The sequence below is a fragment of the Mycobacterium asiaticum DSM 44297 genome, from assembly GCF_000613245.1.
Classification (GTDB): Bacteria; Actinomycetota; Actinomycetes; order Mycobacteriales; family Mycobacteriaceae; genus Mycobacterium; species Mycobacterium asiaticum.
In genome coordinates this window covers 259,846-312,358 of sequence record NZ_HG964939.1, presented here as the reverse complement: position 1 = coordinate 312,358, position 52,513 = coordinate 259,846, and the positions used below count along the sequence as shown (strand labels likewise).

The following is a 52,513-nucleotide window of genomic DNA, read 5'->3' as shown; positions in this document are numbered from 1 at the left end:
CACCCCGGTGCCCCAGAGTCCGGCATTGCCGCCGATCCCGCCGGCACCGCCCGCAATCCCCATGCCGCCGGTCCCGCCGTTGCCGTAGAGCCAGCCGCCCTGGCCACCCGCGCCGCCGCTGCCACCAATTCCACCGGCGATCGCCGACCCACCGGCGCCACCTGCTCCACCGTTGCCGATCAGTCCGGCTGCTCCGCCCGCGCCACCGCTTTGGCCCGCCGCACCGGAACCACCGGCGCCGCCGTTGCCGATCAGCAGACCGCCGGCACCGCCGGCCTGCCCAGTGCCTGCCGCGCCGTTGGCGCCGTCACCGATGAGCGGGCGACCGAGCAGGGCCTGCGTGGGGGCGTTCACCACGCCGAGAACGCCCTGCTCCATCGCTTGCAGCACGTTGACGGATTCCGCGCTGGCGTAAGCCTTGCCGCCGGCGCTGATGCTCTCCACGAACTGGGTGTGAAAGGTCGCCACCTGAGCACTGATCGCCTGATATTGCTGCGCGTGGTTGCCGAACAGCGCTGCGATCGCCGCCGAGATCTCGTCTTCGGCGGCCGGCAGGAGCGCCGAAGTGGGAAATGCGGCGGCCAGGTTGGCTTCGCTGATCGCCGACCCGATACGGGCCAGGTCCGAAGCTGCCGCCGACACCATCTCCGGGGACGTGATGACAAATGACATGCCAGTGCCTTTCTTAAGCCGGGGAGCTGGGAAAACCGCCGCCGATCGCCGGCGCTGCGTGAGTGTTACGCGACGAACGATACGAGCCAGTATCGGATACGTCAATAAATAAAATACTATTTAGAATGCGATGTAGAACACACATCGGATAGATAGACATATCGAATACATCAATGTATCTTAAGGATGGCAGACCGCGGTAGCGCGGTGATCGGCAGCGAGTTCCCAGCGCAGAATCGGAAGGCGGGATTGGACGTGTTGAGCTTCGAAATGCTTCCGCCAGAACTCAATTCGGCTCGCATGTACAGCGGTGCGGGATCCGCCCCACTGTTCTCTGCGGCATCGTTCTGGGATGGCCTGGGCGCGGACCTGCGTGCCTCGGCGTCGTCGTTCGACTCAGTGATCTCCGGATTGGCCGACGGGTCGTGGGCGGGTCCGGCGGCCACCGCAATGGCCGGCATCGCGGGTGGCTACGTGGCCTGGCTGACCGCGTCGGCGGGACTTGCCGAGAGCTCTGCGGTGCACGCTCGCGCGGCGGCGACGGCCTTCGAGGCGGCGCGCACCGCGACGGTGCACCCCGCGGAGGTCGCCGCCAACCGGATGCAGCTGATCACGTTGGTGGCTACCAATTTTCTCGGTTTGAACGCGCCAGCGATCGCCGCCTCGGAATTCGAATACATCGAGATGTGGGCCCAGGATGTGGCCGCGATGCTGACCTATCACGCGGGCGCGATCGCGGTGGCATCCATGCTCATCCCGTTCAGCACGTTGCCCCTGGACTTCGCTGGTATCGCGACGCAGGCCGTGGGCTGGGCCGAGTCGGCAGGAAGCGCCGTGGCGGCGGCGGCTCCGCAGGTGGTGTCGGCTGTGCAGGCCTTTCCTCTAGATGCGGTGGCGCAGGGTGTGCAGATGCTGTCGACACCGGTCAGCATGGCGCTGTCCCCATTGAGCAGCGCGATGGGCGGCGGGGCGCAGGGCAGCGCGGAGTTGACGGGCGTCGCCGCGCCGACGGAGCTGCCGGCTGTATCGGCGGCGTTAAAGCCCTTGGGCGGAGCCGGTTTTGGTGCTTCGGCCGGACTTGGACAGGCACGCACGATCGGAGGGCTTTCGGTGCCGCAGAGTTGGGCCGGCGCGGTGCCGGCCACCCTGGGCAATTCGGCGCTGACAGGGCTGGGAAGCGTCAGCCTCCCCGCCGCGGCGGCGCTGAACAGCGGCGAGTTGGCGGCCGGAGCCGGGGCGGGAATGCCCATGATGCCGATGCCGGCGGGTGCCGGAGCAGGCCAGCCCCCTGGGCGCATGATGGGCGGCGGTGCGGGCTCACACGTCGTGCAATCGCGGCCCAGCGTGATTCCCCGGATTGGTGTGTGACCGTTGACCGCTACACCGCACCGGGTTTACCGGTAGACCAGGCCGCTCAGTCGCCACGCGAGTTGCCGCCGCGCCGCAGGCAGGTGGGCGGCGAATCGCATGGCCGAGTTGCGGATCGGCCGCAACGGACGCGGCAGCGTCGACACCTTGGTCAGGCGACCGGTGAGTTTCAACACCTCCGACGCCCGGGCCCGCTGCTTCGCGCTGTAGGCGTCGAGCGCGGCGTCGGAGCCGCCGCTCAACACCTCGCTGAGCGCACCCGACAACGCAATCGCGTCGGTGATGCCCAGGTTCATGCCCTGGCCGCCCGCGGGACTGTGCACGTGCGCGGCGTCGCCGGCTAGCAGGAACCGCCCGGCCCGGTAACTGTCGGCAACGCGGTGCTGGATCCGGAAACGCGATCCCCAGACCACCTCGGTGACCATCGTGCGGCCGGGACCGAAACCGCGGGTATCCAGCAGCATTTGGGCAAAGTCCTTCGTTGGAACCTTGGGAACGTCGGCCGCCGGGGCCACGATCCGGTAGACCCCGTCGGGCAACGGCGCCAGGACGTTGAGGCCTTCGTTGCCGTAGAACAGAATCACCTCGTCGACCGGAGCCTCGCCGGCCAACCGCACATCGGCCAGCGCGAAAGATTCGGCGAATTCCCCACCGGCAAAACCTATTCCGGCCTGTTGCCGCACGGTGCTGTGCATACCGTCGGCCCCCACGACATAGGCCGCCCGAATGGTCTGGCCGTCTTCGAACACCGCGGTGACGCCGTCATGGTCCTGGTTGAGGCCGGTCAATGTTTTGGGCCGAATGATGTGAGTGCCCAATTCGTTCAGTCGTTCCTCCAGCACCCGCTCGGTGTCGGCCTGGGAGATCATCAGCGTGTAGGGATAGGTCGTCGGGAGGTCGCTGAAGTCCACTGGAATGAGCAGGCGAGAACCCTGGCGCATGGTGAATCGCGGGGCGATCAACCCGGCCTTTACCAGCCGCCAGGACACGTCGAGTTCTTCGAGCACCTCGAGGCTGCGGGCGTTCACGGCGGCCGCGCGGGAGGTGTTGGCGCCCGCGGGCAATCTGTCGACCACCAGCGCGTTGATGCCGCGCTTATGCAGGGAAGCGGCGAGGGTGAGACCGGTGGGGCCAGCCCCTATGACCAGGACATCGGTGTCGTTGTTCATGGCTTCTTCCTCTCTGATAGCCACTTAGTCAACGCTTGTTGGCATAGCAATAGCATGCGCTCCGGGGGGCTGGAATGTCAACACTTGTTGGCCTACGGTTGTTGACATGAGGCGATCGTCAGCGGAGACCAAGGCCGTCATCCTTGCGGCGGCCCGGGAACGGTTCCGCACAGCTGGATTCCAGGCCGCGACCATCCGGGGGATCGCCGCCGACGCCGGGGTAGACCCGGCGATGGTGATGCGGTACTTCGGCAATAAGGATCAACTCTTCGCCGCGGCCGCGGAGTTCGATCTGCAGTTCCCCGATTTCGCCGACGCCGACCCGGACCGGCTGGGCTGGTTGCTCGTTGAGCACTTCCTGCGGCGCTGGGAGGGCGATGACGACGCGCTTATCATCCTGCTGCGCTCTGGCGCGACGAATGCCGAAGCGGCGCAACGGATGCGAGAGATCTTTGGCAGCCAGTTGCGACCGCTGGTCGCTACGTGGGTGCCTGCCGGTGAGGCCGCGAAACGAGCCGGGTTGATCGCCACGCAGATACTGGGGTTGGCGTTGTGCCGCTACGTGTTACGGCTGCCGCCGGTCGTCGGGATGAGCCGTGCCGAGGTAGTGGAGTGGGTCGGCCCGACGATCCAGCGGTACCTGGATGACGGCGTCGGTTAGCCGGACGGCAGGCCGATGCGGCGGTAGCGCTGCAGTCGCGCAGCCAGGCGCTGCGGATCGGGCATCGCGCGCAAGGTATGGACTTCGGTAGCGATGGCCGCCGAGAGTCGACGGCAGAATTCCGCCGGTTCGTCGGCGGCGTCGGGGTGCTCGGGCACGATGGCGTCGACGATCCCCGACGCGAGCAGGTCAGCCGACCGGATCCCTTGTGCCACAGCAAGTTCGGGCGCATGCTCGATGTCGCGGAAAACGATCGCGCTGGCGCCCTCGGGGGGCAGCGGTGCAAGCCAGCCGTGCAGCGCGGCCAATACCCGGTCCGCGGGCACCATTGCCAGCGCAGGTCCTCCGCTGCCCTGGCCCAGCAACACCGACACCGTCGGGGTGTCCAGCGTGACGAGCTCGGCCAGGCACTGAGCTATCTGCCCGGCTAGTCCGCCCTGCTCGGCGTCGGTCGTGAGAGCGGGGCCGGCGGTGTCGATCACCAGCACCAGCGGCAGCCGCAGTTCGGCGGCCAAGGCCATGCCCCGACGCGCCTCGCGCAACGCACCGGGTCCTACGGCGTTGCCGCCGCCCGGCTGGATTCGTTGCTGTCCGAGGACGACCGCAGGCTGCCCGTCGAAGCGGGCCAGCGCCAGCAGGGTGGTCGCCGCCTCGCCCTGACCGGTGCCCGAAAGCAGTACCCGATGGGTGGCGCCATGGCGCAACAGCTGGCGCACATCGGGCCGGTCGGGGCGACGCGAGGCGATCACCGAGTCCCAGGCGGGCACGTCCGGAACGGGCTCGGCGTGCGGGGCGTCCGGTGGCGGCGCGGGGGAGTCGGCGATGACCGTCAGTGCCCGGTCCAGCGTCGCGCGCAACTCCTCGAGCGGGACCACACCGTCAATCACCCCGTAGCGCTGCAGGTTCTCAGCGGTCTGCACGCCCGATGGGAACGGCTCGCCGTAGAGCAACTCGTAAACCCTCGGCCCGAGGAATCCGATCAGGGCCCCCGGTTCGGCGACCGTGACGTGGCCCAGCGAGCCCCACGACGCGAACACCCCACCGGTGGTGGGATTGCGCAGGTAGACCAGGTAGGGCAGATGGGCCTGCCGGTGCAGCTTGACGGCGGCGGCGATCTTGACCATCTGCAGGAAGGCGACCGTGCCCTCCTGCATGCGGGTGCCGCCGGAACTGGGCGAGGCCAGCAACGGCAGCCGCTCGGCGGTCGCGCGCTCGACGGCGGCGGTGATCCGCTCGGCGGCCGCCACCCCGATCGACCCGGCCAGGAATTTGAAGTCGCAGACCACTACGGCAACCCGGCGGCCGTGGATGCGTCCCTCGCCGGTAGACACCGATTCGTCCCGTCCGGTGGCGTCCCGGGCGGCGGCCAGTTCGCGAGCGTAAGACGGCGAGATAGGCAGCCTCAGCGGGTCGCTGTCCCAGCTGATGAAGGATCCTTCGTCCAGCACCGCTTCGCGCAGTTGGTCGGTCGTGATACGGCTCACAGGTGTGAGGCTATATATCCTGGCCCCCATGATCGGTATCACTCAGACCGAAGCCGTGATGACCATTGAGTTGCAGCGGCCCGAGCGACGCAACGCGTTGAACTCTCAGCTGGTCGAAGAGCTGCGGGAAGCGCTCGAAAAGGCCAGCGAGGGGTCGACGCGGGCGGTGGTCCTGACCGGGCAGGGCACGGCGTTCTGCGCCGGCGCCGACCTGTCCGGAGACGCGTTCGCCGCCGACTACCCCGACCGGCTCGTCGAGCTGCACCGAGTCATGGACGCGGTGCCGGTGCCGGTCATCGGGGCCATCAACGGACCCGCCATTGGCGCGGGTCTGCAGCTGGCCATGCAATGTGACCTCCGGGTAGTGGCGCCAAACGCATTCTTCCAGTTCCCGACGTCAAAGTACGGGCTGGCGCTGGACAACTGGAGCATCCGGCGGCTGTCCTCGCTGGTCGGCCATGGGCGGGCGCGCGCGATGCTGCTGACCGCCGAGAAGCTGACCGCGGATGCGGCGTTGCACACGGGAATGGCCAACCGGATCGGGACGCTCGCAGACGCCCAGGAGTGGGCCGCTGAGATCTCCGGCCTGGCGCCGCTGGCTATCCAGCACGCCAAACGGGTACTCAACGACGACGGCTCCATCGAGCAACCGGCACCCGAACACAAGGAGCTCTTCGACAGGGCCTGGGCAAGCCAGGACGTGATCGAGGCGCAGATTGCCCGCGTGGAGAAGCGACCGCCGAACTTCCAGGGGGCATAGCGGCATGATCCGGGGGGCGCTGCGCATGGCAGCCGGTACCGCATCACTGGCAGCGGGCGGCTGGGTGGTTCGGGCGCTCCACGGCGCTCCGGCCGCGCTGGGCGCCGACCCCGCGGCAATCCAGGCCGTCGCGCAGGGATCGCCGAACTACCGCGACGGCGTGTTCGTCAACATCGATCCCGGATCCCTGTATGTGATGGACCGCGAGCAACTGCGCCAGATCGCCTGGGAACTGGCGGGCGCCCGCTCGAGCAGCCGCCCCGCCCGCCCGGTACCCCTGGCCGCCCCGTCGATCTACCAGGGCGAGCCCGCCGAGCTTGCGGTCAGCTGGTTCGGGCACTCGACCGCCCTGGTGGAGATCGACGGCTATCGAGTGCTCACCGATCCGGTGTGGAGCGACCGGTGTTCGCCATCCGACCTCGTCGGCCCGCGCCGACTGCACCCGCCACCGGTTCAACTGGAAGGCCTGCCAGCAGTCGACGCGGTCGTGATCAGCCACGACCACTATGACCACCTCGACATCGACACCGTGCTGGCGCTGGCGCGCATGCAGCGGGCTCCGTTCGTGGTGCCGCTCGGGGTGGGCGCGCACCTTCGGTCGTGGGGGATACCCGAGCAGCGCGTCATCGAACTCGACTGGCATCAGAGCGCCGAGATCGATGAGCTGACACTGATCTGCATGCCGGCGCGGCACTTCTCCGGACGATTCCTGAGCCGCAACAACACCCTGTGGGCATCCTGGGCGTTCATCGGTCCGCGGCATCGCGCGTACTTCGGCGGCGACACCGGCTACACCAAGAGCTTTGTTGACATCGGGTCCGACCATGGGCCCTTTGACCTGACGTTGATGCCGATCGGCGCCTACAACACCGCCTGGCCGGATATCCACATGAACCCCGAGGAGGCGGTGCGGGCACACCTGGACGTCACGGACTCGGGATCGGGCCTGCTGGTCCCGGTGCACTGGGGCACCTTCCGGCTGGCCCCACACCCGTGGGCCGAGCCGGTCGAGCGGCTGCTCAAAGCGGCCGAGCCCGACGGTGTCCAGGTGGCGGTGCCGACGCCCGGGCAACGGATCGATTCGGGCGCGCAGTTGCGGTTCAACCCGTGGTGGCGGTTGTAGGAGGCCGTCGGTGCGCCTCGTGCCTGATGGGGAGCGGACGGTTCCCGGTTTAGAGTTCGGCCATGACAATGCGTGCGGCAACAGCCGCGGTCGCCGTGCTGCTGCTGGCCCTGGTCGGATGCGGACCCGCGAAGCCGGTTTCCAATCCTTCGCCGGCTCCCGCCCAGGTGCCGCCCAACGAGCTTTCGGGCATCGACATCCCGGCCGGCCGGGTCGACGACGCCGTCAGCCGGCTCGACGGCCTGGTTGCCGACCTGATGCGCGACAGTGGGATCCCGGGGATGGCCGTAGCCGTCGTGCACGGCGGCAAAACGTTGTACGCCAAGGGGTTCGGCATCAAGGACGCGGGCAAGGGCGACAATCCGGACAATAAGGTGAACGCCGACACCGTCTTCCAGCTCGCCTCGATCTCCAAGTCCGTTGGTGCGACCGTGGTCGCGCACGAAGTGACCGAGGGTGCCATCACCTGGGACACGCCGGTCGTCACCAAGCTGCCGGGCTTCGCGCTGATGGACCCGTACGTCACCGCCAACGTGAGCGTGGCCGACCTCTACTCGCATCGGTCCGGGCTGCCCGACCACGCGGGCGACGCGCTGGAAGATCTGGGCTATGACCGTCAGCAGGTGCTCGAACACCTGAAGTACCTGCCGCTGGCCCCCTTCCGAATCAGCTACGCCTACACCAACTTCGGCGTGACGACCGCGGCAAGCGCGGTCGCCGCCGCCGCTGACAAGTCGTGGGAGGACCTTTCCGACGAGGCGCTCTACCGCCCACTCGGGATGACCTCGACCAGTTCGCGGTTCGCCGATTTCCTGGCCCGCCCCAACCATGCGGTCAACCACATCAAGGTCGGCGACAAATGGGAAGCCCGCTTCCAACGCGATCCCGATCCCCAGACGCCGGCCGGCGGAGTGAGTTCGTCGGTCAACGACATGGCACGCTGGCTGACCATGCTGCTCGGCAACGGTGTCTACAACGGGCAGCGGATCACCTCGCCCGAAGCCCTGCTACCGGCCTACACGCCCCAGGTGATCTCGGTTTCCGCCAAGAACCCGAAAGCGCGGGCCAGTACCTACGGCTACGGCTTCAACGTGTCGGTCACCTCGTCGGGGCGCACCCAGTACAGCCATTCCGGCGCGTTCGGACTCGGCGCCGCAACGACTTTCGTGGCGCTACCGTCCGCGGACGTGGCCATCGTCGCCCTGACGAACGCGGCTCCCTACGGCATCCCCGAGGCGCTCGCAGCCCAGTTCATGGACCTGGTGCAATACGGGCAGGTGCGCGAAGACTGGCCGCAGCTCTATCGCCAACAACTCGCCCCCATGAACAATCCCGACGGCTCGCTTGTCGGGAAGCAACCTCCGGTGAGCCCGGCGCCGGCAAAACCGCTCGTCGAGTACGTCGGTGTCTACGTCAACGACTATTGGGGGCCGGCCACCGTCACCGAACGGGATGGCAAATTGCAGCTCGCGCTGGGACCGAAGAACCAGACGTTTGACCTCACCCACTGGGACGGGGACACCTTCACCTTCCCGCTGTCCACCGAAAACGCCTTGCCCGGCTCGATCTCCAAAGCGACATTCACCGGGACAGGCCTCAATCTCGAGTACTACGACTCCGACAAGCTGGGAACCTTCACTCGATGAACGTCGCCGGGCTAACCGATGCCGAAGTGGCACAACGGATTACCGACGGCAAAACCAACGACGTCCCCGACCGCGTCACCCGCAGCATCGCCCAGATCGTCCGGGCGAACGTCTTCACCCGGATCAATGCGATCCTCGGTGTGTTGTTCGCCATCGTGCTGGTGACCGGCTCACTGATCAACGGGCTGTTCGGTTTGCTCATCGTCGCCAACAGCGTGATCGGCATGGTCCAGGAGATCCGCGCCAAGCGGACACTGGACAAGCTGGCCATAGTTGGACAGGCAAAGCCCATGGTGCGCAGGCAATCCGGCACCCAGACACTGGCACCGGACCAGGTCGTGCTCGACGACATCATCGAACTCGGTCCCGGCGATCAGATCGTGGTGGACGGTGACGTCATCGAGCAGCAGAACCTGGAGGTGGACGAGTCTTTGCTGACTGGCGAAGCCGATCCGATCGCCAAAGACGTCGGCGACCCGGTGATGTCGGGCAGCTTCGTCGTCGCGGGCACCGGCGCCTACCGTGCCACCAAGGTGGGCGGTGACGCCTATGCGGCCAGGCTCGCCGCGGAGGCAAGCAAGTTCACTCTGGTGAAATCCGAACTGCGTACCGGCATCAACCGGATCCTGCAGTTCATCACTTACTTGTTGATCCCGGCCGGCCTGCTGACCATCTACACCCAGCTGTTTACCACCAATGTCGGCTGGCGCGAATCGGTGCTGGCGATGGTGGGCGCGCTGGTGCCGATGGTGCCCGAAGGCCTGGTGCTGATGACCTCCATCGCGTTCGCCGTCGGGGTCGTACGCCTCGGTCGGCGGCAGTGCCTGGTGCAGGAGTTGCCCGCTATCGAGGGACTGGCCAGGGTCGACGTGGTGTGTGCGGACAAGACCGGGACCCTGACCGAGACCGGGATGCGCGTATCCGACGTTGCAGCACTTGACGCGACCAGCGAAAACCTCGCCGATGTGTTGTCGAATCTGGCCGCGGCGGACGCACGTCCCAACGCCAGCATGCGGGCAATCGCCGAGGCCTATCCCGATGCGCCCCCGTGGCTTCCCATTGCTATCGCGCCGTTCAAATCGGCGACCAAGTGGAGCGGCGTGTCCTTTCGCGATCACGGCAACTGGGTGATCGGTGCGCCCGACGTGCTGCTGGATCCGGAATCGGCGGCGGCCGGACAAGCGGAGCGAATCGGCGCGCAGGGATTGCGGGTGCTGCTACTGGGGGCCTCTGACGTGCCGGTGGATGATGCCGAAGCCCCAGGCGTCGTCACCCCCGTCGCGTTGATCGTGCTGGAGCAGAAGGTCCGGCCCGACGCCCGTGACACTATGAAATACTTTGCCAGTCAACAGGTTTCGGTGAAGGTGATCTCCGGTGACAACGCGGTCTCGGTGGGGGCGGTCGCCGAGAAACTCGGGTTGCACGGAGAGGCGATGGATGCGCGCCGCCTGCCCACGGACCAGGCGCAATTGGCGGACGCGTTGGATACCTACACAACCTTTGGCCGGGTGCGTCCGGAGCAGAAGCGCACGATTGTGCATGCCCTGCAGGCCCACGGCCACACCGTCGCGATGACCGGCGACGGTGTCAACGACGTGCTGGCGCTCAAGGATGCCGACATCGGGGTGGCGATGGGTGCCGGCAGCCCGGCGTCTCGTGCGGTCGCACAGATCGTGTTGTTGGACAACAGGTTTGCTACCCTGCCGTACGTGGTGGGGGAGGGGCGACGGGTGATCGGCAATATCGAGCGAGTCGCCACTCTGTTTCTGACCAAAACGGTGTATTCGGCCCTGCTGGCACTACTGGTCGGCATCGAATGCCTGCTGGCCAAGCCGCTGGGGGCTGATCCGCTGCTGTTTCCCTTCCAGCCGATCCACGTCACCATCGCCGCCTGGTTCACCATCGGGATCCCGTCGTTCATATTGTCGTTGGCGCCCAACAACGAACGCGCTTACCCGGGATTCGTCCGGCGCGTGCTGACGTCGGCCCTGCCGGCGGGGCTGGTCGTGGGGATCGCCACGTTCGCCACCTACCTGACTGCGTATCACGGCCGTCACGCGTCATCGGTGGAACAGGAACAGGCATCAACCGCGGCTTTGATCACCCTGCTGATGACCGGCGTCTGGGTCCTGGCGGTGGCCGCACGCCCCTACCAGTGGTGGCGACTGGCGCTGGTGATCGGCGCCGGCTTGGCTTACGTGGTGATCTTCACCCTGCCGTGGGCGCAACATAAATTCATGCTCGACCCGTCGAATCTCTGGGCAACCACCATCGCGCTGAGCATAGGTACGGTCGGGGCTGCCGTGATCGAAGCGATGTGGTGGATCCGGGCCCGGATTCTTGGGGTCACGCCTCAGCTGTGGCGGTAACGGAAGGGGGGTCGTGCACTGCTGCGCCGACCACGACACCTGGAGCGCGGTCGCCGATCCCGAACCCGTCCGCAAAATCTGGCGCGCGCTTGGCCTGCCGGGCATCGTCGACGTGCACACCCACTTCATGCCGCGGCAAGTGATGGACAAGGTGTGGCGGTACTTCGACTCGGCCGGCCCGTTGATCGGACGCCCCTGGCCGATCACCTACCGCGCCGACGAACAACGTCGCCTCCAGGCGCTGCGCGACTTCGGTGTGCTGTGCTTCGACTCGCTGGTGTACCCGCACAAACCGGACATGGCCGCCTGGCTGAACCAGTGGGCGCGGTCGTTCGCGGACGCGACACCCGACTGCCTGGCCACGGCCACCTTCTTTCCCGAGCCCGACGCCGGGCGATACGTCGCCGACGCCATCCAGACGGGAACCCGCATCTTCAAAGCACACATCCAAGTGGGCCAGTACGACCCCACCGACGCGCTACTCGACCCGGTGTGGGGCGCCATCGCCGAGGCGGGTGTCCCGGTCGTGCTCCACGCGGGTTCCGGTCCGACGCCCGGCCGCTTCACCGGCCCGGATCCGGTACGGGCGCTGCTACGCAAGTTCCCCCGGTTGGCGCTGATCATCGCGCATATGGGCATGCCCGAATACAGCGAATTCCTCGATATCTGCGCCGCCCACGACAACGTGCGACTCGACACCACCATGGCCTTCACCGCGTTCATCGACGAGACCATGCCGTATCCGACATCCGAACTGCCGCGGGTGCGTGATTTGGGCCACCGGATCCTGTTCGGCAGCGACTTCCCCAACATCCCGTACCCCTACGGCGAGGCCCTCACCGCGCTCACCCGGATCGACGGGATCGATGACGAGTGGCTGCGGAAAGTGCTCCATGACAACGCCGTTGCCCTGTTCGGAGCGACAGACCCGACCGCAGCCGCTGATCAAGGCGTTAAGTAGGGTTTTCGAAGGAAGCCCTGGGGGAAGGAACAATCAGCATGGGATTGCTCGATAAGGCAAAGGACCTGCTGTCTGCGAACGCCGACAAGGTGGAGACGGCCATCACCAAAGCCGGTGAGATCGTCGACCAGAAGACGCAGGGCAAATACACCGACACCATCCACAAGGTGCAGGAGCAGGCCAAGAAGGCCGTCGATCCGGGCGAGCAGCGGAGCTGAGGACATGGCGAAGCTGTCCGGAAGCATCGACGTCCCCTTGCCGCCGGAGGAGGCCTGGCGGCACGCCTCGGATTTGGCCCGGTACAAGGACTGGCTGACCATCCACAAGGTATGGCGCAGCAAGCTGCCCGAGGTCCTCGAGAAGGGCACCGTGATCGAGTCTTATGTCGAGGTCAAGGGCATGCCCAACCGCATCAAATGGACCATCGTGCGCTACAAGCCACCCGAGGGCATGACGCTCAACGGTGACGGGGTCGGCGGCGTCAAGGTCAAGCTGATCGCCAAGGTCGCCCCGAAAGCGGACGGGTCCGTGGTCAGCTTCGACGTTCACCTGGGCGGCCCGGCGCTGTTCGGGCCGATCGGCATGGTCGTGGCGGCCGCGTTGCGCAGCGACATCCGCGACTCGCTGGACAACTTCGTCCGGGTGTTCACCCGTCCCGATCCCGGCATGAACGGCGATCGGGTCGCGCACCGCTGACCACCGCCCGATGAGTTTCCTCCTCCGGCCGGGTCGGTACCTGTGAATCCGATCGAGCGAGGAGGAACCCCGTGCCCATCCGTGACCGCGCGCCTTTTGGCGCCCCCTGCTTCGTCAACCTGACCTCATCCGACGTACACCGCGCCCAGGACTTCTACGGCACCGTCTTCGGCTGGACCTTCGAGTCCGCCGGGCCCGAGTACGGCGGGTACATCAAGGTCGCAAAGGACGGCCACTCGGTGGCCGGGCTGATGGCCAACAACCCCGAGTGGCGGGCGCCCGACCATTGGGCCACCTACTTCCACACCGCCGACATCAACGCCACGGTCGCCGCCGCGCGTGCCGCCGGCGCGACGGGGTGCCTGGAACCCTCGGAGGTGCCGCGCCAGGGCTTCATGGCGGTGGCGACGGACCCGACGGGAGCCGGCTTCGGCATGTGGCAGCCGCTGGAACACCAGGGCTACGAGGTGATCGGCGCAGCCGGGGCACCCGTGTGGCATCAGTTGACGACGCGCAATTACCACGCGGCGGTCGACTTCTACCGCGACGTGTTCGGGTGGCGCACCGAGCAGGTCGGCGACACCGACGAATTCCGCTACACTACAGCATGGTTCGGTGACGAGCAGCTGCTCGGCGTGATGGACGGCGCCAACTTCTTGCCCGACGACGTCCCGTCGCAATGGAGCATCTTCTTCGGCGCCGACGACGTCGACAAGACGCTGCGGGTCATCACCGACAACGGGGGAGCGGTGCTCCGCGACGCCGAGGACACCCCGTACGGGCGTCTCGCCGCCGCGAGCGATCCGACGGGCGTCGTCTTCAACCTGTCTTCGCTTGCGGGCTGAGCGTCGCGCGGGCCCGACGTCGATGGTCGGCTAACCTCGCAACCATGCATCGGCGTCTGCATCCCGGCTGGCTGGTGGCGCTTTTCGCGCTAGCCATGTTGGTCAGCACGTGGATGCCGTGGCTGACCACGAAGGTCAACGGCGGCGGGTGGGCCAACGCGATCGGCGGCACCCACGGCAGCCTCGAGCTGCCCCGCGGATTCGGGGCGGGCCAGCTCATCGTGCTGCTGTCATCGACGCTGTTGGTGGCCGGTGCGATGGTAGGCCGCGGGCTGTCGGTACGGGTGGCTTCGGTTGCCGCGCTGACCATTTCACTGCTCATCGGAGGACTCGTGGTGCTCTACTATCAGCGCAACGTGAATGCGCCGGTGGCGGCCGAATACGGACTGTACGTCGGCGCGGCGGCGACGGCGTGCGCGGTCATCTGCGCGTTGTGGGCGGTGGTGGTCGCCTCGCTGGCCGGGCGCAACCAGCGCTGAGCCTCAGTTTGACGGGAACTCGTGTCGCCCCGAGGCGGAGCTGTCGGGAGGCTCGTTGGCGCCGTACACGAACGGGGCGAACACCACCTCGCGGCCGTCGGGGTCGCGATAGGTGACCGCGCCCGTCGCTTCCCAGTACGGGTGTTGCGCTGCCGGTTGCAGCCCGGCGTCCCGCAGGCGGGCAATCGCTGCTTGCTGCGCCTGGCTGTCCGGAAAGTAGAGGCACAACTGGTCGTGGTGGTCCAGCGGGACGGGGTCCACCGACTCGACGATCTCCATCGTCAGTTGCGAGCTGGGCAAACCAAAGATGGCGCCGTTGCTGCCGTAGCTTTCCCCGAACGTCTCGTACAGGGGCAGGCCCACCAACTCGCGATAGAACCGCACGGTCTCGGCATAGTTTGCCGAGCGGCGAGCGAAGCGGATCGCGCCGATCGAGGCCAACCGTTCGGGCCACTCGGTGATGCGGCGTGGCGTGTTCATAACCCGACCGCAGTGGCCGCCGATTCCGTCTGATCCCAGCGTCGCAGCTCGGCGCCGGGCACCCACGTCGAATGCGTTCCGCTGGAAATCCGTTCGGGCAGTTGAAGTTTGCACACGGGACCGTCGCCGACCCGGGCCGCGTCGAACACCAGGCAATACGAGGCGTCGGCGTTCATGTCCGTGGTCAGGGTGACCAGATAGCCGTCGTCCTCGGTGGCGCTGCCGACCCGGGGCGCCATCGCGGTTTCACTGCCGTAGACCCCGTCACCCAGCGAATAGCGCTCCTCGGCACCGGTTTGCAGGTCGTGCTTGACCAGCCCGTCGAACAGGAACCAACCCGGTTTGCCGGAGGCGGCATAGGTGTAGCGGTACTTGCCCGTCGCGTAGTCGGCGTTGATGGTGCCGAACTCGGTGATCGACTCCGACAGCCGTTCCTCGCGTACCGCTCCGGTCACCAGATTCAGCCGCCACCGATGCAGGTGAGCCTCCATCCGGTCCAGTGCGAGGAATCGGAACAACTTCTCCCACTTGCCGCTTGGGCCGGTACCGCTCTCCAGCGGCTGCGGTGCGCCCTCGAAGAAGCCATCCAGCACGATCTCGTCGCCGTCCTCGTAGGCGTTGGTGAAGTGCAGGACGTAGGTCGGGTCGGCCTCGAACCAGCGGATTGTCCGCGGTCTCGCCCCGCCGCGGAATCACCGCGAAACGCGACGGCAGGTCTGGGAAGTAGCGCGGCAGATGCACCTGGTGCTCGAGCAGCCTGGGGTCCCAGAACAGCGGGAAATCGTTGAGAATGGCGTAGTTTTCGGTGAACGCCATGTCATGCGGCAGGCGTGGGCCGGGCAGCGGGATGTCGACGTAGTGCACCAGGTCGTTGTTCTCGTCGACGACGCCGTAGTGCATGTACGGGTCCTGCTTGCTGTAGTTGAAGAACAACAGCTCGCCGGTCCTGTTGTCCACCTTGGGATGCGCCGATACGCCCCAGTCGACGGGAAAGCCGCCGTTCCAGGTTTCGGTGCCCAGCGTGTCCCCGGAATACGGGTCCACGCGGTACAGGTCGCCGCATTGGTAGAAGCTGGTCAGCGCGATCCCGCGGTGCACGATGACGTCAGTGCTGGACGCGTCCTTCATCAATTCACGCGCACCCCAGCCCTTTTCGCGCTTGGCGAATTGCACCGGCTCGGCCAGTCCCGGCCACAGCGGCCCGCCGGTCTCGTTCTCGGCGAGAAAACCCTCGGTCTTGACGAACCGATTGCGGTAGAAGGCCTTCCCGTCCCGGAAGCCCACCACGTGCAGCATGCCGTCGCCGTCGAAGGGGTGATAGGTCTTGAACGCTGGGTGCAGCGGGTTCTCGGTGTTACGCAGGTAGACGCCGTCCAGGTCGCGCGGGAGTTCGCCTGCCACCACGGCCAGGTCGTCGGCGTCCCACTCCGTGGTCTGCGGACGCCACGGGCCGGTCCGGTAGGGATGGTCGTCGTCTTCCGGCAGCGTGGATAGGTACTTGCCGACGATCTCTACATTCATGATCAAACCGCCTTGCTGACGACGAAACTGACGGTGGTGGCAGTGCTACCGCCGAAGTTGAGCGTGCCGAACGTCTCGGCGCCATCGACCTGATAGTCGCCGGCCGTCCCGCTGACCTGCTTGGCCGCGTCGAGCAGCATCCGTACCCCGGACGCGCCCACCGGGTGCCCGCCACCGATCAGCCCGCCGCTGGGGTTGATGGGCAGCCGCCCGCCGATCTCGATCTCCCCGTTCTCGATGGCCTTCCACGATTCGCCGGGCCCGGTCAGGCCGATGTGGTCGATGGCCAGGTACTCGCTGGGGGTGAAGCAGTCGTGCACCTCGAACCCGTCGACGTCGTCGAGCGTCAGCCGCGCGCGGCGCAATGCGTCGCGCACCGCCGCGCGCACGTGGGGCGCCACATAAGGATCGTTGGCGGCGCGGGCCAGCTTCTGCCGCAGTCCCAACCCCACGGTGCGATGCCCCCAGCCCTCGATCCGGCCCATAGGCCGCAGGTCGGGATGGTCGCGCAGGTATGAATCGCTGCACAGCACGACGCCCGCGCCGCCGTCGGTCATCTGGCTGCAGTCCAGCCGCCGCAGCCGGCCCTCGGTGACGGGATTGGCGGCGTCGTCGTCGGTGATCGGATCCGGGACGGTCCACTCGCGGGTCTGCGCGTTCGGGTTGCGGCGCGCGTTGGCGTAATTGACCTGGGCGATGGCCCGTAGGTGGGCGTCGTCGAGGCCATACCGGCGGTCGTACTCGTCGGCGACCTGAGCGAACATCGACGGCCACAGGTATTTCGCCTCCGCGCCCTCGTGTCCGGTCCAGGCGGCGGCGCCCAGGTACTGCGCGGCGGTGTCGCCGGGCACCGTCTTCTCCAGCTCGAGGCCCACAACCAACGCGGCGTCATAGGCGCCGGACCGCAGATCGGCCATCGCCGCCAGTGTGGCGACGCTGCCCGACGCGCACGCCGCCTCATGCCGCGCGGCCGGGGTGTCCCAGAGGCCGTCGCACACGGTGGCCGGCATGGCGCCGAGGTGCCCTTGTGTGGCGAACATCTCACCGAAGGCGTTTCCGACATGGACGACTCCGATGTCCGCGGCGTCAGTCCGGGCCGCTGCCAAGGTGTTATCCACCACTTCCGCGGTCAGCGATGCGAAGTCCCGGCGCTCCCGGCTCAGGTTGCGCGCAAAGTCGCTCTGATAGCCGCCGAGAATCCAGACGCCGGTCGATGAGCCAGTCATACGCGGCACGGTACTCCCAGGTGGGCCGGTTTATTGCCGCGTGGGTTACGTACCCGTGGGGCGGTCCGCAGATAAAGCGGTCCCGTCGGCTCTCGGGCTGAACCGACGGGACCTGGGCGGACGTACAGGCCGGCCGATACGCCCACCTCCGCTTCATCATTGCCCCCTCGGGCCGTCGACAAACATCTCAGACTGACAGCGTTGCGTCACAAGCGCTAATTTCGGTGCGGAGACGCCACCGACACAACGGTTTTCGCGTGAACGCGATGTTGACAAGTTGTGGTGTCGCGGTCTTGAAGCTCAACGCGGATGTTGGCTAGGCGGTCCCGGTGCGGAAGGCGGCTGCTGGATCACCACCACGGTGGGTTTGCGTTGCGCTTGATCCTCGTCGTCTGTTCCCGAGTCCGCGGTTGCGCGACCGCTCGTCGTGCTACCGCCCCGGCCGGCCATTCCCGCGAGCGCCATTCCGCTGAGCAACGCCGCCGGTGCGGCACCGAAGTTTGTCGGCGTGGGGCCGGCGGCTGCGCTGGGCAGCGCTTGCACGGCCAACCGGATTTCCGGGGCGGCCGTGGTCCAACTGTGTGGCACTTTGAGTCCGCCTACCAGCGCCCCCTGGCCGACACCCGCCGAAGCAGTGATGCCCCGGGGGGTGCCGGCCTCGTCGGGCCCCGACCGAACCGGTGCACTCTGTGCCGGTTGCGGTGTTCCGCTGTCCAGCCCCTCGTCGACGCTGGTGCCGGCGTAGCTGAATATCCATGGTCGGGCGGTGTTGACGACCGCCAGCGACAGGCTGGCGGTGGCGGTGGCCGCGATGTATGCGGCCACCACGTCCAGTTCTCCGATGGGGGTGACGATCGCGGCGGCGGTGGCTGGCAGCTCTGCCGATGCCGGCGCGAGCAGCGCTGCCAGTCCTTGCAGTGTTTGAGCCGTGATGGCTGATTCCAGCGCAGGTTGTGTTTCGGCGTTGGTGGCCGAGGCGACGGCAGCGGCTTGGGACGCCCCACCCGTTGGATTCGCGACTTCCAGCGGTCCAGTGAACGGGGTCAGCAGCGATGCCGACTCGGACGCCGCGGCATAGGTGAACATCGCGGCGGCGTCCTGGGCCCACATTTCGGAGTAGTCCGCCTGGATCGCCTCGATCGCGGGGGTGTTGAGCCCGAACAGGTTGGTCTCGACCAGGGACGCCAACTGAGTGCGGTTGGCCGCAACGAGAGCCGGTGGCACCGTCATGGCGAACGCCGCCTCGAACGCACCGGACGCCCGCCTGGCCTGGTGGGCCGCTTGCTCGGCAAGCGTGGCCGCGGTGCCCAACCACGCGGCGAACGGCGCGACCGCGGCCGCCATGGACGCCGACGCCGGACCCAGCCACGATTCAGCGGCCAGCCCGGTGAGCACCGCGGCATAGGACGCCGCCACCGAATTCAGCATCGCGGCCAGACCGTCCCACGCGGTCGCGGCTGTCAGCATCGACCCCGAACCGGGGCCCGCGTAGATGCGTCCCGAATTGATCTCCGGCGGCAACAGCCCGTAATCCATGGCCCCTACCCGGCCGCGAAAGGGTTGCCGAAGATTTGAGACGACATCGGGCCCTCCTCAGATCTATCGAACGCCACCCGCGTACAACATCCGAATTGCGTGCTTTACAACAGATCTAAACCCACGATGGCCGCAAATGGGATTAGAAATGACTTCTTGGCCGAAAGCTGCAACTAGTCGCGGGTCAGAGCCAGCATGTCGGGGGCGAGCAGGTCGGTCAGTGCCGACCACGGCACGGTAATGACCGGGAGGCCATGACCGAATTGGTAATCGGTGAAATGCAACTCCATCCCGGCTGCCTTCGGTATCCAATTGGCGAAGTTCTCGATGACGGGCCGGGCGCCTTCCTCGTTCGGGACGGAGCCGCCGTATACCTGCGGGAATATGACCTTCGTTTGTTCGGATAACCGGTTCAACCCGTCTTGCTGATTGCGGAAAAGATCAGCCAGGGTAATCGGTTTCGCGGTCCGACTGTCGATGACGACGGTGCTCACCGAATTCGACGGGTGCGCAGCATGCTCGGCCGAATACACGCCGACGATGAGTTCCGCTATAGCGGCGGGGCGAAATGTCAGCGTCGGATTCGTCTCGAACAGCCAGTTGGCCTCGGGGTCGGCTCCGGCGCGCACCGGTTCGATCTGCCCGTTTGCCGATGCCTTACTGGCGTTGTTGAACGCATCCGCGACGCGTGGATCACCGCCGGATAGTTGAGCGAACCGGCCGTGCCAGCGACCGCGATTGTCCGCAGTTGCACCGTCAATCGAAATTATGGTGATGCCGTACGTCTGACCCTGTGACACACCTGAGTCCGTGTGGCGCGGGTGCTGGTGGCCGGGGACATGCTGCTCATCGGTTGTGTTGCCGTACTGCCCGTCGATGTGACCGTCGGACCTGGTGCCGACGACGTGCCACAGCCTGCAGACAATGCCGCCACGCCGATCAGCGTTGTCACAGAGAGGATCTGCCATGGTCGACGTCGCCGCATTGGGGGAGTCTAGTGCTCGGCACCCAGACCCAGCGCGATTGTCAGTTCCAGCACGGTGCGCGGATCACCCAGCCGGTCGCCATACACTTCGCGTAGCTGGGTCATCCGGTAGCGCACCGTCTGAGCGTGGACGAAAAGATCCGCGGCGACCGCGTCGCGCCTGCCCTGATGCAGGACCCATGAGCGGAGTGTCTCGGTGAGCCGGTCGGCGGTACTGGGTGGCAGGTCAGACAACGGCGCCAACACCCGCGCACGAAGATCCTGCAGGGACTCGAGATCGGCGCCGAGAATCAGCTCGGCCAGATGTTCGTCGGTGTCGATTGCCGCAGATCCGTCGGAGCCGTTGGCGCTCAATAGCGTTCGTGCCCGTAACGCTCGCCGGTAGGACGACCGTACCTGCATCCACGGGCGGGGTGGACCTATAAACGCCCGCCGGCCGGCGAGGGCGGAGACCAGCTGGCGCCGGGCAGTGCCGGCCATATCGGGGACGAGCAGCACTGCGAGGGCCTCCGGCGCGTCGACGCCGGGCAGGTCTTCGGAAAGCTGGAGTGTCGATTGGCCGAACTGAATAGCCAGACCCCGGGTCTGGTTCAGTGGCAGCACGACCGCGGTGAGTGTGTCGGGTGGCTGCCAGCCCGCCCGTTCGGCGCCGGCGAGCAGCGTTGCCGCGGCTTCACCGGCGAGCAGGTCCTGCGTCAGCCGGTCAAGGTAGCGCTGCCTGACCCGTCCCGTGGTGGCCAGCTCGTCGGCATGGCCCGACACGCTGGACGCCGATAGCCGGTCGATGTAGGCGAACACCAGCTCGGCGAACCTGGCGATCGTCGACGCGGGGAGTCCCGCCGCGACCGCGGTCGCCGACAACTCTTGCCAGGCGACTTGGGCGCCTACCCGATAGGCCGCCAGCAGTGCATCGATCGAGCGGCCTTGACGGGCTTCTCCCCGGCCGAGTTCGTAGGCGCCGTTGATCGCCGGGAAGAGCGACCTGTCGTGGTCGGTGTCCTCGGGCCGGGTCGCCAATCGCAGGAACGCGCCGAGCGACGTCTGCACCGCGTTCTCGATGATCTGCCCCATGTGTCCACTGAACGCGTCGGCGTAGCTCGGCACCTCTACCGTGACCGCTGTCACGGTTCGCTCGGCCATCGCCGGCAGGATCGCCTCCAGCGCCCTGACCACGGGTTCGTCGAGCTGTAGACCGGTGAGGCCTAGCGACGTATCCGCCATGGCTGTTCCTTTCGAACAAATTCACGCTGAATTTTCACACAGTGCAGTCAAGACTTTACCTATAGAAACAACCAGCATGGAGTCATGACCACTCCTGGCATCCTCCTGGCTTCACGACCAAACGTCGTCGGCGCACTGCGCGAACGAGTGCTGAAGTTTGCCGAGCGAGCCGCCGTCCCGCTGTCGACGCCGTTGGTTCCCAGCGATTACCTCGACCTGATCGACCCGCTGCGCTTCGGCACCGACCTGCGTGGGCGGATCGTCGCGGTTCACCCAGAGACACGCGACGCGGCCACACTGGTGATCAGGCCCGGGCGGGGCTGGCGTACTCACGTGCCGGGGCAGTACGTGCGCATCGGTGTGGACGTGGACGGGGTCCGGCACTGGCGGGCCTATTCGCTGACGTCCAAACTGCACCGCCGCGACGGCTGTTTCGCGGTCACCGTGAAGGCCATTCCGGACGGTGTGGTCAGCAACCACCTGGTCCGGAAGGCAACCGTCGGGACGGTCGTCCAGCTGGACCAGGCCGCCGGTGACTTCGTCCTGGGTGACCGGCCACCCGCCAAGCTGCTGTTCGTCACCGCGGGTAGCGGCATCACCCCGGTGATGGGCATGTTACGCAACATGGCCGATATCGGCGGTATGCATCCCGACATCGTGCTCGTCCACTCCGCGCCCACACCGGAGGACACCATCTTCGGCTGGGAGCTGCGCATGCTGGCCCGCGAGGGCCGAATCCGGTTGGTAGAGAAGCACACCGACTCCCACGGGATGCTCGACGTGGCACGCCTCGACGAGCTGGTGGATGACCTGGCCGAACGCCACACGTGGGCTTGCGGTCCGGCCGGGCTACTTGACGCGCTCGAACAACGCTGGGCCGCTTGCGGAATCGCCGACCAGCTGCATATCGAGCGGTTTCGCCCCGCGGTGATCTCGGCCGGCGAAGGTGGCACCGTCACGTTCACCAAGACCGGCACCGTGGTGGAAGCCGGCGGTGGACAAACGCTGCTGGACGCCGGCGAATCGGCCGGGGTATTGATGCCTTCGGGTTGCCGGATGGGCATCTGCTTCGGGTGCGTGGTTCCGCTACGGCAGGGCGCCGTGCGCGACCTGCGCAACGGCGACGTCACCACCGCGAGCGCCGGTGACGAGAACGTGCAAGTCCAAACCTGCGTGTCCGCCGCGGCAGGCGCATGCGAACTAGACCTCTGAGGAGCCGATATGACTGCCACACAAGCTAATCCGGCGGCCCACCTGTCCGACAAAGACATCGAAGACCTGGGCCGCGAACTCGACGCCATCCGCGAACACGTGTTGGCCGGCCGCGGTGAACGCGACGCCGCCTATATCCGCAAAGTCATCGACGGGCAGCGTCGGCTCGAACTGGCCAGCCGCGCGGTGTTGCTCTTCTCGCTGTTCCCGCCCGCCTGGCTGATTGGCACGGCAGGGCTATCGGTCTCCAAGATCATCGAGAACATGGAGATCGGGCACAACGTCATGCATGGCCAGTGGGACTGGATGCGCGACCCGAAAATTCATTCCACCACCTGGGAATGGGACAACGCCTCGCCGGCGGAGATGTGGAAGCACTCACACAACGAGGTCCACCACACTTACACAAACGTGCTGGGCAAGGATCACGACCTGGGCTACGGCATCATGCGTGTCGATGAGGATCAACGCTGGAAGCCGTTCTATCTCGCCCAGCCGTTATGGAACTTCATAAACGCCTGCCTGTTTCAATACGGCATCGCCGCATACGATCTCCAGATCGGCAGGTACCTGCAGGGCCGCAGTGACAAGGCGGAGTTCCGGCGCCAGGGCAAGAAGGTAATTGCCAAAGTGCGCAAGCACGTAGTGCGTGACTATGTGCTGCATCCGTTGCTGTCCGGTCCGTCGGCTGTTACTACGGTGACCGCCAACCTCACCGCCAACCTGGTGCGGAACCTGTGGACGCACTCGGTAATCATGTGCGGGCACTTCCCTGAGGGTGTGCAGACCTACGAGAAGACATCCATCGATGGCGAAACACGGGGCCAGTGGTACCTGCGACAAATGCTGGGCTCGGCCAACATCTCCGGAAACGCCTTGCTGCACTTCATGACCGGCAACTTGTCTTTCCAAATCGAGCATCACCTCTACCCCGACCTGCCCAGTAACCGTTACCAGGAAATTGCGCCGAAGGTGCAGGAGCTGTTCGAAAGATATGGCCTGACTTACACCACGGGCTCGCTGCCGCGTCAGGTCACATCCGCGTGGAAGAAAGTGTTTCGCCTGTCGCTGCCCAATGACGTTGGGCACACCGCGGCCAAGGCCATCCAGCCGGCAGCCATCAGAGCTGCGGTTTTCGCCAAGCCGCGCCGCACGGTGCGGGCAGCGTAGCTTTTGCGAAGTCTATGAAGCCGATTCGTCGACGGGTGCGATGGCTACCCGGCTGGTAGCTTCGTGTTGGAGCGGCGAAAAGTTGCCAACAGAAATGGTTAAGTAGCTTTCTATTCGGGTATGGGGGGAACGATGTCGCCGCGAAAGGACGCTGCCGCCAATGCCGAGTCCGCTTCCCCGAAGTTGGTGCTGAGTTTCAGCGCTGTACTCGCACTCACCGCGGGCTTTGTAAACGCAGTCGGCATCCTGATTTTCGCTTTCCCGGTCGGCAACGTCACGGCCGTCACGACTCAGCTGGGCATGAACACCGCCAACCCCTGGCTGTATGAGGGCCATCTGCTGGCGGGAATCGTGCTTGGATTTCTCACGGGGGCGGCGATAGCGGGAGCGGTTCTTGCGCCGACCCGGGCATTGCTAGGACCACGTCAAGCGGCCGTCTTGATACTTGAGGCGATCCTGCTGGTACTGGTTGCCACCGGATTGGAAGTCGCCGGGCTCAAGACGCAGATTGCAGCGGTGGGTATCGAGCCGTCCGTCGTCCATGCCGTCGTGACTGCGGCCGCGTTGGGCATGCAGAACGCGTTGACCTCGAACTTCCGCGGTATGGCCGTGCGCACTACGCACTTCACCGGAACCATCACCGACCTCGGCCTGATGATCGGCCGCAGTCGGGTGCATGGAATCGAGAAGTGGAAGGCCATGATCCTCTCGGCCACCTTTGTCCTGTTCCTGGCGGGCGGCGTGGCCGGGTTGCTGGCCGGCGCGCGGTTCGGTGGGTACGCCCTGTTACTTCCCGCGGCGATCTGCGTAGTGGTCGCGGCCGCCGGCGCGGTCCACAGTCAGGCGCAACGCGTGCGCGTCGTGGGCGACGTCGATGAGCCCGAGGATGTTGAGGCCAAGGCGGCATAGCGCCTCCGGCGTCGCGCTTCCGTCGCCGAGCGTGTGGCTTATGTACGTGTTCCGGCCCTTTCGGGTACATAAGGCGCACGCTCGACGCGCGTCGAGGCGGCGTCGCGCTGTCAGTCTTCGCCGAGCGTGTGGCTTATGTACGTGTTCCGGCCGTTTCGGGTACATAAGGCGCACGCTCGACGCGCGTCGAGGCGGCGTCGCGCTGTCAGTCTTCGCCGAGCGTGTGGCTTATGTACGTGTTCCGGCCGTTTTGCGTACATAAGGCGCACGCTCGACGCGCTTTTGGCAGGCACTTTGGTCAGCAGGGCTTCGGGATGAACAGCGCCCAACACACCACCGGCGGTGGTGGTGGCGGCGCATCGGCCAAGATCCCCGGCGACACATTGCCCTGGCCGGCCGGGACGATGTAGTAGACGTGGCACACATTCCAGTCCCAATTAGGTGGGCTGGTGATGAACGCGCCGCCGGGTTCCCCACGTGGGTCGTCGCCGGGGCACCAATGCCGTTCTCCGTCGGCGTCGGCAACCCCCGAGCCGACGCCCAGCGCCGCCATGCCCAAGCCGGCTGCAGCCAAAGCGGTTGTCCCGAACCGCGCCAAGCGAATCATCGTTGATTCCTTTCTCTCTTCCCCCCGTTGGCTACGGACCCCTCACGGTCGGCAGGTCAGGATGGGAATGCACTGCAGCGACGGTGGCCGCGGTGGCGGAAAGCCTTCGATGATCGTCGAGTCGGTCAAGGGGCTGTTCTCATCGAAGTACCAGGGGTGGCACACGCTGCGGTCCCAGTCCGGCATGTGCTTCATTTCCGGTGAGCCCGGACACCACTGGTAGGTGCAACTGTTGGTCGGGCTCGGCGTGGTACTCCCGTCCTGGCACACCATCGGCGCGGGCTGCGCCGCGGCGGTGGCTTGAGTCAACCCCAGGGACAGGGTCGCCAGGCCCCCGGACAGCACCACCCAGGCCGTAATCTGCTTCAGCGAAGTGCTCAACGTTGTCTGCCTTTCGTGCGTGGCTTGTTGAGCTCAGCTTTGCGTGGCGCGCATGCCGGATCTTCGCGTGATTCTTGCGAATTTCTTGTGCCCGTCGGACGGTGTCACATCGGGTAGTTGCGCACTTCGATGTCATTGGGCCACCTGGTAGCCGGACTCCCAGAAATCGATGACGTACCCACCGGTGCGAAAGTGCGCGGCCCGCTCAACCGAGGTTGGTTTGTGACCGATTTGCGCAGCCAGTACGCGAGCGTCGAGCCGGCCACGGTTAGCTCCCTCATCTAGGGACTGTCACGGATCAACCGAAACAACTGTCAAGCATCAGCCGACGTAATACACAGAAAAAGTGCCCCCGGCAGGATTCGAAAGTGCCGGTACGTAAAACTAGCAAACCCACGCTATCCCGCTGGAATGCCATCTAACAGCACCGATACTGCTGAGCCATTTGACTCAGCAATTGCCGACTCGCCAAACGGTGCCAAAATCGCCCGTGGGGAACGCACGAAGAATGCACGGCGCGGCGAAGGGCAGGTAGATGGCGGGCAAAAAGGGCATGCGAATGCGCAGCTGGGGCACACTGCGGCGGCTCCCGTCCGGTCGGTTCAAGCCACGTACGTCGGCCCAGACCTGGCGCGCCACGCCGCACCGATCACGTACCATCGGCGGCTATGCGCTGACTTTCGACCAGCCGTCAAACCTGTTGCCTGGCGCAATGATCAAAGGCAGCCCAGCGCCCCCGTCAGCATTGCTCGGCGGGTTTATTGAACAGGTTGCGCCGTCGTTCTGCGACCAGGCGCGGGCCAACAACTTCGCCAGCATCATTTGCCGCTACAACCGCGATGACAATCTGGTGCTGGGCAATGTGGACGCTGACACGTTGGGCGTCAGTGTGGATGGGCGCGGGATGGACTACACCGTTGACGTTCCCGAATGGCCCGGTCCGCCTTACCTTTTGGAGATGGTGGCGAGGGGCGATGTCAGGCACTTGTCGTTCACGTTCTGTAATGCGCAGGACGAGTGGGACTACCGCGACGGCATGCCGGTGCGGACGCTGCTGGGTGGCGACATCAGGGATGTCGCACCTGTCGCGTCGGCCGCGTATCCAGATTCTTCTGTAGCGCTCAGAAGCTTGGCCCAGCACAAGCAAGCGCCGTTCGGATGTTGCACGCCTTGCGGAAAACGCGGCAATTGTCGAGGCTGTTCACGCGGTCTGACCGGCCAGCACTTGCAGGAACCATTGCGGGCTGCATGGCGATGGTGAAAACGCTTGCAGCGCAATACCCCGAGGTCGCGGCAGTCAACAACACGCGCAGACGGCTGGAACTGACCGAGATGGCGATTCCCGCGCACGAGAGGCCTACGACTCACGGTAGGGACGCGCTGATAGCAGTGTTGCGGCTCAGGCGGTTTGATAACTAGCTGAGTCAACCGACTCAGCCGGATCAAATGAAAGGCGAACGATGGCGGCCAAATCCAACGATACGGCGAAGATCATAATGCGCGGCGAAATCTACGGACTCTTTGAGAACCGACCGGGCGTCAAACGCGGTGACGTTCTCGAACTGCCGCAAGACCACGCCGAGCGTTGCGTGAAAAGCGGTATCGCGCAATACGATTTGACCGGCGAACTCGGCACGATGTACGCGGACGCCCACTGAGCAGCCCGCCGTGCCGGTCAGCGTCAAACGGCGTCCAGCACAACCGACTCGTGATTCGTTCCGATATTCATCGTCACGGGCTGCCATCATAATTACGCCAGCGGATACTCAGCGCAGCCCTCACCAATCCTTTTTACTTACGACAGGTAACCGGTTTTGAGATAGCGTTCGATTTTCGCGAGTTTGTCCTGGCCGTTGACGCGGGTCCAGTCGCGGTTGCCCTCCCGGATCCATCCGGTGCGGACACCACCTCTGCTGGTGTAGAAGACGCGGACAGCGACACCATCACGCTGCCACTCATCGACAGCGCCAAGGTATCCGGTGCGCTCAGACTGCTCGACTGCTTGCCATCCGCGACTGAGAGCAATCGAGGTGAGTAACTCGGATGCGGTCATGTTGCGGCTCGTTCCCGGGCATAGTCGGGGTTTGTTATTGCGGAAGAAGGGCAGTAGGTCTGCAGAAAACACTGGTCGCACCGAGGCGCACGGGGACGGCAGATTGTTCGGCCCACCTTCCAAAGAGGAAGGTCAAAGATGCCGGGAAAGTCAGGGTTAAGCTCACGAGCCGCATATATTGCCTCGCTTGCTCCGCCGCCTTGGCCTACCAAGCCAAGGCGAGACATCACACGAACGACCTGCACGTCTGCGGAGATGTCGATGTAACGCGTATCCGCGACGTGCACTCGAAAATCCCGTACCAAGATGTTTGTCGCCATCGTGGCAATCTTCGGACCTGCGCCATGGAATTCAAGGAATCGCCGGACAAGCCGGGCGCTCGGCGGGGCGTCCCCCCATATACGTGCTGCATCAGCGCCGTAGTGCTGAATGATCCGAGTCGTTGCACGGTAAGGACGACGCCTATGACGTCAGGGAATCTATGCACTGGCCGAGGTTGCCGAAGCACGCGTACCCAGTCGTCGTCGCTGAACTGTGCAAGCTCGTGTAGCTCGAACGTGCTCACGCGTTCCCTGATGCGTAACGGAATCTTCCATGCCAGCTCAGCCGGCACTCGACGAGCAACCAGGCAAGCAAAGACAAGAGTGTGGGGTGAGCAGGTGAGATCAATTAACATTGCGTCCGCTTCTAAATCACCCGTGAATCGAACCCCACCGCGGCGCGGCGCATCTAGCATTCTGCGGCCCGCATCGACTAGTACGGCGCATATCGCCTCTGTTCGCTCAGGTGTCACGTCTCCATCCGTCATGAATTTAGGACCCTATGCCCGCGAGGCCTCTTTCGGCGACGCGACGCATAGCTGATACCAGGTCCAGGTTATGCTTGGTCGGAGCCGCTGCACAAAGGTCCGAACCCGCCTGCTGAATTGGCAGTGGATCAACCATTCAAATCGAGATCGATGCCACATTGACGAAGGGTTGCTAAGACAGTCTTCTGGTACGGACCATTACTCGCATCCTCAACGATCATCGCAAACAGCGCATCTTTGACTGCGGTACCTGATGCTCGCTTCCAACTGTCAACGAGTGACAATACTGCTTTTATGCGATTATACCTTTGATCGGCCAAGGGTTGTCGCGACAATCCGAGATATTTAACTGTGAGCAATCCGCGATCAGAACCAGGGGCTGGCATAATCAAGTGTCCTAGATAAATTAGGTGATCATCTGGATCGTCTTCGTAAGGATTTAAAAGCGGAGACGCTAAAGAATAGAAGTCAAGCTTCGTATTATTGCAAATCTCGCAGATTAAGGTCAGGTTGCTCCATGCAACCACCAAATGTGGAAAGTCGGACTTCGGCCATATGTGCTCGACATGTGGATAGTTAACAATCGCCATAGTTGAATCGCAATAGGCGCAGCGGCCGGATGTTTCATACGCCAATGTCGCTTTGATCTGCGGATGGCGCCATCTAGTCGGCAGATTTTTCTCACCCGCTGCCCGCAATGCCACATATTCGTTGGTCCACGGAGCTTCTTTCTCAACAAGGATCGGTGGCTTCGGAGCCTTCGCTAGTTGGCGCACTAGGCAGATTCGCCTGCGTCCAGATAGTGCTCGAGAGCAATGGGAAGTTCGTCGATAAGGCCGTTATCTTCCAATTCGTCCTTCAAGGCACGAACCGAATCGCCTGTTACGGGCTTATCGATATATTTGGACATAATCAAATCAAATCGCTGCTCAGCCCACACTGGCCTCGTAGTGGTCAAGCCCAGCACATCTGTCAGTGTTCTCTCCGCAGACCGAGCCTTATTAGCGAAATCCAATACGATGGAATCGACTCGATTTTCTTCGTTGTACCTAAGTACATATACGCGTGCATCCGGTGCAGCGGTGACGATGAACGGACTATGGGTCGCGACGATAAAGTTGACGCCGGGAAATGCCTCTAGCAAGCCTGGAATCAGTGTCCGCTGCAAAGAGGGATGTAGGTGGTTCTCTGGTTCATCGAAGCAAACGGTGAATGTCGGTGATATGGAGGAGCGTAAGTGGATTTGCCAAGCCAGCTCGAATAACGCGTTCATACCGCCCGATATCGCGTCTATGGCAAAACGCCCCGTCAGCGTCTCGAGAATAACTTCGGGAGGCTCTGCGACCAATCTTTGGAAGCCGAGAGAGTCCGGAAGGATGATACGCAGGACTTCTTGAAATCCCGTCCACACGTGATGAGCGTCCTCGTCTGAAGTAACGGCCGAATTACCTTCGCCGTACAATGCCGCCGCGATTAGCGCCTCTTTCATTCGAAGCATGACTGGCCTGATCGTTTGTGCACCACGGTTCGGGAACATTGCCTGCCGTAATTCACCAATATATTCGTCCAAAATCTGTTCGGCACGTGCGAATCTCGCCGGTATAGTAGTTAATTGTTGATATGCGCTTAAACTACGGTGAGATGAAAGGTACAGACCGTCGACAGTCTTTTCGTCTTCGAGGTTTATCGCGTATTGCATTCCTTGACTAAGCAACGGCGCCTGGATAACAGCATGACTTCCATCTCTATATGTCAGATGGCCAATCTTAGCTTGCGGGACACTTCGTTCGTGTTCGGGCATAACCACCCGATCGTGGAGAATGCTTTCGAGCATGCGGATGTAGCTGTCATCTAGCTTGTCATCCCGCGCCAGGATTTCCACAATACGCATTAGGTCGACGGGATGAACGTCAAGCGTACGAAATTCGTGTCCTGACTCAAGTTTCAGCGTAGCGGGACTGGCAAGGAAGTTTGTGTACCAATTAAAGTGGCGACCGAGGATATTTAGCAGCGTAGTCTTTCCTGCGCCATTGGCCCCAGTGATTACCGTGAGTCGAGTTGACAAGTCGATTTCGACAAATCCGAACTGCCTGAACCCGTACAGCGTCAGCCGCTGAAATCCATCGACTTTAGGCGGCGTCGGCGGGCGGCCTGCTCCCATAGCTTGGCATCGTACAGACGACGACATCCGGCGTAAGACGTGCAGCCGGTACTTTACGGTTCGTCTGACTGCCAATGGCCCGAACTAGCCTGGCTCATCAGGAATCCTGTCAGGGCTTCAGCTCCGGTCTGACCTGCGGCAGCAAAGACGCACGGAGAATGCATTTCGGGATTGCCCGACCGCAAAAACATGCTCTGACCAGGCAAGGAACCTGTGCCCCCGGCAGGATTCGAACCTGCGACACCGGCTTTAGGAGAGCCGTGCTCTATCCCCTGAGCTACGAGGGCGGACCCGCTGAGCTTACCGGTCGCCGCAAAAACCAAGCTTCAGCGCAGTTCCGCCATCACTTTGGCGAAGTTGTCGATGTGGTTGTCCTGCACGGTGAAGTGCGTGATCCCGTATTTCTCCCGGTGGCTCGACAGCTTCTCGGCCATCTCGCGCGGGGAACCGCTGAGCACCGAATGCATGGCCAGCAGCTGTTCGTCGGACAAGTCCGGCGCGTTACGGCGGGTCAGCGAGAGGTTGGGGACCGTCTCACCCTCGCGCGGCACCGCGGTGATCACCAGGTTCAACTCGAGCGTTTCGAACCGGTCGCCGGCGGCGGCGCGAACGAAGTCGATGCGCTCGGCGAGCGGGTCGTCCACGTCTCGCACGCGGGCTCCGGTCAGGGCGACGATGTCGGCGTGTCGCGCGGCCAGGGTCATCACCCGGTCACCGCTGCCGGCCACCATGATCGGCACTCGGGGGTGGTGCTCTTTGAGGTAGCCGGTCATGTGTTCCAGATAGTCGACCCGGGCTCCCGCGCTGGGATAGGGCAGCTCGGCGGCCTCGAATTCCTCACGCACGTAACCGGTTCCGAGGCCAACCTCCAGCCGCTCGTCGCTGAGTAGGTCGAGGGCCCCGATGTCCCGGCTCAACAGCGCCGGCTTGTAAAACGCGGCGTTGAGCACGTACATGCTCAGCCGGATCCGCTCGGTGACCATCGCGGCCGCCGTCAGCGTCGGAAACGGTGCCGCCGCACCGAGATGGTCTGGCACACAGAGGATGTCGAAGCCGAGATCCTCCGCCCGCCTCGCCGTATCCACCAAAGCCTCGCGGGACTTGAAGTAGCGAATGCTCACGCCGAAGCGAAAATCCTTGGCCACCAACCACTCCATTCAACGATGGGAAGAAATCTGCCACGACCGCGCCGCGGCCGCCAAACCTTTGATCAATCCGGCAGTGACCGGTGACAAACCATCCGCACCCGGCAGGGGACTGCGCGGGCTCAGGCCGCGGACCCGGACCGGAAGCTCGAGCTGGGTCCCGCCGCCGCGCACCCTGTTGACCGGGTTGTCCGGATGCAGGCCGCGCAGTTTCCCGGGTATCACGTCGAGATCGGTGACAACTTGGTACCCGGGCAGGCGAACATGGGCGGCCACGTGCGCGGCCAGATCGCGATTTCGCCCGCCGGCCAGCAGTTGTGTCTCGCGTCCGATCCGGCCGTAGCCATGCAGCGACACCGCCACGTCGACGTGTTCGAGGAACTCGGCCAACCGCGCGGATTCGGCCGGATCGAATCGCGACGACGGCAGATGGTTGGTGTATTGGTCGGGGTGACGTAGCACATACACCGAGGCGTCGACGGCGTCGGCGGCCCGCTCGGCGATGACGTCGGTCATCTGTTCCAGTCCGCCGCCATGAATGGCCAGGAACCCGAAGCGGGATCGCAGCCGGCTCACCTCGACTATCCCCGGTTCTCTGAGTAACTCCGAAAGGGACTGCGGCCCAGTGCCATTGGGCGACATGGGTTGCGGCCACCGGGCAGGGTCCCAGCGGTGCAGAAAGTCGATCCAGCGTTGCGGCAGACCGTGGTGGGTGGCGCCGTCGATGATCCGCGAGAGGTAACCGGGCCGGGGCGGGCCGGGCGTCACCCGATGGTCGATGTACACCCACGCCGGTTCCGGACCGGTGTGAGTGTGCACGGTCAGCTCATCGCGCCGGTATCGCACCGGCACTCCTTCGGCGCTGTCCAGGACGGTCAGGTCGTGATCGGAGAGTTGCCACACCACACCGTGCACCTCATTGCCCGCGGACGGCTCGACGGTGGCCACGCCGCGCTGGTTGATCAGCCAGCCGTGATCGCACAGCACCGCCGGTCGCGGGTCGATGGCGTCCGGGCAGCGTCTCGCCATCTGGTTCACACACAGGTTGGAGCCGTATGCGAAGTAGGGGTGCCGGCGGACCGGCATCAGCCCGTCGCGGTGAGGTAGATCAGCGCCACGTTAAGCAGACTAATCATCACGGCGACCACCCAGCCAACGATGGTCGTGGCCCGGTGGTTGGTGTCGCCGCCCATGAGTTCGTGGTTGCCCGTCAGTCGGATCAGCGGCAACACCGCGAACGGGATTCCGAACGACAGCACCACCTGCGAGAGCACCAGCGTCCGGGTGGGATCGACGTTCAGTGACAGCAGGGTTATCGCCGGGCACAGCGTGACCAGGCGGCGCACCAGCATCGGCACCGACCAGTGCAACAGCCCCTGCATGATCATGGCGCCGGCGTACGCCCCCACCGATGAGGACGCCAGCCCCGACGCAAGCAACCCGACGGCGAACAGCACCGCGATCGTCGGGCCCATGGTGTCGCGGACCGCCGCGTAGGCGGCTTCGATGGAACCGACATCCCCGTGACCGCGCATGTTGTAGGCAGCGACCAGCAGCATCGCGGCGTTGACTCCCCCGGCGATCACCATGGCCACGCCGACGTCCCAGCGGGTGATGCGCAGTAACCGTCGTCGGGTCGGCCCGGGCGCGGGATGCCCGTGCCGGTCGCGGGCCAGCCCGGAATGCAGATACACGGCGTGGGGCATCACGGTGGCGCCCAGGATGGCCGCGGCCAGCAGCACGCTCTCGGCGCCTTGGAAGCGCGGCACCAGCCCGCTCAGCACGTCGCCGGCCGGGGGTGTCGCGACGAAGAAGCTCGCGGTGAAGCCGACGGCGATGATCAGCAGCAATCCGGTGATGACCGTCTCGAACAGGCGCTGCCCCCGACGGTCCTTGATGGTCAACAACAGCAGCGAGATGACGCCGGTGATGAGCCCGCCGACCGGTAACGGCAGGCCGAACAGGATGCGCAGCGCGACCGCCCCGCCGATCACTTCGGCGACGTCGGTGGACATCGCGACGATTTCGGCTTGCGCCCAGTACCCGAGCCGGGCCGGTCGCCCCATGCGCTCGCCGATCGCCTCGGGAAGCGACCGTCCAGTGACCAATCCGAGTTTCGCCGAGAGGTATTGCACCAGGCCGGCCATCACGTTGGCGGCGACTATGACCCACAGCAGCAGGTAGCCGAACTGGGTGCCGGAGCTGACGTTGGCCGCGACGTTGCCCGGGTCCACGTAGGCGATCGCGGCAACGAACGCGGGCCCCAGCAGGTACCAGCTCGCCCGGTCCGACGTTGCGGTTTCCTGCGCCAATGCACCAGCCTTCGGCAGTCGAGGAAGCGATTCCGAATGAAAAAGTGAGGGTATCCGAAACGTTCCCCGCCGCGGCTGCGGGCCGCCGCGCGCCTACCCGGCGCTGATGCTGCCGCCGCCGTCCACCCGCAGCACCTGGCCCGTCAGGTATCCGGCGTCTTCATCCAGCAACGCGCAGATCACGTGCGCGATCTCCGCGGGAGAGCCGACCCGGCCCATCGGGATGGCGCTTAGCAGGCGGGCCTCGCGCTCGGACCCGACCGGGCTGCGCTCGCGGTACATCTCCGTCTCGATCGGGCCCGGTGCGACGGCGTTTACGGTGATGCCGCTCGCCGCAAGTTCGGCCGCCCAAATGCGCGTGCAGGTTTCCAGCGCGGCCTTCGCCGCGGCGTAGGGGGTGCGCTCGCGGGTGCCCCGCGTTGTCAGGCTGCTGACATTGACGATCCGGCCCCATCCGGCCGCGGTCATGCCCGGCAGCACCGCTTGCACCACCTGCACCGCGGTGCGCACGTTCATGTCATAGGTCGAGAAGAGGTCGTCCAGCTCGATCGAGCCGATGCGGCCGAACCGGGCGAACCCGACGTTGTTCACCACCGCGTCGACCGTGCCGTCGGCCACCACTTGCTGCAACGTCGCGGCCGTGGCCGCCCGGTCGGCCAGGTCGACCGGGTAGCTCGGCCCAGGAAAATCCGCAGGCGCGGTTCGCGCCAGGCCGATCGGTTCGTTTCCGCTAGCGGCCACCCGGTCGGCCACCGCGCGGCCGATCCCCTTGGACGCGCCGGTGATCAGCACCCTTCGTCTGGGCATGACGTACCCCTATCGCCGGTGATGCTTCAGTCTGCGCCCCGACGCGCTCGCTCGGGTATGGCCCAGCGGACAGAATTCCCACGGAAACCGACACGCCCCAGCTATGCAACCTCGAAATACCCTCGACCGCACACACTTCCAGGCCAAAGGCAGTTACCTCACAGATCGGGAACAGGTATCTCCAAGTTGGGGAAGGTCAACCCGCCGTCGACCTCCAACGTCTTGCCGGTCAGGAAACCTCCGGCCGGAGAAGCCAAATAGACTGCGGCAGCGGCAATGTCGGCCGGATCGCCGAGGCGGCGCAACGGTGTCGCCCGCTCCATCGGCTCGCGCAGTTCGTCGTTGCCGGCCACCACGTCCAACGCCGAGGTCAGGATCGAGCCTGGGGCGATCGCGTTGACCCGGATGCGGGGGCACAGGTCCAGCGCCGTGAGCCTGGTGTAGTGCGACAGCGCGGCTTTGGCCGTGCCGTAGGCAGCGAAGCCCCGTCCGGCCAACCGGCCGATCGCCGACGTGATGTTGATAATGCTGCCACCGCCGGAGTGTTCGAGCATCAGCGGCACCGCGGCGACGGTCAATGCGTGGGCGGTGCCGACATTGAAGGTGAACGCGTCCTTGAGGTCTTTGGTCGACGTGGTCAGCAGCGTGTTCGGCATGCTGCCACCGACGTTGTTCACGACGATGTCCAGTTTCCCGAACGCCTCGACGGCCGCGCCGGCCAGCTTCGCGGTTTCCTCGGGGTGAGCCAGGTCTGCCGCCACGACATGGGCCCGCCGGCCAGCCGCCCGTACCTGCTCGGCAACCTCGTCCAACTGGGCTTGGGTGCGCGACCCGATGACCACGTCGGCGCCCGCTTCGGCAAAAGCCAGCGCGATGGCCGCGCCGAGGCCGCGGCCGGCGCCGGTGATGACGGCAACCTTGTCGTCCAGACGGAACCTGTCGAGGATCACTGCGGCCTCTCTTCAGTTGTCGGGCCGAAACAGCAGCGGCGACCGCCCGTCCCGGGGGATTTTTGTAACAGGTTCTAGTTTGGCACAGCGGTCGTGCGCAACAACGGCCACCGCGTCGTTGCGCACCACAGCGCTGGCACCTGCGACCCTTCCAAGGCAAGTTACGTGTTGTTAATGTAGCTGCAGAGCAGCGAGGAAAAGGGCTGGTTGACGGCCGCGATGGAGGGGCGGCGGCTAGTATGTTTCATCACTACCGTTAGGAACTGAATTGAAACTCAACCGATTTGGCGCCGCACTGGGGATCCTGGCTTCCGGGGCACTGGTTCTTTCGGCGTGTGGTAGCGACAACAACGCTGGCGGCGGAGGCCAGGGTTCATCCGGCGGTTCGTCGGCAGCGGCCAACGTGAATTGTGGTGGAAAGAAGACGCTGAAAGCCAGCGGATCCACCGCCCAGGCAAACGCGATGACCCGGTTCGTCAAGGCTTTCGAATCGGCTTGCCCCGGACAGACCCTCAACTACACGGGTAACGGCTCCGGCGCCGGCATCAGCGAGTTCAACGGCAATCAAACCGATTTCGGCGGTTCAGACTCTCCGCTGAGCAAGGAGGAGGCGGCCACCGCGCAGCAGCGTTGCGGAGGCTCGCCGGCGTGGAACCTGCCGGTGGTGTTCGGTCCCATCGCGGTCACCTACAACCTCTACGGGGTGGACTCGCTGAATTTGGACGGGCCCACCCTGGCCAAGATCTTCAGCGGCGGCATCACCACCTGGAACGATCCCGCTATCGCAGCACTGAACTCTGGGACCAATCTGCCCGCGACGCCCATCCACGTCGTCTTCCGTAGCGACGAGTCGGGTACCACCGACAACTTCCAGCGCTACCTCGACGCGGCCTCCAACGGCGCATGGGGCAAGGGCGCCGGAAAGGCTTTCAAAGGCGGTGTCGGTGAGGGCGCCAAGGGTAACGACGGGACATCCGCGGCGATCAAGAGCACCGAAGGGTCGATCACCTACAACGAGTGGTCGTTCGCCCAGGGCCAGAAGCTGAACATCGCCAAGATCATCACCTCGGCCGGTCCAGAGCCCGTGACGATCGGCACCGACTCGGTCGGCAAGACCATCTCCGGTGCCACCATCTCCGGGCAGGGCAACGACCTGGTGCTCGACACGCTCTCGTTCTACCGGCCGACGCAGCCGGGCTCGTACCCGATCGTGCTGGCCACCTACGAGATCGTCTGCTCGAAGTACCCCGCCGCGGATGTCGGGACTGCCGTGAAAGCTTTTCTGCAGTCGACGATCGGCGGGGGCCAAAATGGTCTGGGTGACAACGGGTATGTCCCGATCCCCGACTCGTTCAAGTCGAGGTTGTCGACCGCAGTCAACGCCATCTCCTGATCTGAGGTTCGTGTGGTAACTACCCCGCTAGCTAAAGCTGCGCTAGCGGAGGTAGACGCGCGCGCGTCGCGACGGGCCGACCGCCTGTTCAAACTGCTCGCCTCGGCGGCCGGTTCCACCATCGTGGTGGCGATCGTGCTGATCGCGGTGTTCCTGTTGGTCCGGGCGATCCCGTCGCTGCGCGCGAACCATGTGAACTTCTTCACCAGTCCGAAGTTCGACACTTCCGGCGATCAACTGGCGTTCGGCATCCGCGACCTGTTCATGGTCACGGTGCTGAGCTCGTTCACCGCCCTGGTGCTGGCCGTGCCGATCGCGGTCGGCATCGCGGTGTTCATCACCCAGTACGCACCGAGCAGGTTGTCGCGCCCGTTCGGCGCGATGGTGGACCTGCTGGCTGCGGTGCCGTCGATCATCTTCGGGCTGTGGGGGATCTTCGTGCTGGCTCCGAAGCTGCAGCCGCTGGCCGAGTTCCTCAATCGCAACCTGTATTGGATCCCGCTGTTCGCGAAGGGCAATGTCTCCCTGGCCGGCGGGGGAACCATCTTCACCGCCGGCATCGTGCTGGCGGTGATGATCTTGCCGATCGTCACCTCGGTATCGCGAGAGGTGTTTCGGCAGACCCCGCTGATGCAGATCGAAGCGGCCCAGTCGCTGGGTGCGACGAAATGGGAGGTGGTGCGGATGACCGTGCTGCCGTTCGGCCGCAGCGGGGTGGTGGCCGCTTCCATGCTGGGCCTGGGCCGCGCGCTGGGCGAGACCGTCGCCGTGCTGATCATTCTGCGCTCGGCCGCCAAGCCGGGCAATTGGTCGCTGTTTGACGGCGGCTACACCTTCGCATCCAAAATTGCTTCAGCCGCTTCCGAATTCAGCCAGCCGCTGCCGACGGGAGCGTATATCTCGGCCGGGTTCGCACTGTTCGTGCTGACATTCATGGTGAACGCCGCCGCCCGCGCGATCGCGGGCGGAAAGGTCAACGGGTGAGTCGCTGATGACTGTTGACGCGCTCGACAGGCCGGTCAAAGTGGTCGTGTTCCGCCCGCTCAGTACGTGGCGGCGGGTCAAGAACGGGATGGCGACGACGTTCTTCTTGGCCTCGTTCGCGGTGGCGCTGGTGCCGTTGGTCTGGCTGTTGTGGGTGGTGATCGCACGCGGCTGGCGGGCCATCGTCCACGTCGACTGGTGGACGCACTCGTTGCGCGGCGTGCTGCCCGAGGAGTTCGCCGGCGGCGTCTATCACGCGCTGTACGGGTCGTTGGTGCAAGCCGGTGTGGCGGCGTTGATCGCTGTGCCGCTGGGCCTGATGACCGCGGTGTATCTCGTCGAATACGGCAACAGTCGCATGGCGCGGCTTTCGACATTCATGGTCGACGTGCTGGCCGGCGTGCCCTCGATCGTCGCCGCCCTGTTCGTGTTCAGCTTGTGGATTGCCACCCTCGGTTTCGAGCAGAGCGCACTGGCCGTGTCGTTCGCGCTGGTACTGCTGATGTTGCCGGTGGTGGTTCGTTCCACCGAGGAAATGTTGCGGCTGGTGCCCGATGAATTGCGGGAAGCCAGCTACGCGTTGGGTGTCCCGAAATGGAAGACGATCGTGCGGATCGTGTTTCCGATCGCGATGCCGGGCATCATCTCCGGTGTGCTGCTGGCAGTAGCGCGCGTCATCGGCGAGACCGCCCCGGTGCTGGTGCTGGTGGGATACAGCCGCTCGATCAATGTCGATATCTTCGAGGGCAACATGGCCTCGCTGCCTTTGCTGATCTACACCGAGCTCACCAACCCCGAACACGCCGGCTTCCTGCGCGTCTGGGGCGCGGCGCTGACCCTGATCATCATCGTGGCCCTGATCAACCTGATCGCCGCCGGAATCAAATTGGTGGCGACCCGCGGCCTGCTGCGCAACATGTTCGCCTCGGCCGCCCAGGGCTTCGGCATCTTCCGCTAACTACGACTTTCGCTAACTACGATTGCGCGAGCCGCAGCACCCGGCCGTTACCGCGGTCGGCGACGTAAACGTTGCCCTTCTTGTCCACCGCCACCGACAGCGGGGTGTTCAGGCCGGTGAACGGCAACTCGACGGAGGCGGTCGCTCCAGCCGGCAACTTCGCCACCACGTTGTTGTCGTGTTCGGTGACGTAGACCGCGCCGGCGCCGTCCACCGTGATGCCCCACGGGGCGCTGATGCCGGTGAACGGCAACACCGTCTGGTTCGACGTGCCGGCGTCCAATTTGAGCACCCGGTTGTTGTCGGTATCGGTGGCGTAGATGTTGCCGTCGCTGTCGATGGCCACGCCGTCGGGATTCTTCAGGCCCTGGAACGGCACCTCGATCTGCTGGTTGGTGCCGGCCGCCAACTTGAGCACCCGGTTGTTGCCGCGGTCGGCCACGTACACGTTGCCCTGGGCGTCGACCGCGACACCCTCCGGGTAGTTCAGGCCGTCGAACGGCAGCACCACCTGGTTGTTAGAACCGGCCGACAACGACACCACCCGGTTGTTGAAGTCGCTGACGTAGATCTTGCCGGCACCGTCCACCGCGATGCCCTGCGGCTCGTATAGGCCGTTGAACGGCTTGACTGTTGGCGAAGACGACCCGTCGGGCAGTGCCACCACCCGGCCGTACATGGTCTGGTTGGTGACGTAGACGACGCCGTTGCCGTCGACCGCCACACCGCCCGGCGCGAAGCGGAAGTTGAGCCCGTTGAACGGCAGGACCTGCGCTCCGCCGGCTTGAGTGGGGCCGGAGTCCTTCTTGTCCTCCCCGCCGAAGATCAGGAACCCGGTGACCGCGGCGATCACGAGCAGCACCACGGCGGCCAGGGCACCGATGAGCAGGCCCTTGCGCGACTTGCGTTGCGGCGGGGGCGTGGACTGCGGTGGGGGCGTTCTCACCGGATGCGGCTGCGACGGCTGCTGGTAGGGCGGCGGACCACCAAAGCCAGGTCCGGATGCGACACCAGGCTGGCTGCCGGCCCAGGCGGTCGGGGCGGCGGGGGCGGCTTGGGTGTACTGGTCCGAGTTGTGCGACGGGCGCTCCCGCCACCCACCGGTGTTCGACGGCAGTGGCCCGGCCATCGTCTCGTCGCCGGTATGCATCGGGGGCACCGGCGCGCGCATGGTCGCGGGGTCGCTGTACTGCTGGTGAGGAGCGGAGTACTGCTGCGGAGCGGACGCATTGGAGTTCGTCCAACCACTGTTCAGGCTTGGATCGACGACGGGCGCGATCAGCGTCTGGTTGTCGCCCTGGCGCAGGATCGTGGCCTCCTGGCGCTGCTCGGGCGTGGTGAGGGCGTCATGGGCGGCGGCGGCCAGGTCGCCCGCGGTCATGTATCGCTGGTTCGGGTTCTTCGCCATGCCCTTGGCGATCACCTGGTCCAGGGCTTCCGGGACCCGGCCGGGCCGCAGCACACTGGGCCGGGGGATCGGCTCCATCAGGTGGGAGGCGATCAACCGCTCGACGCTGTCGGCGCGGTAGGGCGGCGCTCCGGTCAGACATTCGCCCAGCACACAGGCCAGCGCGTAGATGTCGGCCTTATAGGTGACGTCGTCTCCGGTGAAACGTTCCGGTGCCATGTAGCTGTAGGTGCCGACCGCCATCCCGCTCTGGGTGAGGTTGGGGTCGTGGGCTGCGCGGGCGATGCCGAAATCGACCAGGTAGGCGAAGTCGTTGGCGGCGATGAGGATGTTCTCCGGCTTGACGTCGCGATGGGTCACGCCGCTGGCGTGCGCGGCATCCAGCGCGGCGGCGATCTGGCGGACGATCGCCACGGCGCGGGCCGGGGTCAGCGGGCCGAACTGGGTCAGCATCGAGCGCAGCGATACGCCGTCGATCAGGCGCATTTCCACATAGAAATGACCCTCGATCTCGCCGTAATCGTGGATCGGCACGATGTGCGGTTCGGTGAGCCTGCCTGCGGTGTCGGCCTCTCGCTGCATGCGGGCGCGAAACACCGGATTGTTGGAATATTGCGTCGAGATCAGCTTTAGCGCGACCACCCGGTGCTTCCGGGTGTCCTCGGCTTCGTAGACCTCACCCATCCCGCCGCGGCCGATCAGGCGCACCAACTGGTAGGGACCGAACTGCGAACCCACCCGCGATTCCGAACCGGTGTTGGTCACCGTCGATGCTCCCTTCGCCACCCGACGACATTCCGGCCGACTGTGCACCGCCGAATCTGATGGTTAACACACGGTAAATCCTCACAGAGCAGGCACACAACAAAATGGCGCCACTCACAGTGAATTTTGAATCACGAGTGAGTAACGCCGGTCCCGGATTTCCTGTCGGGCCGCCGGCGCGCGGCCTGTCCCGCCGGATCGGTCCCTCGGTCCAGAGTGGCTCTGTCCGTTCGTAATTCGGTACGGGTGGCCGAGATGCGAATGACGCCAGCGGTCCAGGCGGCGGAACCGGCCGCCCCCCAACGGGTCCCGCTCAACCGCGACGGTGACTGCCGGTCATGCGATCGCGTTCACGATCGGTACCAGCTTCGACTGGAAGTTGTTGGGCAACGGAATGTACCCGTATTCGTCCAGACCGATTTGGCCGTCGCCAATTGTGGCTTGCATGAACGCTTTTACCGCCTGGCCGGTCGGAGTATCGGGATACTTCGAGCAGACGATCTCGTAGGTGACCAACACGATCGGGTAGGCCCCGGCCTGCGTCGGCCGGTAGAACGATGAGGTGTCCACGATCAGATCATTCGGGTCGGTGCCGTCCTTGAATGTCGCCCCGGCGATGGTCTTGCCGACGGTTTCGGCGCTGATCGACACCGCTTCGGGGCCCGCCGAAGTGATGATCTGAGCCATGTTCAGCTGGTGGCCGACGGCGAACGACCACTCGTTGTAGGTGATCGAGCCGTCCGTGCGCTTCATCGCCTGCGATGTGCCGTCGTTGCCGGTGGCGCCCTCGCCGACGCCGCCGTTGAAGGCCTGGCCGGTGCCTTTGCCCCAGGCGCCGTTGGACGCCGCGTCCAGATATCTCTGGAAATTGTCGGTGGTTCCGGACTGGTCGGCGCGGAAGACGACGTGGATCGGAGTCGGGGGCAGGTTCGTGCTCTTGTTCAGCGCCTTGATCGCTGGGTCGTCCTACTTGGTGATTGCCCCGTTGAATATCTTGGCGATGGTCGGCCCGTCCAGGCTGAGCGAATTGATGCCGTTGATGTTGTACGTGACCGCAATAGGGCCGAACACCACCGGGATGTCCCATGCCGGCGAACTGCATCGCTCCCGGGCGCGGTCGGGTTCGCCCTTGTCCGGATTCATCGGCGAGTCGGATCCCGCCAAGTCCACCTGACTGCTGAGGAACGCCTTCATACCGGCGCCCGAGCCGTTGGCGTTGTAGTCCAACGTGTGGCCCGGGCAGGCGTGGATGAAGGCGTACACGAACTGCTCCATCGCGTTCTTCTGCGCGGTCGAGCCGGCGGCGAGGATCTTTTTCTTGCCGCCGCAGTTGACCGGCACCACCGGCGTGCTGCTGGTTGCCGACGAGGACGCTGTGTTACCGGAGTTGCCGCCGCATCCCGAGAGCACCAGTGCGACGGCAACGAGCAGACTCAGTGCGACGCCAGGTCGAGTGAACTTCACGGCAACTCCTCTAAGCGAACGCAGGCGATAACCGAACACGGGCGAAGATGAACAAAGAATGTCACTGCTGACCCCGTGTCGGTCAAGGTTTCTTAAGATTTCGACGCCGCTTTGGAACCGGCTTTCTTGGCCGGCGATTTCTTCGCCGGGGACTTCTTGGCCGGTGCCTTCTTGGCGGGCGCTTTCTTGGCTGCCGCCTTCTTCGCCGGGGCCTTGGTGGTGGCGCCGCCGTTGCCCGAGCGGGCCTTCACGCTGGCTTCCAACTTCGCCAGCAGATCTGAGACGTCCTCGGTCTCGTCCAGCTCGGTCGGCTGCTCTTCGACCGTAAATGCCTCTCCGCCTTCTAGTTTGGCGTCCACCAGTTCTTGCAGCTGCTCCTGGTAGGTGTCGTGGTAGCGGTCCGGATTGAAATCATCGGCCATCGACTCCACTACCTGGCCGGCCATCTTCAGTTCGGCCGGTTTGATGTCGACTTCCTTGTCCAGCACCGGGAAGTCGGGATCACGGATCTCGTCGGGCCACAACAAGGTGTGGATCACCATCACGTCGCGCTTGCCGAAATCCTTGACGCGCAGGGCAGCCAGCCGAGTCTTGTTGCGCAGCGAGAAATGCACGATCGCCATCCGCTCCGTTTCGGCAAGCGTCTTAGCCAGCAGCACATAGGATTTGGACGATTTGGAATCCGGCTCCAGGAAGTAGCTGCGGTCGAACATCATCGGGTCGACCTCGCTGGCCGGGACGAACTCGAGCACCTCGATTTCGCGACTACGTTCCTCGGGCAACGTGGCGATGTCCTCGTCGGTGATCACCACCGATCGGCCGTCGTCGGATTCGAAGGCCCGGGCGATGTCGCTGTACTCGACGACTTCGCCGCATACCTCGCACACCCGCTTGTACCGAATGCGGCCGTTGTCCTTGGCATGCACCTGGTGGAATTTGATGTCGTGGTCCTGGGTGGCCGAGTACACCTTGACCGGCACGTTCACCAGCCCGAAGGCGATCGAGCCCTTCCAAATGGAGCGCATTTCGTCAGTATGCCCCGTGCGAGTCTCAATAACCCCTTGAGGCGTTGAGCGCGGCGCGGTCCGGTAGGTCCGCACCCGCACGGGTGACGGTGAGGGCCGACGCCGCCGTCGCCAACTCGAGCACCGACGTCACCTCGCCGAGCTCGATCCGGTGCAGGGCATTACGCCGGTCACCGCCCAACAAGCCCAGTTCCCACAGACCGTCGAGCAGCCCGACCATGAACGCGTCGCCCGCCCCGACGGTGTCCACCACCCGCTGAGGATGGGCGGGCACCAGCACCTGCCCGGCCGCGCAGAATCCGATCGCGCCGCGTTCGCCCATGGTCAGCGCCACGAGCGCCGGCCCGCACGCCAGCCAGCTGCGGGCCGTGTCCTGCGGTGCCCGGTCGGGAGCAAGCCAGCGCAGGTCCTCGTCGCTGACCTTGACGATGTCACTGCGCTCGACGAGGTTGTCGATGCGTTCCCGTGCCTGGTCGCGGTCGACGACCACGGACGGTCGCACGTTGGGGTCGAAGGTGATAGTCGCGGAGACCCGGTAGGCGTCCAGTAGGGCGGCCACCGCCAGGCAACCCGGTTCGCGTACCGCCGCGATGGAGCCGGTGTGCACGAATAGCGGCGGCGGCACCGGCGGTGTCCCGGTGAGCCGCCAATCCAGGTCGAACGAATAGTTGGCCGAGCCGTCCGCTGCGATGGTCGCCACCGCGGTGGAGGTGCGCGTCCCGGCGATGCTGGTCGGAAGAAGATGAGCGCCAGCGTCTTTGAGGTAGTCGGCGATGCGCCGGCCGGCGGCGTCGTCGCCGATGTGGGTCAGGAAGTCGACGCCGCGGCCCAGCCGCGCGAGCCCGACGGCAACATTGAGCGGACTGCCACCCACATGCTCGCCGCCGCTGGGTCCCTTGACGATGTCGATCAGGGCCTCGCCGATCACCAGGCCCTTCATGAGCCTTGTCCCATGCCCGACACGTTACGTTGGCACTATGGGTTCGGCACAGGGGCAGCAGGTCAAGCTGACCAACGCCGACAAAGTGCTCTATCCGGCGACCGGGACCACGAAGCGCGAGATCTTCGACTACTACACCAACATCGCCGAGGTGATGGTGCCGCACATCGCGGGCCGCGCAGCGACCCGCAAGCGCTGGCCCAACGGCGTCGACGAGCCGGCGTTCTTCGAGAAGCAGTTGGCGTCCTCGGCTCCCGATTGGCTGCCGCGCGCGAGCATCACGCACCGGTCGGGTACCACGACGTATCCGATCATCGACAGCGTTGACGGGCTGGCCTGGATCGCCCAGCAGGCGGCGCTGGAGGTGCACGTGCCGCAGTGGCGGTTCGTCGCGGAGTGGACCCGCAGCGGGGAAACCCTCAAACCGGGACCGGCTACCCGGTTGGTGTTCGACCTGGACCCCGGCGAGGGTGTGACGATGGCCCAACTGGCGCGGGTAGCGCGCGCGGTGCGGGACATGATGGCCGACATCGGCCTGACCACCTACCCGCTCACCAGCGGCAGCAAGGGTTTGCACCTGTACGCGCCGCTGGATGAGCCGGTGAGTAGCCGCGGCGCCACCGTGCTGGCCAAACGTGTTGCGCAGCAATTGGAGAAGGCCATGCCCAAGCTGGTCACCTCGGTGATGGCGAAAAATGTGCGGGCCGGCAAGATCTTCCTGGACTGGAGCCAGAACAACGGTGCGAAAACCACGATCGCGCCGTATTCGCTACGTGGACGCGAGCATCCGACGGTCGCCGCGCCGCGCACCTGGGAAGAGCTCGACGACCGGGGTTTGCGCCAGCTGCGTTTCGATGAGGTGCTGGCCCGGGTGGCTCGCGACGGTGACCTGATCGCCCCGCTGGATCCCGGTGTGCTGCTGCCGGACCGGCTGAGCAAGTACCGCAGCATGCGCGACTCGTCCAAGACGCCCGAGCCGGTGCCGCGCTCGAAACCCACTACCGGCCAGAACAATACGTTCGTCATTCAGGAGCACCACGCGCGCCGCCTGCACTACGACTTCCGGCTCGAACGTGACGGCGTGCTGGTGTCCTGGGCGGTGCCGAAGAACCTGCCCGAGACGCCATCGGTGAACCACCTGGCTGTGCACACCGAAGACCATCCGCTGGAGTACGCCTCGTTCGAGGGCAACATCCCCAAGGGCGAATACGGCGGCGGCAAGGTGATCATCTGGGATTCGGGGACCTACGAGGCGGAGAAGTTCCTTGATGGCCCCGAAAAAGGGGAGGTGATCGTCAACCTGCACGGCAGCCGGATTTCGGGGCGCTATGCGCTGATCCAGACCAAGGGCGACCAGTGGCTGGCGCACCGGATGAAGGACCAGAACGTCTTCGACTTCGACGCGCTCACCCCTATGTTCGCCACGCACGGGTCGGTGGCAGGCCTGAAGAAGGGACAGTGGGCATTCGAGGGCAAGTGGGACGGGTACCGACTGTTGGTTGACGCCGACCACGGCACGCTGCGGCTACGGTCCCGCAGCGGGCGTGACATGACCAAGGAATACCCCCAATTGCAGTCGTTGGCCGCCGATCTCGCGGATCACCACGTGATTCTCGACGGGGAGGTGGTGGCACTTACTTCCGCCGGCGTGCCGAGCTTCAACGAAATGCAGAACCGGGTTCGGGCGACCCGGATCGAGTTCTGGGCCTTCGATCTGCTCTACCTGGACGGGCGTTCGCTGTTGCGGGCCAAGTATTCCGACCGGCGCAAGCTGCTGGAAACCTTGGGCAGCGCAAGCGAACTCATCGTCCCCGACCTGCTGCCCGGCGACGGCCCCGACGCGATCGAGTATTCCCGCAAACAGGGCTGGGAAGGGGTGGTCGCCAAGAAGCGGGATTCCAGCTATCAGCCGGGCCGGCGCTCGGCCTCTTGGATCAAGGACAAGAACTGGAACACCCAGGAAGTGGTGATCGGCGGCTGGCGGGTGGGTGAAGGCGGACGCAGCAGCGGCATCGGCGCATTGCTGCTGGGCATTCCGGGTCCCGACGGGCTTGAGTTCGTCGGCCGGGTGGGCACCGGGTTCACCGACCGCGAACTGGCCAACCTGAAGAAGACGCTGGCACCGCTGCACACCGACGAATCACCCTTTTACCCAGCGCTTCCCAGGCGAGAGGCGCGAGGCGTCACCTACGTCGAGCCAGTTCTGGTCGGTGAGGTGCGCTACAGCGAATGGACCCCGGACAACCGGTTGCGCCAATCGAGTTGGCGCGGGCTGCGGCCGGACAAAAAACCAAGTGAGGTAGTGCGCGAATGAAATGGGTTACCTATCGCGGTGCGGACGGCGAACGGGTTGGGGTGCTCTCCGGCGAGCAGATCCATGCGCTCCCGGCGGGTCAGACGCTGCTCGGGTTGATCGGCTCGGGCCCCGACGGGCTGCGGGCCGCCGGCGAGGAGGCGTTGCGGTCACCGGCCGCGGTGGTGGCGCTGGGGTCGGTGACGCTGGCCGCGCCGATCCCTCGCCCACCGTCGATCCGAGACTCGTTGTGCTTCCTGGATCACATGCGCAACTGTCAGGAGGCCACCGGCGGCGGCCGCGTCCTGGTGGATGCCTGGTATCGCATCCCGGCGTTCTACTTCGCCTGTCCGGCAACGGTGTTGGGACCCTACGACGACGCTCCGATGGCACCCGGAAGTCTTTGGCAGGACTTCGAATTGGAGGTCGCCGCGGTGATCGGCACCGCGGGCAAAGACCTGACGGTCGAGCAGGCCGAAGCGGCGATCGTCGGCTACATGATCTTCAACGACTGGTCGGCCCGGGACCTGCAGGCGCTGGAGGGGCAGCTGCGGATCGGGCAGGCCAAGGGCAAGGACAGCGGCGTCACCCTGGGCCCGTATCTGGTCACCGCGGACGAGCTCGAACCGTTCCGGCGGGACGGCAAGCTGAGCCTGCAAGTGCAGGCACTGGTCAACGACACCGTGATCGGTACGGGGTCCACCGCCGCCATGGATTGGACCTTCGGCGAGGTCATCTCGTACATGTCGCGCGGTGTGACGCTGCAACCCGGGGATGTGATCGGGTCCGGGACCGTGCCGACCTGCACGCTCGTCGAGCATTTGATCGAGCCGGAATCCTTTCCCGGCTGGTTGCGTGACGGTGACGTGGTGACGCTGCAGGTGGAAGGCCTGGGTGCTACTCGGCAGACCGTTCGAGCGACGCCGGAGCCGGTTCCGTTGCCGCCCAGGCCTGTTCCCGCGGCGGCGCCGCTCGTCTCGGCCCGGGTGAATCCCGCTCCGGCAAAGGTGCCCTACACCCGCGGGCTGCACGAGGTCGCCGACCGGGTGTGGGCCTGGACGCTGCCCGACGGCGGATACGGTTGGAGCAACGCCGGTCTGGTGGCCGGTGACGGTGCATCGCTGTTGGTGGACACCCTGTTCGACCTCGCGCTGACCCGCGAGATGTTGACCGCGATGCGGCCGATCACCGATCGCGCGCCGATCACCGATGCGCTGATCACCCACTCCAACGGCGACCACACCCACGGCAATCAACTGCTGGATGACAACGTGCGGATTATCGCCGCGCAAGGCACCTTCGACGAGATCGCGCAGGACGAGGGAGTCGAAAGGCTGATCAGTATTCAGACGGCCGACCTGGGCCCGGTCGCAACTCCCTACGCGCGAGAACGCTTCGGGCACTTCGATTTCAGCGGCATCACGGTGCGCAACGCCGATGAGACCTTCGACCGATCGCTGACGATCGAGGTCGGTGGCAGGGAGATACATCTGCTCAACCTCGGACCCGCGCACACCGCGGCCGACTCGGTGGTGCACGTGCCCGACGCCGGGGTGCTGTTCGGCGGGGATCTGTTGTTCATCGGCTGCACGCCGATCGTGTGGTCCGGGCCGATCGCCAACTGGATCGCGGCGTGTGACGCGATGATTTCTTTGGACGCGCCGGTGGTGGTACCGGGCCATGGGCCGGTGACCAATCCGGATGGAATCCGTGCTGTGCGTGACTATTTCGTGCACATCACCGAGCAGGCCGACGAGGCTTACCGCAAGGGTTTGTCGCTGGCCGAGGCCGTCGATGGCGTCGACCTCGGTGAATACGCGTCCTGGCTGGACGCTGAAAGGGTGGTGGTCAACATGTACCGGCGTTACTGCGAGCTGGATCCGCAGACGCCGGCCCCGGAGGTGTTGGGATTGTTTGTCATGCAGGCGGAGTGGCTGGCGAAGCGGCAGGGCAGGTAACCCGCGCAGGGCAGGTAACCCACGCCGGGCAAGAGGACCATGTTCTGTGCCCGGCTTGTAGCGACAAAGTCGCTGGAGGTTAGATCCCCCCGTGCTGTTGGCCTCCGTTCGTAGCCTGGGAATCAGTCGCCGTATGCAACCCGGTTGATCGGATGTGTTCGTGAAACGCACTGCAGCACAAGCCGTAAGCTGCTTGGGAGGACAACCGTCGACTACTCGACAGGCTCGGTTTACACCGCCTGAGAGGATGTCCTGTGCGAGCCCTAATCGTCGTCCGAATGTCCCGCGTCACCGACGCTACAACGTCCCCTGAGCGGCAGCGACAAGCCTGCCGCGAGCCATGCGCCCAGCGCGGCTACGAGCTTGTCGGTACGGCCGAGAATCTCGACGTGTCCGCTGCGGCCACGTCCCCAAAGGCGTTCTGATCATCCTGGCTGTCGTAGATACATGTGAGAACCTCGTAAAAGGTGAGGGCGTCGGTGGGCCGGTAGAACTTCACATGGGCCCAAGGCCCTCCGTTGATGCGAAAGGCGTCATCTGCGTTTACTGACGAGCTGGATGTGCCACCATTCTTGCCGTCGTTCTTCTTTCTATCGCAGATGTCGCCCGGAACGGCGTCACATTGCCGATCACGAAGCTGGCCATGCATCGCCGCGATCAAGACACCCCGCGGCGCAGTCGAATACATCCGGAGGTCACCATGACCGACTCTGTCGGTAACACGACCACTAACGTCTCGGGGTCGGCGGAGTCGAGGCCTGATCGCGCTTTAGCGCTTCACCCGGCCACGCACTGCGAACAGGGCAAGGGCAATTAACCCTGGCTCCAAGACTCGTAAGACCAGCTCAAATACCTGTCCCACTGTGGTGTAGCGATCTGAGGATCCAGCCAACTGTAGGCCTGATTGAGCACTGAAGATCAGGGCGGCGGCAAAGCTTGGAGGCGGCGGATGCGGACCAGATTGAAGGGTGAAGAACGATAGTATGGCTGCCGATCCGACAATCACCACTGCAAGGGTCGTGAGCGCTCGCCAAGCGCGGAGCCCGTATCCGGAAATGAGCCAGTACGCCGTCAGAATCGCCCGCTCCATGCTTCGCGGCGCAGACGACAGACGACGCATTTCCATTTCACCGTAATAAAAGTCTGCGCTTCCAGGCGCGTCCTTCTGGTCTTCTCGCGCTTTCCGAAGCGCGCGATAAACTCCTGCCAAATCTCGAGGCTCAGGGATCGAACTGTTTAAGCCCCGCGGCGGCCCACCGGCTAGTTTCGTCCAGTACTGACTCGCGGCTCGGGCAGTCGCCTCCTCAGCGAGAACGACTCGCCGGGCTCGCGTGCCGTGCGTTGAGCGCAAAATGAACTCGCCCGTGATTATTAGAGAATCAAGCTTCGCAGCCCCAAGGAATACAGTTTCACTGTAATCGAATCCGGAAAGCGTCAGACCATCACAATTCGTGCCTTTTAGACCAATCAACTTAGGTTTTGCGGGGTGCTCTTGCTGGTCCACCAAACTTTGGATTAAGACGGGATTAGCGCAAGTGAAATCGCTAAGATTAAACATTCTTCCGCTGACTCGTACGTTACCCCCGCCGTTCATGTGAAGGCGCTCGACAGCTACAAGTTGAGTCGAAAGTAGTGTAAGGGAGTTAGAGGTTTCGAGGGTCACGCGAGTCAACTGCAGATCATCACAAGAATTGATTGCGAATTCATCAATAACACCCGGGAATGTTAAGTCCTCAACTTTTGCTTTGTTCTCCACATTCGCACTCAAGATCAACGACGACTCAAATGCGGTTCTTACCATTGAGAATGCAGTAGCGTGCTGGTCGCCGATAGTCCTGGGGCCTCTCTTGAAGGGGGCGGACTTGACCGCGATTTTGTTCAGTCTAGCGGCTTGCAAGAATTTCGCGTCATCAAACGCTACCGCTCCGTAAATCTCGGTATCGCTGAATGAAGCCTCTCCTTCGAAAACGCAGTCCTTCATAGTAAGCGACCCAAAAGTGTCGGATCCGAATGTTGCGCCGTCGAAGGTGGCTTCGCGTCGAAATTTACTTGGGGGCTCGTCTCCTACACTCCCTATTTGAGTTTCGCCAAGAAATCTGCACCGCGAGAAATTGACTGACGATTTGAAATCGGCAGAGATGTAGACATTGTTGCCCGGACTCGATAGCGAAGCCTCGGTGAAATCGGCCGGTCCGGCAATCTCGATACGCGACAGATGTGTGAAGTCGGCGGACGCATGTGTCGCGTCGAGCCTCCCGTTGATAGAAATCCCACGAGAAAGGCCAATAATTTTTGCCTGCAGCCAACTCATCAGAAGATCATCAACAGTTAAGTTATCGGCGAGCGCTAGTTCGTTATCCAGCACAGCTTCAATGAGTCGCAGTTCTCCACCGATAGCAACTTCGAACATTCGCACGTCATAAGCTCTTAACTTCGTCAAATTAATTCCATGTTCGAAAGTAATCTTCCGAAACTCGAGGCTGCCAACAAGGACGGTGTCTTGCATCCTCACAGGTACTGGGACGATCGTGTCACCGTCGACGATAGTGCTGATGCGGTCAATCCAGCCCTTAACAAAGTTCATGTCTACATTAACGGCGGAGATGACAAGCTCGGCCTGCCGAGCTTGAAGGCGCGAAGCGTATAGCTCGCACTCCTCAGCGGACAGATGAACGATGCACCAGTCAAATCCGCTGATCCTCTCCCCCTTGCAGTCCGACCTCGCGCAGCCGTTGTAGAAAACGCTGCTTGTGCGTGTTGTGTGATAGAGAGCTTTTTCGGGAGCTGCCACCTGGCCCCTCCTAATCGCTTTGCCCGGGTTAGGACTTTGGCCGCGGATTGGTTCCATCATCTTGGCTGTAGCGTCTCGGATCCGGCGCCCGACTCGCCCAGCCGACCGATCCAGCAATCCCACGCGTGTTGTCACAAAGGTGATTCTCAATCGCCGGGAGTGAGTGAATTACCGGTGATCTGCGGCAGGTAGTAGTCCAGCAGTTTGTCGTAGGCCTCGGTTGACGGCCCAACGGGTCAACATCGTCGAACCTCGAGACGTTCGAACTCGTGGTCGTCACCGGGACGGCACGCAGCGCGAACGGGGCGGGCTAGAAGACCAGTCGGTGCAAATACTCGAGAGCCGAGTACTCGATCGGCACCATCGCAGTGTTCCGGTGAGTGCGCTGAACATCGCGCCCACCGCCGCGACTAAGGCGCCCCAGCGCGCACGTACCCGATCGAGTTCGCCGGAGCCCGCTGGGCGATATCCCCTAGCGGCGCCAGACCGGCCGCGTCGAACAGCTCGGGCAGATCCGAGGTGATGGTGCTCCACCGGTTGGCCCACAGATGCGCCGCGACGTCAGTATGCGCACCGGGGTACGTCAGGCTGGCCACGTCGAGGTCCAGCCCGAGCTCACGCCACCGGTCGGACATGGCCTGCGCCTGCCGCTGCCCGTCCGCGGACTGATCCGCCACCTGCCCGTAGTCGGCGGCCAGCCGGCTGCCGGAGTCACTGAGCGCGATGATGCTGTCCAGCAACCGGACTTCGGCCTCCTGCGGCAGGAACCCGATCAACAGCCCCTCGCGAGCACTGCGGTGGGCCGTTCGGGTAGTCG

General features: G+C 64.5%; 43 protein-coding genes, 1 tRNA gene and 4 pseudogenes. 22 read left to right on the top strand and 26 right to left on the bottom strand.

The features are described from left to right. The coding region (locus tag BN972_RS29850) for a PE family protein (RefSeq protein WP_167659605.1) at positions 1-672 on the bottom strand (672 nt) is incomplete at its 3' end. Positions 673-942: 270 nt separating this feature from the next. Between BN972_RS29850 and BN972_RS25395 the strand changes: the two genes are divergently transcribed. Continuing rightward, positions 943-2,040, top strand: coding sequence for a PPE family protein (locus BN972_RS25395; RefSeq protein ID WP_099051237.1), 1,098 nt, complete (start codon positions 943-945; stop codon positions 2,038-2,040). 26 nt (positions 2,041-2,066) lie between these two features. Here the strand turns inward: BN972_RS25395 and BN972_RS25390 are convergent, their stop codons facing one another. Then, a complete protein-coding gene (locus BN972_RS25390; RefSeq protein ID WP_036364545.1) occupies positions 2,067-3,209 on the bottom strand; it encodes an FAD-dependent oxidoreductase in 1,143 nt (380 codons plus the stop codon). Positions 3,210-3,315: 106 nt separating this feature from the next. On the opposite strand from BN972_RS25390, the gene BN972_RS25385 reads away from it, so the two are divergent. After that, the gene (locus BN972_RS25385; RefSeq protein ID WP_036364541.1) at positions 3,316-3,870 is read left to right on the top strand and encodes a TetR/AcrR family transcriptional regulator; all 555 of its coding nucleotides are present in this window, start codon (positions 3,316-3,318) and stop codon (positions 3,868-3,870) included. Here BN972_RS25385 and BN972_RS25380 read toward each other — a convergent pair. Continuing rightward, on the bottom strand, positions 3,867-5,354 hold the full coding sequence (locus tag BN972_RS25380) for a carboxyl transferase domain-containing protein (protein ID WP_036364538.1): 1,488 nt from the start codon (positions 5,352-5,354) through the stop codon (positions 3,867-3,869). The two genes, BN972_RS25385 and BN972_RS25380, sit on opposite strands and share 4 nt — an antisense overlap. A gap of 28 nt (positions 5,355-5,382) precedes the next feature. Between BN972_RS25380 and BN972_RS25375 the strand changes: the two genes are divergently transcribed. The 9 genes from BN972_RS25375 to BN972_RS25335 all read left to right on the top strand — a co-directional run bounded on the left by BN972_RS25375 (position 5,383) and on the right by BN972_RS25335 (position 14,233). Next, entirely contained in the window at positions 5,383-6,114 is a 732-nt protein-coding gene (locus BN972_RS25375; protein WP_036364534.1) for an enoyl-CoA hydratase, read from the top strand. Positions 6,115-6,118: 4 nt separating this feature from the next. Further along, entirely contained in the window at positions 6,119-7,237 is a 1,119-nt protein-coding gene (locus BN972_RS25370; protein WP_036364531.1) for an MBL fold metallo-hydrolase, read from the top strand. A 62-nt stretch (positions 7,238-7,299) separates the two neighbouring features. Beyond that, positions 7,300-8,883 carry a serine hydrolase gene (locus BN972_RS25365; protein ID WP_036364527.1) on the top strand — a complete coding sequence of 528 codons (1,584 nt, stop codon included), beginning with the start codon at positions 7,300-7,302 and terminating at the stop codon, positions 8,881-8,883. Further along, a complete protein-coding gene (locus BN972_RS25360; protein WP_036364525.1) occupies positions 8,880-11,252 on the top strand; it encodes a cation-translocating P-type ATPase in 2,373 nt (790 codons plus the stop codon). The genes BN972_RS25365 and BN972_RS25360 overlap by 4 nt, the downstream gene beginning before the upstream one ends. A 13-nt stretch (positions 11,253-11,265) precedes the next feature. Beyond that, on the top strand, positions 11,266-12,213 hold the full coding sequence (locus BN972_RS25355) for an amidohydrolase family protein (protein ID WP_051545806.1): 948 nt from the start codon (positions 11,266-11,268) through the stop codon (positions 12,211-12,213). 38 nt (positions 12,214-12,251) lie between these two features. Further along, a complete protein-coding gene (locus BN972_RS25350) occupies positions 12,252-12,431 on the top strand; it encodes an antitoxin (RefSeq protein ID WP_036364522.1) in 180 nt (59 codons plus the stop codon). A 4-nt stretch (positions 12,432-12,435) separates the two neighbouring features. Next, positions 12,436-12,909 (top strand): type II toxin-antitoxin system Rv0910 family toxin, encoded by a 474-nt coding sequence (locus BN972_RS25345; RefSeq protein WP_036364519.1) that lies wholly within the window; start codon positions 12,436-12,438, stop codon positions 12,907-12,909. Between the two features lie 71 nt (positions 12,910-12,980). Beyond that, on the top strand, positions 12,981-13,754 hold the full coding sequence (locus tag BN972_RS25340) for a VOC family protein (protein ID WP_036364517.1): 774 nt from the start codon (positions 12,981-12,983) through the stop codon (positions 13,752-13,754). Positions 13,755-13,798: 44 nt separating this feature from the next. After that, positions 13,799-14,233, top strand: coding sequence for a hypothetical protein (locus tag BN972_RS25335; RefSeq protein ID WP_036364514.1), 435 nt, complete (start codon positions 13,799-13,801; stop codon positions 14,231-14,233). Positions 14,234-14,236: 3 nt separating this feature from the next. Here BN972_RS25335 and BN972_RS25330 read toward each other — a convergent pair whose 3' ends face one another. The 6 genes and pseudogenes from BN972_RS25330 to BN972_RS25305 all read right to left on the bottom strand — a co-directional run bounded on the left by BN972_RS25330 (position 14,237) and on the right by BN972_RS25305 (position 21,202). Next, positions 14,237-14,713: a VOC family protein gene (locus tag BN972_RS25330; RefSeq protein ID WP_036364500.1), complete on the bottom strand. Its 477-nt coding sequence runs from the start codon at positions 14,711-14,713 to the stop codon at positions 14,237-14,239. Continuing rightward, a pseudogene (locus tag BN972_RS25325) lies at positions 14,710-16,234 on the bottom strand (carotenoid oxygenase family protein). Before BN972_RS25325 ends, BN972_RS25330 begins: the two are co-directional and overlap by 4 nt. Before the next feature lie 2 nt (positions 16,235-16,236). Then, on the bottom strand, positions 16,237-17,460 hold the full coding sequence (locus tag BN972_RS25320) for an acetyl-CoA acetyltransferase (protein ID WP_036364496.1): 1,224 nt from the start codon (positions 17,458-17,460) through the stop codon (positions 16,237-16,239). Positions 17,461-17,760: 300 nt separating this feature from the next. Then, positions 17,761-18,996: a PPE family protein gene (locus BN972_RS25315; RefSeq protein ID WP_080697199.1), complete on the bottom strand. Its 1,236-nt coding sequence runs from the start codon at positions 18,994-18,996 to the stop codon at positions 17,761-17,763. Between the two features lie 173 nt (positions 18,997-19,169). After that, on the bottom strand, positions 19,170-19,964 hold the full coding sequence (locus BN972_RS30680; RefSeq protein WP_235192584.1) for a DUF3298 domain-containing protein: 795 nt from the start codon (positions 19,962-19,964) through the stop codon (positions 19,170-19,172). Positions 19,965-19,990: 26 nt separating this feature from the next. Further along, on the bottom strand, positions 19,991-21,202 hold the full coding sequence (locus tag BN972_RS25305; RefSeq protein ID WP_036364494.1) for a PucR family transcriptional regulator: 1,212 nt from the start codon (positions 21,200-21,202) through the stop codon (positions 19,991-19,993). 84 nt (positions 21,203-21,286) lie between these two features. Here BN972_RS25305 and BN972_RS25300 point away from each other — a divergent pair, with 84 nt between their 5' ends. The 3 genes from BN972_RS25300 (at position 21,287) to BN972_RS25290 (ending at position 24,493) form a co-directional block, all read left to right on the top strand. Continuing rightward, on the top strand, positions 21,287-22,414 hold the full coding sequence (locus tag BN972_RS25300) for a ferredoxin reductase (RefSeq protein ID WP_036364490.1): 1,128 nt from the start codon (positions 21,287-21,289) through the stop codon (positions 22,412-22,414). A 9-nt stretch (positions 22,415-22,423) separates the two neighbouring features. Beyond that, on the top strand, positions 22,424-23,584 hold the full coding sequence (locus BN972_RS25295) for a fatty acid desaturase family protein (protein ID WP_080697197.1): 1,161 nt from the start codon (positions 22,424-22,426) through the stop codon (positions 23,582-23,584). A 132-nt stretch (positions 23,585-23,716) separates the two neighbouring features. Continuing rightward, entirely contained in the window at positions 23,717-24,493 is a 777-nt protein-coding gene (locus BN972_RS25290) for a YoaK family protein (RefSeq protein ID WP_051545805.1), read from the top strand. Between the two features lie 298 nt (positions 24,494-24,791). Here the strand turns inward: BN972_RS25290 and BN972_RS25285 are convergent, their stop codons facing one another. Both BN972_RS25285 and BN972_RS25280 read right to left on the bottom strand, forming a co-directional pair. Further along, a complete protein-coding gene (locus BN972_RS25285; RefSeq protein ID WP_036364487.1) occupies positions 24,792-25,100 on the bottom strand; it encodes a hypothetical protein in 309 nt (102 codons plus the stop codon). Positions 25,101-25,142: 42 nt separating this feature from the next. Continuing rightward, the gene (locus tag BN972_RS25280) at positions 25,143-25,481 is read right to left on the bottom strand and encodes a hypothetical protein (protein WP_142277045.1); all 339 of its coding nucleotides are present in this window, start codon (positions 25,479-25,481) and stop codon (positions 25,143-25,145) included. 535 nt (positions 25,482-26,016) lie between these two features. Between BN972_RS25280 and BN972_RS25275 the strand changes: the two genes are divergently transcribed. Beyond that, the gene (locus BN972_RS25275; protein WP_036364481.1) at positions 26,017-26,742 is read left to right on the top strand and encodes an HK97 family phage prohead protease; all 726 of its coding nucleotides are present in this window, start codon (positions 26,017-26,019) and stop codon (positions 26,740-26,742) included. A 199-nt stretch (positions 26,743-26,941) separates the two neighbouring features. Next, entirely contained in the window at positions 26,942-27,139 is a 198-nt protein-coding gene (locus tag BN972_RS25270; RefSeq protein ID WP_036364479.1) for a hypothetical protein, read from the top strand. 137 nt (positions 27,140-27,276) lie between these two features. Here the strand turns inward: BN972_RS25270 and BN972_RS25265 are convergent, their stop codons facing one another. From BN972_RS25265 to BN972_RS25230, 9 genes are all read right to left on the bottom strand, one after another. Further along, positions 27,277-27,534: a hypothetical protein gene (locus BN972_RS25265; protein ID WP_036364476.1), complete on the bottom strand. Its 258-nt coding sequence runs from the start codon at positions 27,532-27,534 to the stop codon at positions 27,277-27,279. A 936-nt stretch (positions 27,535-28,470) separates the two neighbouring features. Continuing rightward, positions 28,471-29,118 carry an HNH endonuclease gene (locus BN972_RS28595; RefSeq protein ID WP_142277046.1) on the bottom strand — a complete coding sequence of 216 codons (648 nt, stop codon included), beginning with the start codon at positions 29,116-29,118 and terminating at the stop codon, positions 28,471-28,473. Beyond that, complete coding sequence (locus tag BN972_RS25260) at positions 29,118-30,503, bottom strand: AAA family ATPase (protein ID WP_158086299.1); 1,386 nt, start codon at positions 30,501-30,503, stop codon at positions 29,118-29,120. The genes BN972_RS28595 and BN972_RS25260 overlap by 1 nt, the downstream gene beginning before the upstream one ends. A gap of 214 nt (positions 30,504-30,717) precedes the next feature. Next, positions 30,718-30,790: transfer RNA gene (locus BN972_RS25255), tRNA-Arg, on the bottom strand. A 39-nt stretch (positions 30,791-30,829) separates the two neighbouring features. Continuing rightward, positions 30,830-31,660, bottom strand: a complete 831-nt coding sequence (locus tag BN972_RS25250) for an LLM class F420-dependent oxidoreductase (protein WP_051545804.1) — start codon at positions 31,658-31,660, stop codon at positions 30,830-30,832. Then, the gene (locus BN972_RS25245) at positions 31,661-32,734 is read right to left on the bottom strand and encodes a poly-gamma-glutamate hydrolase family protein (protein ID WP_036364469.1); all 1,074 of its coding nucleotides are present in this window, start codon (positions 32,732-32,734) and stop codon (positions 31,661-31,663) included. Then, positions 32,734-34,014, bottom strand: coding sequence for an Nramp family divalent metal transporter (locus BN972_RS25240; RefSeq protein WP_235192605.1), 1,281 nt, complete (start codon positions 34,012-34,014; stop codon positions 32,734-32,736). The genes BN972_RS25245 and BN972_RS25240 overlap by 1 nt, the downstream gene beginning before the upstream one ends. 39 nt (positions 34,015-34,053) lie before the next feature. After that, positions 34,054-34,767: an SDR family oxidoreductase gene (locus tag BN972_RS25235; RefSeq protein WP_036364464.1), complete on the bottom strand. Its 714-nt coding sequence runs from the start codon at positions 34,765-34,767 to the stop codon at positions 34,054-34,056. Between the two features lie 158 nt (positions 34,768-34,925). Then, positions 34,926-35,717, bottom strand: a complete 792-nt coding sequence (locus tag BN972_RS25230; protein WP_036364462.1) for an SDR family oxidoreductase — start codon at positions 35,715-35,717, stop codon at positions 34,926-34,928. Between the two features lie 268 nt (positions 35,718-35,985). Here BN972_RS25230 and pstS (BN972_RS25225) point away from each other — a divergent pair, with 268 nt between their 5' ends. From pstS (BN972_RS25225) to pstA, 3 genes are read left to right on the top strand one after another with little or no spacing between them, the layout of a single operon-like run. Further along, on the top strand, positions 35,986-37,110 hold the full coding sequence (gene pstS / locus BN972_RS25225) for a phosphate ABC transporter substrate-binding protein PstS (protein ID WP_036364459.1): 1,125 nt from the start codon (positions 35,986-35,988) through the stop codon (positions 37,108-37,110). A gap of 12 nt (positions 37,111-37,122) precedes the next feature. Next, positions 37,123-38,094, top strand: coding sequence for a phosphate ABC transporter permease subunit PstC (gene pstC / locus BN972_RS25220; RefSeq protein WP_036364456.1), 972 nt, complete (start codon positions 37,123-37,125; stop codon positions 38,092-38,094). Positions 38,095-38,101: 7 nt separating this feature from the next. Beyond that, positions 38,102-39,052 (top strand): phosphate ABC transporter permease PstA, encoded by a 951-nt coding sequence (pstA, locus tag BN972_RS25215; RefSeq protein ID WP_051545803.1) that lies wholly within the window; start codon positions 38,102-38,104, stop codon positions 39,050-39,052. A 16-nt stretch (positions 39,053-39,068) separates the two neighbouring features. Here pstA and BN972_RS25210 read toward each other — a convergent pair whose 3' ends face one another. The 4 genes and pseudogenes from BN972_RS25210 to BN972_RS25195 all read right to left on the bottom strand — a co-directional run bounded on the left by BN972_RS25210 (position 39,069) and on the right by BN972_RS25195 (position 44,654). Further along, entirely contained in the window at positions 39,069-41,225 is a 2,157-nt protein-coding gene (locus tag BN972_RS25210; RefSeq protein ID WP_036364453.1) for a serine/threonine-protein kinase PknD, read from the bottom strand. A gap of 336 nt (positions 41,226-41,561) precedes the next feature. Beyond that, positions 41,562-42,689, bottom strand: a pseudogene (gene pstS / locus BN972_RS25205) (phosphate ABC transporter substrate-binding protein PstS). A gap of 92 nt (positions 42,690-42,781) precedes the next feature. Continuing rightward, a complete protein-coding gene (gene ku / locus BN972_RS25200) occupies positions 42,782-43,714 on the bottom strand; it encodes a non-homologous end joining protein Ku (protein WP_036364450.1) in 933 nt (310 codons plus the stop codon). 25 nt (positions 43,715-43,739) lie between these two features. After that, positions 43,740-44,654: a carbohydrate kinase family protein gene (locus BN972_RS25195; RefSeq protein ID WP_036364447.1), complete on the bottom strand. Its 915-nt coding sequence runs from the start codon at positions 44,652-44,654 to the stop codon at positions 43,740-43,742. A gap of 37 nt (positions 44,655-44,691) precedes the next feature. Here BN972_RS25195 and BN972_RS25190 point away from each other — a divergent pair, with 37 nt between their 5' ends. From BN972_RS25190 to BN972_RS31415, 3 genes and pseudogenes are all read left to right on the top strand, one after another. Beyond that, positions 44,692-46,968, top strand: a complete 2,277-nt coding sequence (locus tag BN972_RS25190) for an ATP-dependent DNA ligase (protein WP_036364443.1) — start codon at positions 44,692-44,694, stop codon at positions 46,966-46,968. Beyond that, positions 46,965-48,905, top strand: coding sequence for a fumarylacetoacetate hydrolase family protein (locus BN972_RS25185; RefSeq protein ID WP_036364441.1), 1,941 nt, complete (start codon positions 46,965-46,967; stop codon positions 48,903-48,905). Before BN972_RS25190 ends, BN972_RS25185 begins: the two co-directional genes overlap by 4 nt. Before the next feature lie 278 nt (positions 48,906-49,183). After that, a pseudogene (locus tag BN972_RS31415) lies at positions 49,184-49,318 on the top strand (recombinase family protein); the annotation flags it as partial. A gap of 356 nt (positions 49,319-49,674) precedes the next feature. Here BN972_RS31415 and BN972_RS25175 read toward each other — a convergent pair. Together BN972_RS25175 and BN972_RS25170 are read right to left on the bottom strand one after the other, a co-directional pair. After that, positions 49,675-51,696, bottom strand: coding sequence for a pentapeptide repeat-containing protein (locus tag BN972_RS25175; RefSeq protein ID WP_036364435.1), 2,022 nt, complete (start codon positions 51,694-51,696; stop codon positions 49,675-49,677). A 410-nt stretch (positions 51,697-52,106) separates the two neighbouring features. Next, positions 52,107-52,513 (bottom strand): annotated as a pseudogene (locus BN972_RS25170) (SAM-dependent methyltransferase); the annotation flags it as partial.

Coding starts and splice junctions, on each gene's coding strand:
- BN972_RS25285 (WP_036364487.1), bottom strand. CDS start 25,100: ATGATTCGCTTGGCGCGGTTCGGGACAACCGCTTTGGCTGCAGCCGGC.
- BN972_RS30680 (WP_235192584.1), bottom strand. CDS start 19,964: ATGGCAGATCCTCTCTGTGACAACGCTGATCGGCGTGGCGGCATTGTC.
- BN972_RS25300 (WP_036364490.1), top strand. CDS start 21,287: ATGACCACTCCTGGCATCCTCCTGGCTTCACGACCAAACGTCGTCGGC.
- BN972_RS25195 (WP_036364447.1), bottom strand. CDS start 44,654: ATGAAGGGCCTGGTGATCGGCGAGGCCCTGATCGACATCGTCAAGGGA.
- BN972_RS25335 (WP_036364514.1), top strand. CDS start 13,799: ATGCATCGGCGTCTGCATCCCGGCTGGCTGGTGGCGCTTTTCGCGCTA.
- BN972_RS25370 (WP_036364531.1), top strand. CDS start 6,119: ATGATCCGGGGGGCGCTGCGCATGGCAGCCGGTACCGCATCACTGGCA.
- BN972_RS25190 (WP_036364443.1), top strand. CDS start 44,692: ATGGGTTCGGCACAGGGGCAGCAGGTCAAGCTGACCAACGCCGACAAA.
- ku (WP_036364450.1), bottom strand. CDS start 43,714: ATGCGCTCCATTTGGAAGGGCTCGATCGCCTTCGGGCTGGTGAACGTG.
- pstA (WP_051545803.1), top strand. CDS start 38,102: ATGACTGTTGACGCGCTCGACAGGCCGGTCAAAGTGGTCGTGTTCCGC.
- BN972_RS25245 (WP_036364469.1), bottom strand. CDS start 32,734: ATGCCGGTCCGCCGGCACCCCTACTTCGCATACGGCTCCAACCTGTGT.
- BN972_RS25265 (WP_036364476.1), bottom strand. CDS start 27,534: ATGACCGCATCCGAGTTACTCACCTCGATTGCTCTCAGTCGCGGATGG.
- BN972_RS25315 (WP_080697199.1), bottom strand. CDS start 18,996: ATGGATTACGGGCTGTTGCCGCCGGAGATCAATTCGGGACGCATCTAC.
- BN972_RS25385 (WP_036364541.1), top strand. CDS start 3,316: ATGAGGCGATCGTCAGCGGAGACCAAGGCCGTCATCCTTGCGGCGGCC.
- BN972_RS25360 (WP_036364525.1), top strand. CDS start 8,880: ATGAACGTCGCCGGGCTAACCGATGCCGAAGTGGCACAACGGATTACC.
- BN972_RS25350 (WP_036364522.1), top strand. CDS start 12,252: ATGGGATTGCTCGATAAGGCAAAGGACCTGCTGTCTGCGAACGCCGAC.
- BN972_RS25185 (WP_036364441.1), top strand. CDS start 46,965: ATGAAATGGGTTACCTATCGCGGTGCGGACGGCGAACGGGTTGGGGTG.
- BN972_RS25395 (WP_099051237.1), top strand. CDS start 943: ATGCTTCCGCCAGAACTCAATTCGGCTCGCATGTACAGCGGTGCGGGA.
- BN972_RS25330 (WP_036364500.1), bottom strand. CDS start 14,713: ATGAACACGCCACGCCGCATCACCGAGTGGCCCGAACGGTTGGCCTCG.
- BN972_RS25290 (WP_051545805.1), top strand. CDS start 23,717: ATGTCGCCGCGAAAGGACGCTGCCGCCAATGCCGAGTCCGCTTCCCCG.
- BN972_RS25365 (WP_036364527.1), top strand. CDS start 7,300: ATGACAATGCGTGCGGCAACAGCCGCGGTCGCCGTGCTGCTGCTGGCC.
- BN972_RS25270 (WP_036364479.1), top strand. CDS start 26,942: ATGGCGGCCAAATCCAACGATACGGCGAAGATCATAATGCGCGGCGAA.
- BN972_RS25250 (WP_051545804.1), bottom strand. CDS start 31,660: ATGGAGTGGTTGGTGGCCAAGGATTTTCGCTTCGGCGTGAGCATTCGC.
- BN972_RS25305 (WP_036364494.1), bottom strand. CDS start 21,202: ATGGCGGATACGTCGCTAGGCCTCACCGGTCTACAGCTCGACGAACCC.
- BN972_RS25295 (WP_080697197.1), top strand. CDS start 22,424: ATGACTGCCACACAAGCTAATCCGGCGGCCCACCTGTCCGACAAAGAC.
- BN972_RS25320 (WP_036364496.1), bottom strand. CDS start 17,460: ATGACTGGCTCATCGACCGGCGTCTGGATTCTCGGCGGCTATCAGAGC.
- BN972_RS25260 (WP_158086299.1), bottom strand. CDS start 30,503: ATGGGAGCAGGCCGCCCGCCGACGCCGCCTAAAGTCGATGGATTTCAG.
- BN972_RS25375 (WP_036364534.1), top strand. CDS start 5,383: ATGATCGGTATCACTCAGACCGAAGCCGTGATGACCATTGAGTTGCAG.
- BN972_RS25275 (WP_036364481.1), top strand. CDS start 26,017: ATGGCGGGCAAAAAGGGCATGCGAATGCGCAGCTGGGGCACACTGCGG.
- BN972_RS25235 (WP_036364464.1), bottom strand. CDS start 34,767: ATGCCCAGACGAAGGGTGCTGATCACCGGCGCGTCCAAGGGGATCGGC.
- BN972_RS25390 (WP_036364545.1), bottom strand. CDS start 3,209: ATGAACAACGACACCGATGTCCTGGTCATAGGGGCTGGCCCCACCGGT.
- BN972_RS25345 (WP_036364519.1), top strand. CDS start 12,436: ATGGCGAAGCTGTCCGGAAGCATCGACGTCCCCTTGCCGCCGGAGGAG.